This is a genomic window from Roseobacter sp. MH60115 (assembly GCF_015644665.1).
Taxonomy (GTDB): domain Bacteria; phylum Pseudomonadota; class Alphaproteobacteria; order Rhodobacterales; family Rhodobacteraceae; genus Roseobacter.
In genome coordinates this window covers 230,687-287,523 of record NZ_JADOBQ010000002.1, presented here as the reverse complement: position 1 = coordinate 287,523, position 56,837 = coordinate 230,687, and the positions used below count along the sequence as shown (strand labels likewise).

55 protein-coding genes (2 of these 55 running past the window's edge) are annotated in these 56,837 nt (G+C 61.3%); 31 read left to right on the top strand and 24 right to left on the bottom strand.

Features of this window, described 5'->3' with window-relative positions:
- From ISX84_RS06940 to ISX84_RS06925, 4 genes are all read left to right on the top strand, one after another.
- Positions 1-545 carry the 3' portion of a TetR/AcrR family transcriptional regulator gene (locus tag ISX84_RS06940; protein WP_195819622.1) on the top strand. It extends 40 nt beyond the left edge of the window, so 545 of the gene's 585 nt are visible here — the last part of the coding sequence; the start codon falls outside the window, past its left edge; the stop codon is at positions 543-545.
- Between the two features lie 113 nt (positions 546-658).
- Complete coding sequence (locus ISX84_RS06935) at positions 659-1,207, top strand: thioredoxin family protein (RefSeq protein WP_195819621.1); 549 nt, start codon at positions 659-661, stop codon at positions 1,205-1,207.
- A gap of 322 nt (positions 1,208-1,529) precedes the next feature.
- On the top strand, positions 1,530-2,156 hold the full coding sequence (locus ISX84_RS06930; RefSeq protein WP_195819620.1) for a hypothetical protein: 627 nt from the start codon (positions 1,530-1,532) through the stop codon (positions 2,154-2,156).
- Positions 2,157-2,179: 23 nt separating this feature from the next.
- Positions 2,180-2,770, top strand: coding sequence for a PEP-CTERM sorting domain-containing protein (locus ISX84_RS06925; protein ID WP_195819619.1), 591 nt, complete (start codon positions 2,180-2,182; stop codon positions 2,768-2,770).
- Between the two features lie 261 nt (positions 2,771-3,031).
- Here ISX84_RS06925 and ISX84_RS06920 read toward each other — a convergent pair whose 3' ends face one another.
- A complete protein-coding gene (locus ISX84_RS06920) occupies positions 3,032-4,561 on the bottom strand; it encodes a cryptochrome/photolyase family protein (protein WP_326838714.1) in 1,530 nt (509 codons plus the stop codon).
- Positions 4,555-5,220 (bottom strand): SDR family NAD(P)-dependent oxidoreductase, encoded by a 666-nt coding sequence (locus ISX84_RS06915; RefSeq protein ID WP_195819617.1) that lies wholly within the window; start codon positions 5,218-5,220, stop codon positions 4,555-4,557. Before ISX84_RS06915 ends, ISX84_RS06920 begins: the two co-directional genes overlap by 7 nt.
- A gap of 286 nt (positions 5,221-5,506) precedes the next feature.
- Between ISX84_RS06915 and ISX84_RS06910 the strand changes: the two genes are divergently transcribed.
- The 7 genes from ISX84_RS06910 (at position 5,507) to ISX84_RS06880 (ending at position 14,257) form a co-directional block, all read left to right on the top strand.
- Positions 5,507-7,075 carry a 2-isopropylmalate synthase gene (locus ISX84_RS06910; protein WP_195819616.1) on the top strand — a complete coding sequence of 523 codons (1,569 nt, stop codon included), beginning with the start codon at positions 5,507-5,509 and terminating at the stop codon, positions 7,073-7,075.
- Positions 7,076-7,653: 578 nt separating this feature from the next.
- A complete protein-coding gene (locus tag ISX84_RS06905; protein WP_195819615.1) occupies positions 7,654-8,694 on the top strand; it encodes a rod shape-determining protein in 1,041 nt (346 codons plus the stop codon).
- Between the two features lie 73 nt (positions 8,695-8,767).
- Positions 8,768-9,667: a rod shape-determining protein MreC gene (gene mreC / locus ISX84_RS06900; protein ID WP_195819614.1), complete on the top strand. Its 900-nt coding sequence runs from the start codon at positions 8,768-8,770 to the stop codon at positions 9,665-9,667.
- Complete coding sequence (locus ISX84_RS06895) at positions 9,664-10,203, top strand: rod shape-determining protein MreD (RefSeq protein ID WP_299859329.1); 540 nt, start codon at positions 9,664-9,666, stop codon at positions 10,201-10,203. Before mreC ends, ISX84_RS06895 begins: the two co-directional genes overlap by 4 nt.
- 31 nt (positions 10,204-10,234) lie before the next feature.
- Positions 10,235-12,178, top strand: coding sequence for a penicillin-binding protein 2 (mrdA, locus tag ISX84_RS06890; RefSeq protein ID WP_195819613.1), 1,944 nt, complete (start codon positions 10,235-10,237; stop codon positions 12,176-12,178).
- Positions 12,175-13,314, top strand: a complete 1,140-nt coding sequence (rodA, locus tag ISX84_RS06885) for a rod shape-determining protein RodA (protein ID WP_195819612.1) — start codon at positions 12,175-12,177, stop codon at positions 13,312-13,314. Before mrdA ends, rodA begins: the two co-directional genes overlap by 4 nt.
- A 10-nt stretch (positions 13,315-13,324) precedes the next feature.
- Complete coding sequence (locus ISX84_RS06880) at positions 13,325-14,257, top strand: 2-hydroxyacid dehydrogenase (protein ID WP_195819611.1); 933 nt, start codon at positions 13,325-13,327, stop codon at positions 14,255-14,257.
- A gap of 1 nt (position 14,258) precedes the next feature.
- On the opposite strand, the gene ISX84_RS06875 is transcribed toward ISX84_RS06880, so the two are convergent.
- The 6 genes from ISX84_RS06875 to ISX84_RS06850 all read right to left on the bottom strand — a co-directional run bounded on the left by ISX84_RS06875 (position 14,259) and on the right by ISX84_RS06850 (position 20,844).
- A complete protein-coding gene (locus ISX84_RS06875; RefSeq protein WP_195819610.1) occupies positions 14,259-16,274 on the bottom strand; it encodes a M3 family metallopeptidase in 2,016 nt (671 codons plus the stop codon).
- Between the two features lie 84 nt (positions 16,275-16,358).
- On the bottom strand, positions 16,359-17,414 hold the full coding sequence (locus tag ISX84_RS06870; protein ID WP_195819609.1) for a HesA/MoeB/ThiF family protein: 1,056 nt from the start codon (positions 17,412-17,414) through the stop codon (positions 16,359-16,361).
- Complete coding sequence (gene dut / locus ISX84_RS06865) at positions 17,414-17,866, bottom strand: dUTP diphosphatase (protein WP_195820260.1); 453 nt, start codon at positions 17,864-17,866, stop codon at positions 17,414-17,416. Before dut ends, ISX84_RS06870 begins: the two co-directional genes overlap by 1 nt.
- A 22-nt stretch (positions 17,867-17,888) precedes the next feature.
- A complete protein-coding gene (coaBC, locus tag ISX84_RS06860) occupies positions 17,889-19,082 on the bottom strand; it encodes a bifunctional phosphopantothenoylcysteine decarboxylase/phosphopantothenate--cysteine ligase CoaBC (RefSeq protein ID WP_229884167.1) in 1,194 nt (397 codons plus the stop codon).
- Positions 19,083-19,153: 71 nt separating this feature from the next.
- Positions 19,154-19,921: a ChaN family lipoprotein gene (locus ISX84_RS06855; protein WP_229884166.1), complete on the bottom strand. Its 768-nt coding sequence runs from the start codon at positions 19,919-19,921 to the stop codon at positions 19,154-19,156.
- A 44-nt stretch (positions 19,922-19,965) separates the two neighbouring features.
- Complete coding sequence (locus tag ISX84_RS06850; RefSeq protein WP_195819608.1) at positions 19,966-20,844, bottom strand: RNA polymerase factor sigma-32; 879 nt, start codon at positions 20,842-20,844, stop codon at positions 19,966-19,968.
- A gap of 97 nt (positions 20,845-20,941) precedes the next feature.
- Here ISX84_RS06850 and cobU point away from each other — a divergent pair, with 97 nt between their 5' ends.
- The 4 genes from cobU to ISX84_RS06830 all read left to right on the top strand — a co-directional run bounded on the left by cobU (position 20,942) and on the right by ISX84_RS06830 (position 24,374).
- Positions 20,942-21,463, top strand: coding sequence for a bifunctional adenosylcobinamide kinase/adenosylcobinamide-phosphate guanylyltransferase (gene cobU / locus ISX84_RS06845; protein ID WP_195820257.1), 522 nt, complete (start codon positions 20,942-20,944; stop codon positions 21,461-21,463).
- Positions 21,460-22,041: a histidine phosphatase family protein gene (locus ISX84_RS06840; RefSeq protein WP_195819607.1), complete on the top strand. Its 582-nt coding sequence runs from the start codon at positions 21,460-21,462 to the stop codon at positions 22,039-22,041. The genes cobU and ISX84_RS06840 overlap by 4 nt, the downstream gene beginning before the upstream one ends.
- 60 nt (positions 22,042-22,101) lie before the next feature.
- Positions 22,102-22,782 carry a glutathione S-transferase gene (locus ISX84_RS06835; protein ID WP_195819606.1) on the top strand — a complete coding sequence of 227 codons (681 nt, stop codon included), beginning with the start codon at positions 22,102-22,104 and terminating at the stop codon, positions 22,780-22,782.
- Positions 22,783-22,859: 77 nt separating this feature from the next.
- Positions 22,860-24,374 (top strand): YifB family Mg chelatase-like AAA ATPase, encoded by a 1,515-nt coding sequence (locus tag ISX84_RS06830; RefSeq protein WP_195819605.1) that lies wholly within the window; start codon positions 22,860-22,862, stop codon positions 24,372-24,374.
- On the opposite strand, the gene gshB is transcribed toward ISX84_RS06830, so the two are convergent.
- The 3 genes from gshB to rsmI form a co-directional block, all read right to left on the bottom strand.
- Positions 24,371-25,306 (bottom strand): glutathione synthase, encoded by a 936-nt coding sequence (gene gshB / locus ISX84_RS06825; protein WP_195819604.1) that lies wholly within the window; start codon positions 25,304-25,306, stop codon positions 24,371-24,373. The two genes, ISX84_RS06830 and gshB, sit on opposite strands and share 4 nt — an antisense overlap.
- A 72-nt stretch (positions 25,307-25,378) precedes the next feature.
- On the bottom strand, positions 25,379-25,759 hold the full coding sequence (locus ISX84_RS06820) for a YraN family protein (RefSeq protein ID WP_195819603.1): 381 nt from the start codon (positions 25,757-25,759) through the stop codon (positions 25,379-25,381).
- A gap of 3 nt (positions 25,760-25,762) precedes the next feature.
- The gene (gene rsmI / locus ISX84_RS06815; RefSeq protein WP_195819602.1) at positions 25,763-26,620 is read right to left on the bottom strand and encodes a 16S rRNA (cytidine(1402)-2'-O)-methyltransferase; all 858 of its coding nucleotides are present in this window, start codon (positions 26,618-26,620) and stop codon (positions 25,763-25,765) included.
- A gap of 84 nt (positions 26,621-26,704) precedes the next feature.
- Between rsmI and ISX84_RS06810 the strand changes: the two genes are divergently transcribed.
- The 3 genes from ISX84_RS06810 to murJ are packed head-to-tail and all read left to right on the top strand — an operon-like array spanning position 26,705 to position 32,223.
- The gene (locus tag ISX84_RS06810; RefSeq protein WP_195819601.1) at positions 26,705-27,886 is read left to right on the top strand and encodes a penicillin-binding protein activator; all 1,182 of its coding nucleotides are present in this window, start codon (positions 26,705-26,707) and stop codon (positions 27,884-27,886) included.
- Between the two features lie 9 nt (positions 27,887-27,895).
- Positions 27,896-30,673, top strand: a complete 2,778-nt coding sequence (locus ISX84_RS06805) for a [protein-PII] uridylyltransferase (protein ID WP_195819600.1) — start codon at positions 27,896-27,898, stop codon at positions 30,671-30,673.
- On the top strand, positions 30,670-32,223 hold the full coding sequence (gene murJ / locus ISX84_RS06800) for a murein biosynthesis integral membrane protein MurJ (protein ID WP_195819599.1): 1,554 nt from the start codon (positions 30,670-30,672) through the stop codon (positions 32,221-32,223). The genes ISX84_RS06805 and murJ overlap by 4 nt, the downstream gene beginning before the upstream one ends.
- On the opposite strand, the gene ISX84_RS06795 is transcribed toward murJ, so the two are convergent.
- Complete coding sequence (locus ISX84_RS06795; RefSeq protein ID WP_195819598.1) at positions 32,224-32,910, bottom strand: rhomboid family intramembrane serine protease; 687 nt, start codon at positions 32,908-32,910, stop codon at positions 32,224-32,226.
- Between the two features lie 77 nt (positions 32,911-32,987).
- On the opposite strand from ISX84_RS06795, the gene trpS reads away from it, so the two are divergent.
- Positions 32,988-34,004 (top strand): tryptophan--tRNA ligase, encoded by a 1,017-nt coding sequence (gene trpS / locus ISX84_RS06790; RefSeq protein ID WP_195819597.1) that lies wholly within the window; start codon positions 32,988-32,990, stop codon positions 34,002-34,004.
- Positions 34,005-34,028: 24 nt separating this feature from the next.
- On the opposite strand, the gene ISX84_RS06785 is transcribed toward trpS, so the two are convergent.
- Entirely contained in the window at positions 34,029-34,541 is a 513-nt protein-coding gene (locus ISX84_RS06785) for a hypothetical protein (RefSeq protein ID WP_195819596.1), read from the bottom strand.
- Positions 34,542-34,734: 193 nt separating this feature from the next.
- Here ISX84_RS06785 and ISX84_RS06780 point away from each other — a divergent pair, with 193 nt between their 5' ends.
- The 4 genes from ISX84_RS06780 (at position 34,735) to ISX84_RS06765 (ending at position 37,725) form a co-directional block, all read left to right on the top strand.
- Positions 34,735-35,214, top strand: coding sequence for a VOC family protein (locus ISX84_RS06780; protein WP_195819595.1), 480 nt, complete (start codon positions 34,735-34,737; stop codon positions 35,212-35,214).
- Between the two features lie 96 nt (positions 35,215-35,310).
- A complete protein-coding gene (locus tag ISX84_RS06775; protein ID WP_195819594.1) occupies positions 35,311-36,411 on the top strand; it encodes a class II histone deacetylase in 1,101 nt (366 codons plus the stop codon).
- A 19-nt stretch (positions 36,412-36,430) separates the two neighbouring features.
- Entirely contained in the window at positions 36,431-37,009 is a 579-nt protein-coding gene (locus ISX84_RS06770; protein WP_195819593.1) for a nitroreductase family protein, read from the top strand.
- Positions 37,006-37,725, top strand: a complete 720-nt coding sequence (locus ISX84_RS06765; RefSeq protein ID WP_195819592.1) for an EI24 domain-containing protein — start codon at positions 37,006-37,008, stop codon at positions 37,723-37,725. The genes ISX84_RS06770 and ISX84_RS06765 overlap by 4 nt, the downstream gene beginning before the upstream one ends.
- Here ISX84_RS06765 and ISX84_RS06760 read toward each other — a convergent pair.
- Positions 37,679-37,975 carry a DUF1467 family protein gene (locus tag ISX84_RS06760; protein ID WP_195819591.1) on the bottom strand — a complete coding sequence of 99 codons (297 nt, stop codon included), beginning with the start codon at positions 37,973-37,975 and terminating at the stop codon, positions 37,679-37,681. The two genes, ISX84_RS06765 and ISX84_RS06760, sit on opposite strands and share 47 nt — an antisense overlap.
- A gap of 6 nt (positions 37,976-37,981) precedes the next feature.
- Positions 37,982-38,386, bottom strand: coding sequence for a methylmalonyl-CoA epimerase (gene mce / locus ISX84_RS06755; RefSeq protein WP_195819590.1), 405 nt, complete (start codon positions 38,384-38,386; stop codon positions 37,982-37,984).
- Positions 38,387-38,540: 154 nt separating this feature from the next.
- Here mce and ISX84_RS06750 point away from each other — a divergent pair, with 154 nt between their 5' ends.
- On the top strand, positions 38,541-39,260 hold the full coding sequence (locus ISX84_RS06750; protein WP_195819589.1) for a response regulator: 720 nt from the start codon (positions 38,541-38,543) through the stop codon (positions 39,258-39,260).
- A gap of 7 nt (positions 39,261-39,267) precedes the next feature.
- Here the strand turns inward: ISX84_RS06750 and ISX84_RS06745 are convergent, their stop codons facing one another.
- From ISX84_RS06745 to ISX84_RS06715, 7 genes are all read right to left on the bottom strand, one after another.
- The gene (locus ISX84_RS06745; RefSeq protein ID WP_195819588.1) at positions 39,268-39,993 is read right to left on the bottom strand and encodes a GNAT family N-acetyltransferase; all 726 of its coding nucleotides are present in this window, start codon (positions 39,991-39,993) and stop codon (positions 39,268-39,270) included.
- Between the two features lie 51 nt (positions 39,994-40,044).
- A complete protein-coding gene (gene aspS / locus ISX84_RS06740; RefSeq protein WP_195819587.1) occupies positions 40,045-41,820 on the bottom strand; it encodes an aspartate--tRNA ligase in 1,776 nt (591 codons plus the stop codon).
- A gap of 126 nt (positions 41,821-41,946) precedes the next feature.
- Complete coding sequence (locus ISX84_RS06735) at positions 41,947-42,816, bottom strand: glycosyltransferase family 2 protein (protein ID WP_195819586.1); 870 nt, start codon at positions 42,814-42,816, stop codon at positions 41,947-41,949.
- Between the two features lie 78 nt (positions 42,817-42,894).
- Positions 42,895-43,620 carry a GntR family transcriptional regulator gene (locus ISX84_RS06730; RefSeq protein WP_195819585.1) on the bottom strand — a complete coding sequence of 242 codons (726 nt, stop codon included), beginning with the start codon at positions 43,618-43,620 and terminating at the stop codon, positions 42,895-42,897.
- 66 nt (positions 43,621-43,686) lie between these two features.
- Positions 43,687-45,102: a tetratricopeptide repeat protein gene (locus tag ISX84_RS06725; RefSeq protein ID WP_229884165.1), complete on the bottom strand. Its 1,416-nt coding sequence runs from the start codon at positions 45,100-45,102 to the stop codon at positions 43,687-43,689.
- Between the two features lie 128 nt (positions 45,103-45,230).
- Positions 45,231-46,451: a 3-sulfinopropanoyl-CoA desulfinase gene (gene acdA, locus ISX84_RS06720; RefSeq protein WP_195819584.1), complete on the bottom strand. Its 1,221-nt coding sequence runs from the start codon at positions 46,449-46,451 to the stop codon at positions 45,231-45,233.
- Between the two features lie 110 nt (positions 46,452-46,561).
- Complete coding sequence (locus tag ISX84_RS06715) at positions 46,562-47,410, bottom strand: LysR family transcriptional regulator (RefSeq protein WP_195819583.1); 849 nt, start codon at positions 47,408-47,410, stop codon at positions 46,562-46,564.
- A gap of 272 nt (positions 47,411-47,682) precedes the next feature.
- Here ISX84_RS06715 and ISX84_RS06710 point away from each other — a divergent pair, with 272 nt between their 5' ends.
- The 6 genes from ISX84_RS06710 to ISX84_RS06685 are packed head-to-tail and all read left to right on the top strand — an operon-like array spanning position 47,683 to position 53,645.
- On the top strand, positions 47,683-50,553 hold the full coding sequence (locus ISX84_RS06710) for a monovalent cation/H+ antiporter subunit A (protein ID WP_195819582.1): 2,871 nt from the start codon (positions 47,683-47,685) through the stop codon (positions 50,551-50,553).
- Between the two features lies 1 nt (position 50,554).
- On the top strand, positions 50,555-50,911 hold the full coding sequence (locus tag ISX84_RS06705) for a Na+/H+ antiporter subunit C (RefSeq protein WP_195819581.1): 357 nt from the start codon (positions 50,555-50,557) through the stop codon (positions 50,909-50,911).
- Complete coding sequence (locus ISX84_RS06700; RefSeq protein ID WP_195819580.1) at positions 50,908-52,461, top strand: monovalent cation/H+ antiporter subunit D; 1,554 nt, start codon at positions 50,908-50,910, stop codon at positions 52,459-52,461. The genes ISX84_RS06705 and ISX84_RS06700 overlap by 4 nt, the downstream gene beginning before the upstream one ends.
- Position 52,462: 1 nt before the next feature.
- Positions 52,463-52,963: a Na+/H+ antiporter subunit E gene (locus ISX84_RS06695; RefSeq protein WP_195819579.1), complete on the top strand. Its 501-nt coding sequence runs from the start codon at positions 52,463-52,465 to the stop codon at positions 52,961-52,963.
- A complete protein-coding gene (locus tag ISX84_RS06690) occupies positions 52,960-53,247 on the top strand; it encodes a K+/H+ antiporter subunit F (protein WP_195819578.1) in 288 nt (95 codons plus the stop codon). The genes ISX84_RS06695 and ISX84_RS06690 overlap by 4 nt, the downstream gene beginning before the upstream one ends.
- Positions 53,244-53,645, top strand: a complete 402-nt coding sequence (locus ISX84_RS06685) for a Na+/H+ antiporter subunit G (RefSeq protein WP_195819577.1) — start codon at positions 53,244-53,246, stop codon at positions 53,643-53,645. The genes ISX84_RS06690 and ISX84_RS06685 overlap by 4 nt, the downstream gene beginning before the upstream one ends.
- Before the next feature lie 9 nt (positions 53,646-53,654).
- Here ISX84_RS06685 and ISX84_RS06680 read toward each other — a convergent pair whose 3' ends face one another.
- Positions 53,655-54,578, bottom strand: a complete 924-nt coding sequence (locus tag ISX84_RS06680; protein ID WP_195819576.1) for a LysR family transcriptional regulator — start codon at positions 54,576-54,578, stop codon at positions 53,655-53,657.
- A gap of 136 nt (positions 54,579-54,714) precedes the next feature.
- Here ISX84_RS06680 and ISX84_RS06675 point away from each other — a divergent pair, with 136 nt between their 5' ends.
- Entirely contained in the window at positions 54,715-56,403 is a 1,689-nt protein-coding gene (locus ISX84_RS06675) for a BCCT family transporter (protein WP_195819575.1), read from the top strand.
- A gap of 68 nt (positions 56,404-56,471) precedes the next feature.
- On the opposite strand, the gene ISX84_RS06670 is transcribed toward ISX84_RS06675, so the two are convergent.
- Positions 56,472-56,837: the end of a metal ABC transporter permease gene (locus ISX84_RS06670; RefSeq protein ID WP_326838726.1), read on the bottom strand. Its footprint extends 477 nt past the window's final position; 366 of the gene's 843 nt are visible here — the last part of the coding sequence; its start codon lies beyond the right edge, outside the window — the gene reads right to left on this strand; the stop codon is at positions 56,472-56,474.

Below are 56,837 nucleotides of genomic sequence, written 5' to 3'. Positions count from 1 at the left end.
GCGACGCCATGCGTGTCTTCTGGGCAAAGGGCTATGAGGCGACGTCGATCACCGATCTGACAAAGGCCATGCGCATCAACAAGGGGAGTTTGTACAACGCCTATGGCGGGAAAAAAGACCTCTTTATCAAGGCAATACTGAAATACGCCCGCGACAATCAACAGGCCACGCTTGCAAAGCTCGCGCATATGCAAGACCCGTTGGACTCCATCAAGATGCTGTTTGAGGCGATTGTCACAGAAAGCCTTGCCGACGATGAAAAGCGAGGGTGTTTTCTGGTAAATACTGCCTTGGACATGCCCAACCACACCGAGGACATTCAAGAGATTGTCTCCGGATCGCTGCACGACATGGAAAACTTCCTTGAGCGCTGTATTGCAGACGGGCAGACTAGGGGAAGTATTTCTGCCCGTCTGAACCCGGAGGAAACGGCTAAATCGCTTCTGGCGCAGATTGTGGGACTGCGTGTTCTTGCACGGGGCGTTTTTACCCATGACGGTCTGAATACGATCAAGAAGCAGGCGGTGCTCGGCATTGCAGCCTAGGACAGGTTCGTTGACTTGACCGACTGGTATAAATAAGCCTATCGTTCTGCCCGACACCTCCGTTTTGCAATAGCCGTTCCCGCAACTGGCCGACATCTATGGAAGGACACTGCATGCTTCTCAACACGCCCGTCTGTGATTTTGGCTGGAAAGCCCCGGATTTCACGCTGGCAGACCCTGACGGCACGTCGTTCACGATGTCCGATCATCTGGGCGACAAGGGCCTGATGATCGCCTTCATCTGCAATCACTGCCCGTATGTGCAGGCCATAGGCGACCGGCTCGCCCAAGACGCGCGAACCCTGATGGAAGACGGCATCCATTTCGTTGCGGTCATGTCGAATGACTATCGCCAAGTTCCGCAGGACAATCCCGAGAACATGAAACTCTTCGCCAAGCAGTTCGGTTTCCCATTTCTGTATCTGGTGGATCACGATCAATCGGTTGGAACGGCCTATAGTGCTGTTTGCACACCGGATTTCTTTGGTTTGAACAGCGATGGCGCACTCCAGTATCGCGGCCGTCTGGACAGTGCCGCCATGGGCGATCCCCAAGACAGGGTTCCGGAATTGCTGAACGCAGCCCGTCAGATTGCTGAGAAGGGCAAGGGTCCAACCACGCAAACCCCGAGCATGGGATGTTCGATAAAGTGGCGCCGGTAACGGCGGTGGCGTCTCGCCGCAAACCGGAGCCATGCGATGATCGGTTCCAGCCGTCACGCAAACCGATGTCCGAGGCCCAGCTGGGTGCGTAGGCCTGCGATGTAAGGCCCTTATCGCTGGGCGGTGTATCGCGCGCGGCGTCCGGCAGCCGACGTTGGATTGGTATGAAAGGAAGGGACGCGGGCGACCAGGCCATCCGTAATCTGTTTCATCTCGGACAAACTTGCGCGCGTTTCGGACAAAGCGCCTGCCTGCTCTTTCTCCCCCACGACCCCGTATGTTGAAAAAGCCCATACTTCTTCAGAAGAGAGTGGGGGATACTTTGAAACACTTGAAAATCGCGCTGGTCTGCGCGTTCACGGCACTGGCGCTGCCCGCGCAGGCCGCAACCGTCAAGCTCAACCTCAACAGAAACAGCGTTCCGGATTTCGCGGACACCGGGGTACATAATGGCGACACCGCCCGCGCTGGGGACTTCGCCCTGACCTTCCAGAACATCCGCGTACGGGACGGCAGCGCGCGAGGCTCCGTGTTCAGTTCCGGGATCAGCCTCTCCGGCGGCTTCGACAACACGATTGTCACCGCCGATCTGATTTTCGGCACCGACACCATCATTACCCGCTACGACCTGGGCTTCACCAACTCCGGACCAGCCACGTTTCAACTCAGCGGGGTCAACGGCACGTCCGGTCTCAACTCCCTTGCATCCGCAGGTACATCTGTCTTCGATATGGGCACGATCCCGGTGTTTCTGGCCGGTGTAAGCTACACCCTGACGCACACCGTCACCACCGCGCGCACAGCACAGCTCCGGGCGCTGTATCTCGCAAGCCCGCCACCTGCCGTCATCCCGTTGCCCACCTCGCTGCCACTCCTGCTCGCCGGGGTCGGCGCCGTGGCCATCCTGCGCCGCCGGACGCCTGCCGCAAGGCGCGGCGTCCACTCCTGACACATTCAGAAAGGACCATCGGAATGAAATATCTCATCACCGCGCTCTTCTGCGCCTTCACAACCCTGCCCGCGCAGGCCGCCACAGTCACGCTGGACCTCACATCCAACGCGCCCGCCTTTGCAGATCGAAGTGTCGACAGCGGCGATACTGTCAGCGCCGTGCCATTTTCTCTGACCGTTCAGAGCGTTCAGACCTTAGACAACTCGCCCGCCTTTTCGTTATCCTCAGGATTAATGCTGGGCAGGAGTATTGGCTTCATCGTCAGCTTAGATCTGGTCTTCAATATCGACACTGTGATCGACACCTATGGCGTCAGCTCGGCCTCTCAAGGTGGCGGTAGCTTTCAGATCAGCGGATCCAACGGCACATCGGGTCTCAATGCCTTCCAAACGCCGGGAACAAACGTCTTCGACATGGGCACGATCCCGGTCTTCCTCGCTGGACAGACCTATACTCTGACACATGATGCCTCCGTCGCGTTCCTTAACGCGTTTGGCCTCTCCAGCCCACCACCAGTCGCCCCCGTCCCCGTGCCCGCCTCCCTGCCGCTCCTGCTGGCGGGCTTTGGCGCTGTGGCGCTCCTGCACCGCCGGGCTCGACGACGCATCTGATAGAACCCGCGCCCGTGCAGGACCGCGGGTTGGCCCCGGCACCCCACCCCCTACCCCGGATGCGGGGTGCCGGCGGCGCTCTGGCGCGCCGGGCTGCGGGACGGTGGGCGGGGCGAGGGCGCAGCCCAGCGCCGCTCCACCGTCCAAAGGGAAAGACCGCCCTCTTGACCCCAGGCAATACCGACGTTGCATATTCCGTGAAACGCAGGCGTTAACCCTCACTTAAGGGGCCCGCGGCCAAAATCCCGCCGCGCGCTGCCTTCAGACCTTTTCGCCCGCCTCCAGCCGCCGCAAAAAATCGTCCGCCTCCGCGATCACCGTCTCGCGCCGATCCGCGTCCATCCGGTCCCAGGTCCGGTACATGTTCCCCATGCGCGCATTGTCCTTGAACCGATCCCGATGCCGCTCGAGGAAATGCCAATAGAGCAGGTTGAACGGGCAGGCCCCCTCACCGGTCTTGGTGTTGACCGAATAGGCGCAACCCTTGCAGTAATCCGACATGCGGTTGATGTAGGCGCCGCTCGACACATAGGGTTTCGAGGCGATCATCCCGCCATCGGCAAACTGGCTCATCCCGACGGTATTCGGCGCCTCCACCCACTCGAAGGCATCCATGTAAACCGCCAGATACCACTCATGCACCTGATGCGGATCAATCCCCGCCAGAAGCGCAAAATTCCCCGTGATCATAAGGCGTTGAATGTGGTGCGCATAGGCCTCCGCCGCCGTCTGCTCCACGGCTTTTTCGAGGCAGCGCATCTTGGTCTCACCGCCCCAGTAGAGCTCCGGCAGGTCACGCGAATGCTCCAGCGCATTGCCCTGCACATAGTCCGGGCCCTTCAGGAAATAGATGCCCCGCATGTACTCGCGCCAGCCGATGATTTGGCGGATGAAGCCTTCGGCGGCGTTGATCGGCACATCCCCCGACGCATAGGCCTCGGTTACCTTTTCGCAAACTTCCAGCGGATCCAGCAGCCCGATGTTGATATAGGCCGAGATCACCGCGTGATAGAGGAACCGGTTCTCAGCGAGCATCGCATCCTGATAGTCGCCGAACTTCGGCAAAGCCTTTGAGACAAAATGCGAAAGCGCCCGCCGTGCCTCCCCTTCCGTGGTCGCAAACCAGAAGGGGTGCAGATCGCCGAAATGATTGCCAAACCGCGCCTCGACCAGCGCCAGCACCTCCTCAACCGTTTCATCGGGCGTAAACTGCATGGGCCCGCCAAAACCTACGTCATCGGGGGCGGGCTTGCGATTTTCGTGGTCAAAATTCCACTTGCCTCCGACCGGTTTTTCGCCGTCCATCAACAACCCGGTCTTGCGCCGCATTTCGCGGTAGAAATACTCCATACGCAGCTGCTTGCGTCCCTCGGCCCATGCCTCAAATTCCTGATGCGAGGCGATGAACCGATCATCCTGCAGGATATGCGTCTTGATCGGGGCATGCTTGAGCTTGTCGATCAACCGCCATTCGCCGGGCTCGGTGATCAGCACCTCCGACGCGCCCGTCTCCTCGGCCCGTCGCAGCAACTCTCCCACGATAGAGCCCGCGTTCTCAGTGTCATCCAACTGGCTGTACCGCACGTCCCAGCCGTCTTCTTTCAGCCGCGCGGCAAACTTGCGCATCGCCGCGAAGATCAGCGCGATCTTCTTGGGGTGGTGCCAGACGTAGTCGGTCTCCTCCGCCACCTCGGCCATGACCACCACATCGTCCGCGCGATCCGCCTTTTGCAACGCGCTCAGACCAAGGCTCAGCTGATCGCCCAATACCAGAACAAGGCGGCTCACCACGGCACCGCCTTTCCCGCCCAGTCAAAGAACTGGCCCGTCTGAGCAGGCGTCAGCCCATCAATCACATTGAGCAAATTCTCAGCAGCTTCCTCGGGTGGCACAGACGGATGCCGCCCCAGGTATTTCTCTGTGAACGATGTCGCGACCGTCCCGGGATGTAGCGCCACACAAACCGACTGCTTGTGCGTCCGGCTCAGCTCAATCGACGTCGTATGCACGATCTGGTTCACTGCCGCCTTGGCGCTGCGATAGCTTACCCATCCGCCGATGCGGTTGTCGCCAATCGACCCCACGCGCGCCGACAGGACAGCAAAAACCGATGGCCTGTCTCGCGGCAGCAGATCCGCCGCGTGGCGCAACACCAAGGCGGGCCCCAGTGCGTTTAGGGCAAATTGATCCATCATGGCCTTCTCCGTCACCGCCTTGATGGTCTTTTCCGGCGCTGCACCCTCAATTTCCAACGCGCCGGTGGCGACAATGACCTTATCAAACGGGCATGTAAACTTTTCCAGATGGCGGCTGACGATGTGCTCGGCCGTGATGTCAAAGCCATCCTCAGAGCGGGACAGACCCACCACGTCATCGCCCCGCGCCTTGCAGGCTGTGACAAGTGCCTGCCCGATCCCGCCCGACGCGCCGATGATCAATATTTTCTTCATCGTCGGCGACCTAGCCGGACAATTGGGCAGTTCAACCCCAGGCCGCTGCTGCATGACCTGCAAGACACGAGGCGGGTTCCCAAAAAACCACCTTCCCATTTTTTTCTGTCTGCGTATAACTACGGGCGATGGCACCTGCGTCTCATATCACTCGCCCGCGCATCTCTTTGCGCCCTGCCGCCGCTCTGCTGCTGCTAAGCCGCCTCTGAGCGTGCCCTTCGGCGCGCCCGCTCAGAGGGATGTGCCGCGCGCCAGGGAACATAGCAGAAAATCGAAAGAACCAGACATGACAGATAAAGCCAAACAGGACCACGTCCTGATCTTTGACACCACCTTGCGGGATGGCGAACAAAGCCCGGGTGCAACCATGACCCACGCCGAAAAGCTCGAGATTGCCGGGCTGCTGGATGAAATGGGCGTCGACATCATCGAAGCCGGTTTCCCCATTGCCTCCGAAGGCGATTTTGCCGCCGTATCCGAGATCGCCAAACTGGCGCAGACCTCCGTGATCTGCGGGCTGGCGCGCGCGCAATTCGGCGATATTGACCGTTGCTGGGAGGCGGTGAAACACGCCAAAGCCCCGCGCATTCATACGTTTATCGGCACCTCGCCGCTGCACCGCGCCATCCCCAACCTCGACATGGACCAGATGGCGGAACGGATCGAGCAGACGGTCAGCCATGCCCGCAACCTCTGTGATAACGTGCAATGGTCGCCGATGGATGCGACCCGGACGGAGGAGGATTACCTCTGCCGCGTGGTCGAGATTGCTATCAAGGCCGGGGCGACCACAATCAACATTCCCGATACCGTTGGATACACCGCGCCGCGCGAATCCGCCGAATTGATCACCATGCTGCTCAACCGGGTGTCGGGCGCCGATGAGATCACCTTTGCCACCCACTGCCACAACGATCTGGGGATGGCGACGGCGAACTCGCTTGCCGCGGTCGAAGCCGGTGCCCGTCAGATCGAATGCACGATCAACGGATTAGGGGAGCGCGCGGGCAACACGGCGCTGGAAGAGGTCGTGATGGCGCTGAAAGTGCGCAACGATATCATGCCGTTCCAGACTGGCATCGACAGCACCAAGATCATGAACATCTCGCGCCGTGTCGCAGCGGTCTCCGGGTTCCCAGTGCAGTTCAACAAGGCCATCGTGGGCAAGAACGCCTTTGCCCATGAGAGCGGCATCCATCAGGATGGCATGCTGAAAAACGCGGAAACTTTCGAGATCATGCGCCCCGAAGATGTGGGTCTTTCCGAGACCAATCTGGTCATGGGCAAACATTCGGGCCGCGCCGCGCTGCGGTCGAAGCTCGAAGATCTGGGCTTCGAGCTGGGAGACAACCAGCTCAAGGATGTCTTTGTACGGTTCAAGGAACTGGCCGACCGCAAGAAGGAAATCTATGACGACGATCTGATTGCCCTGATGCGCACGTCGTCCGATCCGGAGAACGATCGGATCAAGCTGGTGTCGCTCAAGGTGGTCTGCGGCACCGATGGCCCGCAGCAGGCCGATCTGGTCATGCAGGTCGATGGCACGGAACACACCACAACCCAGACCGGCGACGGGCCCGTTGACGCCTCCTTCAACGCGATCAAGGCGCTGGTGCCGCATACCGCGCGGCTGCAACTCTATCAGGTGCACGCGGTGACCGAGGGCACGGACGCGCAGGCGACGGTATCCGTGCGGATGGAGGAAGACGGGCGCATCGTAACGGGCCAATCCGCGAACACCGACACGGTTGTGGCCTCGGCGCTGGCCTATATCCACGCGTTGAACCGGCTGCTCGTCCGCCGCGAGAAAGGTGGCAAGGACAAGCGCGAGATCAGCTACAAGGACGTGAGCTAGGTCAAGACAATCTGAAGAGGAGCAGCGTGGCGCTTGGTGACCGCGCTGCTCTTTCGTCGCGACCGCAAGAAAATCCGAGCAGGTGCCTGACCTGAGATTTTCCCTTTGGCGGATGCCGCACTCACGGACGTGCCCTTTTTCAGCCTTAACCGGAGGGCCCTGTTTGTAAGAGCATCAAGCGACCAACAATGGATCGGGCAAGACTGCGCGCGCGAGACAGGTGGCTGCCCTCTAGACCCGCCAAGGCCAGCGCCTTTTTGGGAGCCTCACGCGTGCAACGAAAGAGCGCTAAGAAACCGTGAAGAAAATGCATCGGTTGTGCACCGAATCCCACTGAGACGAGCGCAGCGTGCTTGTCATCGCTCTGGGATCGCGAGGCAGTCGGAGTGAAGGTTAGAAATCTGACGGTGTAATTTAGGGACGTTATTGCGCCGATCACAGTTTATACGCAAAAGCAACATGCCGCCTGCATCATCGTTAACGCCCCTTTCACCCTTTAGCGCCTATGCCTATAAGAGGTTAAAAGCCCGCCTCTCTGGAGTCGCGGGCCAAGAGAAATTCGGGCAAGGTATCAACGCATGTTTGACAAAATCCGCGGGCTGTTTTCATCGGACATGGCCATCGATCTGGGAACGGCCAACACACTGGTCTACGTAAAGGGGCGCGGTGTGATCCTGTCGGAGCCCTCTGTCGTCGCCTACCACGTCAAGGACGGTGTGAAAAAGGTGCTGGCCGTGGGCGAAGACGCCAAGCTGATGCTCGGCCGGACGCCCGGCAGCATCGAGGCGATCCGCCCGATGCGCGAAGGGGTGATCGCGGATTTCGATACCGCCGAGGAGATGATCAAGCACTTCATTCGCAAGGTGCATAAACGCTCGACCTTTTCCAAGCCCAAGATCATCGTCTGCGTGCCACATGGCGCGACACCGGTCGAAAAACGTGCGATCCGCCAGTCGGTGCTGAGCGCGGGGGCCCGGCGCGCCGGCCTGATTGCCGAGCCGATTGCGGCGGCCATCGGGGCGGGCATGCCGATCACCGATCCGACCGGCAATATGGTCGTGGATATCGGCGGCGGCACCACCGAAGTGGCCGTGCTCAGCCTGGGTGATATCGTCTATGCGCGTTCCGTGCGCGTCGGTGGCGACCGCATGGACGAGGCGATCATCAGCTATCTGCGCCGCCAGCAGAACCTGCTGGTCGGGGAAACGACAGCAGAACGGGTCAAGACCTCTATCGGCACGGCGCGCATGCCTGATGATGGCCGCGGCACCTCGATGCAGATCCGCGGGCGCGACCTTCTCAATGGGGTGCCCAAGGAAATTGAAGTCACGCAGGCGCAGATCGCCGAGGCGCTGGCGGAACCCGTGCAGCAGATTTGTGAGGCGGTGATGACCGCGCTGGAAACCACGCCGCCCGATCTCGCGGCGGACATCGTGGATCGGGGCGTTATGTTGACCGGTGGTGGCGCGCTTCTGGGGGACCTCGATCTGGCGCTGCGGGAACAGACCGGGCTGGCGGTATCCATTGCCGACGAGTCCCTCAACTGTGTGGCTCTCGGCACCGGCAAAGCCTTGGAATATGAGAAACAATTGCGTCATGCCATCGACTACGACAGCTAAACGCATCGCAACATAAACCCCGATCAGCGGCAGGTTTGCCCTGCCAGCTTGAGGGGCAGGAGACGGCCAGAAAATGGCGAAAGAGCGATCCAGCAGCGAATATACCGGCCCGGTCCGCCGGCTGCTGCTCAGTGTGATTGTCCTGTGCCTGCTTGCGATCTTTCTGGTCTGGCGCATCGACAGCCCGCGGGTGGAGCGGTTTCGCGCACAGGTGACGGATAAGTTTGTACCCAGCCTGGATTGGGCCATGGCCCCGGTCACCGGCGCGATCAACCTGCTGAAAGACTTCCAGAGCTATCAGCGCCTGGCCGAACAAAACCGCGAATTACGCTCGGAGTTGCGCCGCATGCAGGCGTGGAAAGAGGCCGCCCTGCAGCTGGAGCAGGAAAACGCCCGGTTGCTGGACCTCAACAACGTACGCCTCGACCCGCGTCTGACCTATATCACCGGCGTTGTTCTCGCCGACAGCGGCTCCCCGTTCCGGCAATCCGTGCTGCTGAATGTTGGCGCGCGGGACGGCGTTGTGGATGGCTGGGCCACGATGGACGGGATCGGCGTCGTTGGGCGCATTTCCGGGGTCGGTGAAAATACCGCCCGCGTGATCCTGCTGACCGATGCGTCCAGCCGTATCCCCGCAGTGATCCAGCCTTCGGGTCAAAGGGTCATCGTCTCTGGTGACAACTCCGCAGCCCCGCCGATCGAGTTTCTTGAGGATAGCGATCTGGTCCGCCCCGGCCACCGGGTGATCAGTTCCGGCGATGGCGGCGTCTTTCCGGCCGGCCTGCTGATCGGTCAGGTGGCGCTGGACCCGACCGGCAAGCTGCGGGTCCGTCTGGCCGCCGACTATCAGCGCCTCGAGTTTCTGCGCGTCCTGCGCCATCACGGTACGGATCCGGTTTCCGACGCCGCCCAGATCATCGGACCTCAGTTGCCCGCCCAGCCCGTCGTTGCGCAAGAGGAGGTCAGCCAGTGAGCGAGCTTCCACAGGCCCGGCTCTGGAGCATGCGGATCGCTTTTGCGTTTCTGGTCTGTGTGATCCTGTTTTTCCACCTGCTGCCTCTGGAAACCACGCCCCGCCGGTGGGTTGGACCGGATCTGTTGCTTGGGTTTGCCTGCGCATGGTCTCTCCGACGACCGGAATTCGTGCCCACCCTTGCGCTGGCCGGACTGTTCCTGCTGGCGGATTTGTTGCTGCAGCGCCCCCCCGGGCTCTGGGCGCTTCTGGCGCTGTTGGGATGCGAAAGCCTGAAACAGCGTGCGCGCAGTCTGCGGGACACCGGATTTCCCGGCGAGTGGCTCGCTGTGTGTGCTGTCGTCATCATGATCACTGTCGCCTATCGCGCAGGATTGATGATCACCCTAGTCGATTTGCCTCCCTTTGGCTTGACGGTCTTCGAGGCCATCATGACAATACTGTTCTATCCGCTTGTTGTTGCCATCACCCACGGTTTCATGGGGGTGCGCAAGGCAACGCCGGGCGATGTAGATGGATCCGGAGGCCGTATATGACCTGCCCTGACGTCCCAGCGGGAGAGCGAGCATGAAAAAGACCCGTGCCGAAACAGATTTCAGCCACCGCCGGATCTCGCGGCGCGCCGCTCTCTTGGGCGGTGCGCAGCTGTTGTTCATCGGCGGCCTGGCCGCGCGCATGCGGTTCTTGCAGGTGGATCAGGCGGATCAGTTCCGGCTGCTGGCGGAAGAGAACCGCATCAACGTACGCCTCATCCCCCCGTCGCGTGGCGAGGTCTTTGACCGCAACGGCACGCGGCTCGCCCAGAACGCGCCGTCGTACCGGATCGTGATCGTGCGCGAAGATGCGGGCGATACGGACGAGGTTCTGCACCGTCTGTCCCAGATCATTCCACTGGCGCCCGAGGATATCGAGCGCACGAAGGACGAATTGAAACGCTCGCCGTCCTTTCTCCCCGTCACCATCGCCGAGGATGTGCGGTGGGAAGACATCAGCCGCGTCTCGGTCAACGCACCGGCGCTGCCCGGTGTCACCCCGGAGGTGGGCCTGAGCCGCGTCTATCCACAAGGATCTGATTTCGCGCATGTCTTGGGGTACGTCGGCCCGGTCTCGGACTACGACCTGGAAAAAATCGCCGACCCCGAGCCGGTGCTGCGCATCCCGCGGTTTCAGATCGGCAAGGTCGGCGTCGAGACCAAGCTGGAACCTGTGCTGCGCGGCAAGGCCGGTGCCAAACGTGTCGAGGTCAACGCCGCCGGACGGGTCATGCGCGAGTTGGACCGGCGCGAAGGAACGCCCGGATCCGATATCCAACTGACAATCGACGCCAAATTGCAAGGCTACGTGCAGGCGCGGCTCGATCAGGAAAGCGCCAGCGCCGTGGTCATCGACTGTGAACACGGGGATGTTCTGGCCTGTGCGTCCGCCCCCACATTCGATCCCAACCTCTTTGTGCGCGGTATTTCGGTCAAGGATTACAGCTCACTGACGGGAAACAAGTATCGCCCGCTCGCCAGCAAGACGGTGCAAGGCCTCTACCCGCCCGGATCGACGTTTAAAATGGTTACCGCCATGGCCGCGCTGGAAGCAGGGCTGATCGGCCCGGATGAGACGGTCTATTGCCCCGGCCATCTGACCGTCTCCGGGCGTCGTTTTCACTGCTGGAAGCGCGCAGGCCACGGGTGGGTCGATCTGCAGACCTCGCTCAAACGGTCCTGCGACGTCTACTACTATGATCTGGCGATCAAGGTCGGCATCGAGAAGATTTCCGATATGGCGCGGCGCTTTGGCCTCGGCATCAAGCATGACGTCCCGATGTCCGCCGTGGCCCAGGGGCTTGCGCCCAACATGGAATGGAAACAGCAAACCTACGGGCAGAGCTGGCGCGTGGGCGATACGGTCAACGTTTCCATCGGTCAGGGCTTCATGCTCGCCTCGCCGATGCAGCTGGCCGTCATGTCCGCCCGCATCGCAACCGGGCGCGCGGTCGAGCCGCGTCTGATCAAATCCGTTGACGGGGTCGAACAACCCTCGCGCGGCGGCGAAAGCCTTGGGATGAATGAAAATAACCTGCGCAAAATGCGGCGGGCGATGAATGCGGTGGTCAATGATCGGCGCGGGACGGCCTATGGATCGCGCATCATCGAGGATGCGATGCGCATGGCGGGCAAGACCGGCACAAGCCAGGTCCGTAACATCACCGCAGCGGAAAGACGCGCCGGCGTCATCCGCAACGAGGACCTGCCTTGGGAGCGACGGGATCACGCGCTTTTTGTGAATTTTGCGCCGATTGAAGCGCCGAAATATGCCGTGGCTGTCGTGGTCGAACATGGCGGTGGTGGATCCAAGGCCGCAGCCCCCATTGCGCGCGATATCACCCTGCAGGCGCTCTATGGCGGGCAGCCCCCGCTTGAGGCCTATCCCGCCAAAGACCGCGAGCGCATCGAAGAGCAGCAGGAAAAGCTGCGCGGCATGGAACCACAGGCCTCGTTTGTTGGGCGGGATCAGGCATGAGCTACCTCGAATATGCCGTCAAAAGCGCGCCCGTCGGGTTCCGCAAGATTTTCTACCTGAACTGGCCGGTGGCGCTCTTGCTGGCATCCGTCTCCGGCGCGGGCTTCCTAATGCTCTATTCAGTCGCGGGCGGGTCGTTCAGCCCTTGGGCCGAACCGCAGATGAAGCGCTTTGCCATGGGGTTTGCACTGATGATCGGGGTGGCCATGGTGCCCATCTGGTTCTGGCGATCGCTGGCAGGTGTGGGTTATCTGCTCACGGTCGCCCTGCTGGTCGCGGTGGAGCTCTTCGGTACCGTCGGCATGGGCGCGCAGCGCTGGATTGATCTCGGCTTCATGCGGCTGCAACCCTCGGAACTGATGAAAATCACGTTGGTGATGTTTCTTGCAGCCTACTACGACTGGTTGCCCGCAAAACGCACGTCCCACCCGTTCTGGGTGCTGATCCCGGTGATTGCGATCATCATCCCCACATTGCTGGTTCTGCGGCAACCTGATCTCGGCACGTCAATCCTCCTGCTGGCGGCGGGCGGCGGGTTGATGTTCCTGGCGGGCGTGCACTGGGCGTATTTTGCCGCGGTTCTGGCCAGCGTCATCGGTCTGGTGACAACCGTTTTCCAATCCCGCGGCACCGAATGGCAGCTGATCAAGGATTATCAGTTCCGGCGCATCGACACCTTCCTCGATCCCAGTACGGACCCGCTGGGCGCGGGCTATCACATCACCCAGTCAAAGATTGCGCTTGGCTCTGGCGGCTGGACCGGGCGGGGTTTCATGCAGGGCACACAAAGCCGCTTGAATTTTCTGCCGGAAAAACACACCGATTTCATCTTCACGACCCTGGCGGAGGAGTTCGGGTTTCTGGGCGGCATATCGCTTTTGGGGCTCTATGCGCTGATCATCGTTTTCTGCATCTGGTCCGCCCTGACCAACAAGGATCGCTTTTCCTCGCTGCTCATCCTCGGGATCGCGCTTAACTTCTTCCTGTTTTTCGCGGTGAACATGTCGATGGTCATGGGGCTGGCACCGGTCGTCGGCGTGCCCCTGCCGATGGTCAGCTACGGCGGGTCGGCCATGCTGGTGCTGATGCTCGCCTTTGGCCTGATGCAAAGCGCCCATGTGCACCGGTTGAGATAGCCGACCCGATATGACCGTGACTGTCCTTTTTGCCGCCCATGCAGATCGCTGGGCCACCTACGAGACGCCTCTCAACACCGCTTTTGAAGCGAAGGGGATAGCCGCTCACCTCTCCCGCGATTTTGCCCCGGCGGACGTCGATTACATTGTCTACGCGCCGAATTCACCGTTGCAGGATTTTACACCCTACACCCGTGCCAAGGCCGTTCTGAACCTCTGGGCCGGTGTCGAGGGTATGGTCAAGAACCCGACCCTGAAGATCCCGCTCGCGCGTATGGTCGATCCGGGCATGACCAAATCCATGACCGAATGGGTGGCCGGGCATGTGATGCGCTACCATCTCGGAATGGACCGGCACATCGTGAACCCGCAGCAGGCGTGGACGCCGCACACCCCGCCGCTGGCCTCTGAAAGACGGGTCTGCATTCTGGGCATGGGCGCGTTGGGCAGTGCGGTCGCGGCCACGCTGAGCAGCCTGGGCTTTCACGTCAATGGCTGGAGCCGCAGCGCGAGGGATGTGCCCGGTGTCTCCATGCACCACGGCACAGATGGGCTGAGCACTGCGCTGAACACGGCCGAGATTCTCATCCTGCTGCTACCCGACACACCGGCAACGCAAAACACGCTGGATGCGCAGGCCCTTGCGCAATTGCCCAAGGGTGCCTTTGTCATAAACCCCGGGCGGGGCCCATTGATTGACGATGACGCGCTATTGGAGGCTCTGGATCAAGGGCGCGTAGCAGGCGCAACACTAGACGTGTTCCGTGTCGAACCACTGCCACAAGAGCATCCGTTCTGGGCCCATCCAAAGATCACCGTGACCCCACATGTGGCCGCAGAGACGCGGCCCGTGACCGCCGCTGAGGTGATCGCCGAGAACATTCGCCGGGGTGAAGCGGGCGAACCCTTTCTGCATCTGGTTGATCGCAGCAGCGGCTACTGAATTACACCGGCGCCAGACCACGTCCTTTCAACAAGGCCTCCACGCCGGGCAGCCGCCCGCGGAATGCCGTGTAGAGTTCAGCCGCATCCTGGCTACCGCCTTTTGAAAGAATATGCTCTTCCAGCGCCGCAGCCCGGTCGGGATCAAATGCGCCCCCCGCTTCCTCAAAAGCCTGAAAGGCGTCGGCATCCATCACTTCCGACCACATGTAGCTGTAGTATCCGCTCGAATAGCCATCTCCGGCAAAGACATGGGCGAAATGCGGCGTGGCATGACGCATGGTGATTGCCGCCGGCATGCCCAACGCCTCAAGCACGTCGCGTTGGCGCGCCATCGGGTCAGACGGCGCGGCCCCCTCGTGGAAATCAAGATCGACAAGGGCGGAGGCGACGTATTCGACGGTCTGGAAGCCCATGTCATAGGTGGCGGCCGCCAGCACCTTGTCCAGCAGCTCTTGCGGCATGGGCGCGCCGGTATCAGCATGTGTAGCGAATTCACCCAGAACCTGCGGCACATCCAGCCAGTGTTCATAGAGCTGGCTGGGCAGTTCGACAAAGTCCCGCGCCACCGACGTTCCCGAGATGCTCTCATAGGTCACATCGGACAGCATCTGGTGCAAAGCATGGCCAAACTCGTGAAACAGAGTGCGCGCATCGTCGTAAGACAAGAGTGCCGGATCGCCTTTGGCAAAGTTGCAGACGTTGATCACGACCGGCGCCTGCACCTTGGGAAACTTTGCCTGCCCGCGCATTGCGGAACACCACGCGCCGGACCGCTTTGAGCCGCGCGCGAAATAGTCACCGATGAACACCGCCACATGCTGGCCGTTGCGGGTCACTTCCCAGGCACGGCAATCGGGATGATAGAGCGGGATATCGAGCGGTTTGAAGGCGAGCCCAAAGAGCCGTGTGGCACAGGCAAAAGAGGCCTCGATCATGCGCTCCAGTTGGAAGTAAGGCTTGAGCGCCGCCTCATCCAGATCGTGCTCGGCCACCCGCCGTTTTTCGGAATAATAGCGCCAGTCCCAGGGCGCCAGCGGACCATTCACACCGTCTTCCTGCATCATGCGGGTCAGCACTTCAGCATCTGCTTCCGCCTGCGCACGGGCCGGTGTCCATACTGCCATCAACAGATCGCGCACCGCCTCCGGCGTCTTGGCCATTTCCGTTTCCAGCTTGTAGGTCGCAAAGCTTTCGTACCCGAGCAGACGGGCACGTTCCTCGCGTAGGCCAAGGATTTCGGCGGCAATGGCCCGGTTGTCCGTCTCGCCACCATTGGCACCGCGTGCCGTCCAGGCGTTGAAGGCGATCTCACGCAGATCGCGCCGTGGTGAGAATTGCAGAAACGGCACAATGAGCGAGCGCGACAGAGTGACAACCGGCCCGCCCGCCTCCTTTTCCTCACCTGCTGCCCGCGCGGCGCGGATGACAAAATCCGGCAGGCCTTCGAGATCAGCATCGGCCAGTGGCATGAACCAGTCCCGCTCATCCGCAAGCAGGTTTTGTGTAAATTCCGTGCCCAGCACGGCAAGGCGGCTTTTGATCTCTTTCATGCGGTTTTCTTCATCGCCTTCCAGCGCCGCACCTGCCCGTACGAAGTTGCGGTGCGTCAGCATCAGGACCCGTTCCTGCTCTGCTGTCAGGTCCGCCTCTGCCCGCGCCTCCCAGACCGCTGCCACACGCGCGAAAAGCGCCTTGTTGCCCGAAATCTCCGCGAAATGCGCGGCGAGCTTGGGCGAGAAGTCGCGCTGCAACGCCTCGCGTTCCGGATTGCTGTCCGCGCCCGCCACCGCAAAAAATGCGCCCAAGACCTGATGCAGCGCATGCCCTGCCGCCTCCAGTGCCTCGATCGTATTGGCGAAATCCGGCGCGTCGTCGGAGCCGGCAATCGCGTCGATTTCGGCACGATGTTCCGCCAGGGCCGTTGTCAGAGCCGGCGCAAAATCATCATCTGAAATCCGGTCGAACGGCGCAATCTGAAACGGTGTGGTCCAATCCTGCAGCAGGGGGTTTGTCATTGCGGCTCTCCTTTGTCCGTCAAGCTAGGTTTGCGGGCAGGGATGCACAAGCCGCGCCTTCGCAATCGGCGCGGATTCTCCGGATCATCTGTCCGCAGCGTTCCCGCAGATCGGACAGTCAGCGCGGCGCGCAATCGAAATCGTGCGGCTTTCCCCGTAGAGCGCATCATAGATCACCATCTGCCCCCGCAGAACGGTGCCCGCCCCGGTGATCAGTTTGATGGCCTCAGAAGCCATCATCGCGCCAATCACGCCGGGCAAGGGGCTCAGCACGCCCGCCTCCGCGCAAGAGGGCGCAAGTTCAGGTGCAGGGGCTTGCGGAAAGATGCATTGGTAGCAGGGCGCGTCCTGCGCTGGGTCAAAGACGCTCAACTGCCCTTCCCATTGGCTCAGCGCTCCGGAAATCAGTGGCATTTTCTGCGCCACTGCCACCCGGTTGGCCAGGTACCTGGTGTCGAAGTTGTCGGTGCCGTCCAGCACCAGATCATAGTCGGCAAAGAGATCGGCCGCGATCTCTTCGGTCAGACGGCGGTGGTAGGGGCGCACGATCACATACGGGTTCTGTGCCGTCATCTCCGCCTGCGCGGAAAACACCTTGGGCGTCCCAATGGCCGCATCCTTGTGAATGACCTGCCGCTGAAGATTTGCGTTCTCCACCGCGTCATCGTCGATCACGCCGATGGTGCCGACGCCCGCCGCCGCCAGATACTGCAGAGCCGGGGCACCAAGTCCGCCCGCGCCGATCACCAGCACCTTCGCCTCCTTCAGCCGCTTCTGACCAGGCCCGCCAATTTCACGGAGCACGATATGGCGGGCGTAGCGGTTCAGTTCCGCCTCGCTAAATCCCGGTTTCGGGGCTGCCTCCATATCGGGTGCCTGCGTGACCTCTGCCCGGCGGCGCAGCGCCAGCAGGATACGGCGATACGCGAAAACCAGAACAGCAAACCCACCCAGGATGAGCCAGAGCGCAGCGCTTTCTCCCGTCGCCATGCGCAACGGACTGCCGTCCGGCAAGGTCAGATGAATGATCAGGACACCAACGTAAAGCGCCCCGATCATCGTCAGCCGGGTCGTACGTGGGGCGCCCATCGCACCGCCGATCCCCCAGAGCGCTGCCGCCATTGCAAGAACCAGCAGCATCAGTGCCCCCCTGTCGACCCAAAGCCGCCCGCGCCCCGCGCGGTTTCGCTGAGCGTTTCACTGCGGGCAAAACGCGCCTGCACAACCGGGGCCACCACAAGTTGGGCGATGCGCATGCCGTGCGTGACCACAAAAGGCTGTTCTCCCGCGTTCAGAGCGATGATGCCCACCGGGCCGCGGTAGTCGCTATCGATGGTGCCGGGGCTGTTGACCAGCATCAGCCCGTGTTTCAGCGCAAGCCCGGATCGCGGGCGCACCTGCACCTCGAAACCGGGCGGGATTTCCATGTAGAGCCCCGTTGGGATCAGAACGCGGCCACCGGGCGTGATTTCGATGTCCCCCTCTGGCAGGTTCGCCCGAATGTCCGCGCCCGCAGCACCTGTCGTTTCATAGGACGGCAGGGGCACGGTGGTGTCCGCGCCGTCGCCATAGGTCACTTTCACCTCAACCATATCGACAGCTTCCGTCATGAACTCAGCCCAGAGCCGCCGCAATGCGCTCTGCCAGGCGGCGCGCCACGTCGGATTTACTCAAGGTGGGCCAGCTCTCCGTGCCACTGTCATCGATGATCACAACAGTATTCTCCGCCCCCCCCATCACGCCGCTCGCCTCGGAGACGTCATTGGCCACGATCCAGTCACAGCCCTTGCGCGCTCGTTTGGCTGTCGCATTCTCCACCACGTCATCTGTTTCGGCGGCAAAGCCGATGACCAATCCGGGACGCCCTTTCTTCATCTGGGCCACCTGCCGCAGAATGTCCGGGTTCTCTGCAAACTCAAGGCGCGGCAAGCCGTCCTTGCTTTTCTTCAGCTTGCGGCTGCTCGCCCCTTCCACCCGCCAATCCGCAACGGCGGCCGCAAAAACGGCCGCATCCGCAGGCAGGGCGGCTTCCACGGCTGCCTGCATTTCCCGTGCCGTCTGCACGCGGATGACCTCGACGCCGCCCGGTGGCGGCACATCCGCCGGTCCGGTCACAAAAACCACCTCAGCGCCCTGCGCCGCAAGCGCGCGGGCAATTGCCGTCCCCTGTGCACCGGAGGAGCGGTTGGCGATGTAGCGCACCGGGTCAATCGGCTCATGCGTCGGGCCGGATGTCACGATCAGCCTTTTGCCCGACAGCGGGCCATCCGCGACACGCGCCTCTATGGCTGCCACGATCTCCAGCGGCTCCGCCATACGGCCGGGGCCAAACTCACCGCAGGCCATGTCGCCGTCATTGGGCCCGACAACGGACACATCATCCTGCGACAGGGTCGTCAGGTTACGCTGGGTTGCGGGATGCTGCCACATGCGCACGTTCATCGCAGGCGCCACAAGCACCGGCGTATCGGTGGCCAAAAGCACCGTGCTGGCCAGATCATTTGCCAGACCACCAGCCATCTTCGCTATGAGGTCAGCGGTTGCCGGGGCAACAACCACCAGATCAGCAACCCGGCTGAGCTGGATATGCCCCATCTCTGCCTCATCCGTCAGATCGAAGAGATCGCGGTAAACCTTCTGCCCCGCCAGTGCGGAAACAGAGAGCGGCGTGACAAATTCTTCCCCCGCCCTGGTCAGCACGGGGGTGACCGAGGCCCCCCGCTCACGCAGCCTGCGGATCAGGTCCAGCGATTTGAAGGCCGCTATGCCGCCGCCAATGATCAGCAGAATGTGTTTTCCGGTCAGCATGATGCGCCCTTTCCGGGTGGAATTCGTTCCGACCATATGCCGCGTATGACGCGACCGCCAGCCCCCGCGGATCAGTTAAAGGCATCGCAGGGGTTGCCCCGATCCACGCCTGGGCCATCCGCCGTTGCGTCGAATTGACCTGGCGGGACCGAACCCTCCTCACCCTGGGCCAGAGAAAATACCGCAAGATCGGGCGCGGCATGACGCAGGTAGACCGGCGCCCCCCAATCCGCGCGTGCATGCCCGTTGCCGGTGATGACAACGACAGGTCCGCCCGCATGCTCAAAGGCCTCGAGTGCGGCCCGCGCCAGCGCCGCATCGCGCAGCCGCTGCACAGACACCATCATTGGCAACAGGTTCTCGGGCAACGCATCGCAATGCGCCTCTGCCTGCAGGGTTTCCCGACGCGCCTGCTGATCCGCCTCAAGGGGTCGATCAAGTCCAAACCGTGCCGCGTCCGCTGCACCGAACACCTGCGTCACCTCCTGCTGCATCAGGCCACGCACCTGATCGCGTGGGACCGCCGCACCGTAGATCACCGCCTCAGGCGCGGCATCAAAGATCGGAAAATACATCGTGAAGTCGGGCCAGCCGCTCTCCTCCCATTGCAGCGCACGGTTCAGGGTTTCTTCAGCGATACGATTGTCATCGGTCACCAACGCCGCCTGCGCGGGTGTGAGCATTTCAAAAACCACCGCTTTGGGGGCAAGCGCTTCGACCCACCCGGCCTGCAGCGCATGATGGGCCGGGTTGTCATGCTGTTCCCCGATGAACACGACATCGGCGACCTCTGCTGCCGGTGGCAGCGCCACCTCTGCATACGCGAAAGGAGCGGCCAAACCGACCGCCCCCGAGAGTATGATTTTCGAGAATTTTTGCCAGATCACATCAAGAAGTGATGCACTTCGCGTGACTGGTTTTCAAGTGACTTGCGCATTTTCCCGAAGGCCGCGGCCTCCAACTGGCGGACGCGCTCTTTGCTGAGGCTCAACTCCTGTCCGAGACTTTCGAGCGTACGGGGCTGGTCACGCAGCTTGCGTTCCCGCACGATGAACCGCTCCCGGTCATTGAGATCTCCCATGGCTTGCAAAAGCCATTCGCGCAGCTGTTCGGTGTCATGCTGATGCTCCACCGTCTCGGCAGCCTGCGTGCTGTCATCTTCCAGCGCGTCAATCCATTCACGCCCCTCGTCCTCGGTCGACTGGGTGGCGTTCAGCGAATAATCCGAGCCCGAAAGACGCCCCTCCATCATCTCGACGTCGTGCAATGGCACGCCAATCTCAGTCGAGATCATCTGGCGCAGCTGGTGCCGATCCAGAACCTCGCCCGCCGCAGCGCTCTCACGCTCCAGCCTCGCTTGAACGCGACGCATGTTGAAGAACAACGACTTTTGCGAAGAGGTTGATCCCGTCCGCACCATCGACCAGTTGCGCATCACATAGTCCTGGATAGACGCCTTGATCCACCACACCGCATAGGTCGAAAAGCGCACGCCTCTGTCAGGGTCAAACTTATCAGCCGCTTTCATCAGCCCCAGACCTGCTTCCTGAATCAGGTCGTTCATGGGCGCGCCATAGCGTTTGAACTTGGACGCCATGGAAATGGCGAGCCGCATGTAGGCTGTGATCAACCGGTGTAGGGATTTCTCACATCGCTCATCGCGCCATGCATAGGCGAGACGCAACTCCGTCTCCGCGTCCAAAAGTTCCGCCTTCATCGCTGTTCGAGACAGTGACATATCTCTTGCAGTATCCAAAGCCATAGCGACATCTCCCAGTCAGATGAAGCACACCTTGCCGTGCACAATTGATATAGATACGCACCATACACCCGATTGGTTCACCGCAAAGGTTGATAAAATGTTGCCAAAATTGACCTTCGTACTAGGTGGCGCCGCGTCCGGGAAGTCGCTTTGGGCCGAAAACCTTTTGGTAAGCAGTCGTTTAGAGCCAGTTTATCTGGCAACCTCGCGTGTCTTTGATGACGAAATAAAAATGCGCGTGGAGGTGCATAAATCGCGCAGAAGTGACCGGTGGGTGAATTTTGAGGCACAATTAGAGCTCGGACCCGTTCTGAAGAAGCTGGAATCGGGTCAGGGCGTGCTTATCGACTGTGTCACGATGTGGTTGAGCAACCATATGCTGGATGAAAATGACATCGATGCTGCACAGAGGCGGTTGCTGTCGGATCTCAAATCCTGCAACGCGCCCTGCGTGGTTGTCTCCAACGAGGTGGGCCACGGAATTGTCCCAGACAACGCGCTCGCCCGGCGGTTTCGCGAGGCTCAGGGCAGGTTGAATATCGCGCTCGCTGCGCAAGCCGATCTGGCGGTCTTTGTCACCGCCGGTCTCCCCACGGTGTTGAAGGGGCAGCTGCCATGACGGTCTGGCACTGGGTGCGGCACGGCCCGACACATGAAAAGGCCTTTGTGGGGTGGCGGGATGTGCCCGCCGACCTGTCGGACAGGGCGCGCATCATTCGGTTGCAAAACCACCTGCCACAGGAGGCGCTGTTGGTTTCGTCTGATCTGATCCGCGCTTCTGCAACGGCGGACGCGGTTCAGGGGCCGTCACACCATCGGCTGCCCAGCGATCGCGAGTTGCGGGAGTTCAACTTCGGCCTGTGGGACGGGATGCATTTCAGCCAGGTGGCCAAAGAGCACCCGGCGCTCAGCCGCGCCTATTGGGAAACGCCCGGTGACGTGAAGCCGCCGCAAGGTGAAAGCTGGAACATGGCAGCGGCGCGTGTCAACGCCCGTGTGGATGCGCTCAACGCCGCCCACCCCGATGCGGAGATCATCGCAGTGGCTCATATCGGCGTGATCCTCACGCAGGTGCAACGCGGTCTGGGGGTCACGCCCTACAAGGCGCTGTCCCACGAGATCGACAACCTTTCCTGCACGCGCATCGTCTGGTCAGGTGGGACCCCGTCGGTGAGCCAGATCAATCACTGTCCGTGATCCGGCACGTCACAAGAGTTCGTTTGATCCCGGCCCTGCCGAAAAGATAACGTCATCCCCATGACCTATGACTTGTATATCGGCGATCGCACCTTCTCCAGCTGGTCCCTCAGGGGTTGGCTGATGATGGAAAAATTTGGCCTGTCTTACCGGACCCATCTGGTAGGGCTTTACAGCGGCACGATGGCGGCAGACCTCGCGCCGCTGGCACCGGCGCGGCTGGTGCCGGTGCTCAAGACGCCGGATGGCGATATCATCGGTGAGACACTCGCGATGGCCGAAACGCTGGCGGAGCGGCACCCGGAGGCCGGTTTCTGGCCAGCTGAAGCGCATCTGCGGGCCCGCGCGCGCTGGATCAGCGCAGAGATGGCATCGGGCTTTGCGGCCCTGCGTGACGCCTGTCCAATGCAGCTGCAGCATGTCAACAAAGGCTTTGAAGCCTCGGACGCCGTGATGGCCAATCTGGACCGCCTTGAAGATATCTGGTCCTCTGCCCGTGCGCTGTCAGGGGCAAAAGACGGATGGCTGATGGGCGACTATTGCCTCGCGGATGTATTCTACGCCCCCGTTGCCGCGCGGATCATCGGCTATGACCTGCCGGTCTCGCAGGCCAGCCGCGCCTATTGCATGAAAGTGATCGACGATCCTGCCTTCAAGACCTGGCGCGCCGACGGTTTGAAGACCAGATACGATCCGTTTCCTTACCCGATGGTTGTCCCTTTGGCGGACTGGCCTGTGTGACCGGGACCACCGCACCTATTAACCTTTCGTAAACACCCCTCACGTACCGATTAACCACGTCGGAATGGAGGGGTGTTTTGGTCTCGGTGGCACATTCGGTTGCGTTTCGCGGGGTGGAAGCCTGCCTTGTCGAAGTGCAATGTTCGCTCGCACCCGGTTTGCCGGGGTTCAGCATCGTCGGCCTGCCCGACAAGGCCGTTTCCGAAGCCAAGGAGCGCGTGCGCGCGGCTCTCTCCTGCATGGCCATCGCCTTTCCGTCGAAGAAAGTCACCATCAACCTCAGCCCGGCAGATTTGCCGAAGGAAGGCAGCCATTTCGATCTTCCGATTGCTGTCTCGCTGCTCGCAGCACTTGAGATTATCCCGCGCGACATCACGCAATCCGTCGTGGCTTTGGGGGAGCTATCGCTGGACGGCAAGATCGTGCCCGTCACAGGGGCATTGCCCGCCGCCATGACGGCCGCCGCCGAAGGGTTCGGCCTGCTTTGTCCCGAAGAGTGCGGAAAAGAGGCCGCATGGGTCAGCGACGCAAGGGTGATTGCTGCCAGGTCACTCGGCGATGTGGTGCGCCATTTCACCGGGCAGGTGCCGATTGCGCAAGCTCAACCGGGGGAAGTCGCGGCTTCTGCACTGACCGAAGACCTGTCAGAAGTCAAAGGGCAGGAGCGCGCCAAACGCGCGTTGGAAATTGCCGCCGCCGGGCGCCACCACCTGATCTTCATCGGCACACCGGGGTCTGGCAAATCCATGTTGGCGCAGCGCCTGCCCGGCATCCTGCCCCCGATGACAGCGCTGGAGGCGCTGGAAACCTCGATGATCCACTCGGTCGCCGGTCTGTTGGACGAAGGCGGCATCACCCGCGACCGGCCCTTTCGCGATCCGCATCACACCTCCTCCATGGCGGCGATCATCGGCGGCGGGCGCCTGGCGAAGCCGGGTGAAGTGTCGCTGGCCCACAACGGCGTGCTCTTCATGGATGAGTTTCCCGAATACCAGCGAAACGTCCTGGAAACACTGCGCCAGCCAATTGAGACCGGTGAGGTCATGATTTCGCGCGCCAATGCACATGTCCGGTATCCCTGTCGCTTCATGCTGGTGGCGGCAGCGAACCCCTGCAAGTGTGGCTATCTAGCCGACCCGGAACGCGCCTGCGCCCGTGTCCCGCAGTGCGGAGAAGATTATCTGGGCCGGATCTCCGGGCCGTTGATGGACCGGTTCGACTTGCGCGTCGATGTGCCCCCCGTCGCCTATACGGACCTGGACCTGCCCGCCAATGGCGAGAAATCCAGCACCGTCGCCGCACGGGTCGCAGCGGCTCAGGCGGTGCAACAGGCCCGGTTTGGCGACAGGTCCGACATGCGCTCAAATGCCGATGCCGCAGGCGAGGCCTTGGAGGAAATCGCGACACCCGACGCGGAGGGCCGCGATCTGCTGCTACGGGCAGCGGAGCGGTTCAGATTGTCGGCCCGCGGATACCACCGCGTCATGCGCGTCGCGCGCACCATTGCCGATTTGGAAGGTGCCGACACCGTGCAGCGCCCCCACGTCGCGGAGGCCATCAGCTTCCGATTGGCAAGCCCCGCCGATGCCTAGGCGCGACGCGCCTCGATGGCTTCCCAGATTTTGCCAGCAATGTTTACACCATCAAACCGTTCCAGTTCCTGAATGCCGGTTGGCGAAGTGACGTTGATCTCCGTCAGGTAGTCCCCAATGACATCGATCCCGACAAAGATCTGACCCTTTTCTTTCAGCAACGGTCCGATTGCCGCACAGATCTCCTGATCGCGCGCCGTCAGTCCGATCTTTTCAGGCCGCCCGCCCACATGCATGTTGGAGCGTGTCTCCCCCGCTGCAGGCACCCGGTTGATGGCACCGACCGGCTCACCATCCACGAGGATCACCCGCTTGTCCCCCTTCGAAACCGCCGGCAGGAATTTCTGCACGATCAGCGGCTCGCGCGAGAACCCGGTGAACAGCTCATAGAGCGATGACAGGTTAAGGTCGTTCGCATCCAGGCGGAAAACACCCGCCCCGCCATTCCCGTAAAGCGGCTTGAGGATGATATCGCCGTGCTTTTCCTTGAAGGCTTTGATCGTCGTCAGATCGCGCGCGATGCTTGTTGGCGGCGTCAGATCGGGGAAGTCGAGCACCAGCAGTTTTTCCGGATAGTTCCGCACCCAGAACGGGTCATTCACCACCAGAACTTCCGGCGTCAAACGATCCAGCAGATGGGTGGAAGTGATGTAGTGCATGTCGAAAGGCGGGTCCTGGCGCAGCCAGATCACATCGAACCCTGCCAGATCCACTTCACGGGCATGTCCAAGTTGCGCGTGCTCTCCCTGCACCCGCTGCACCCGCAGATCATGGCCGCGCGCCGTGATGCGCCCCTCCTGATAGGCAAGATGGTCGGGCGAGTAGAAAAACAACTCATGGCCGCGCGCCTGCGCTTCTTCGGCAAGCCGAAAGGAGCTGTCAGCGTTGATATCCACGTCCCCGATCGGGTCCATCTGAAAGGCGATCTTCATGGCGGCTCCTGCGTTGCTCGCCTTTAAATGACCCAGCAGCAGGAAAGGTTCAATGCCCATGCGGGCAGAAGATCAACTCTCGCCAAAGGCGTTTTCAAGGATTTGCACCTCGCCGATGCCGTTCACAAGTGCAACGTCGAAACGCGCTTCCGTGAGGGAGCCGTTGGGCAGCTTCCCCAGATATTCGGCAGCAGATGCGAAAATACGCGCCCTTTGGCGCTTGCCTAGCCGGAGAGCCGCCGCGGCAAAACTGCGGCTCTGCTTTACTTCGACAAAGACCACCCTGTCGGGGTCCTGCACGATCAGGTCGATTTCACCCCCTTCACCGCGCCACCTCTGGTCGACCACCTGAAACCCCAGCATTTCATAGTGACGCGCCACCGCTGTTTCCGCAGCGCTGCCCGCGTGATGCGCCATCTGCCCCCGGGATACCGGCTGCGCGAGAGAGGTCATGCGTCACCCTTTCGAAAGTGTCAGCGCCATCTGGTAGACCTGACGGCGCGGAACATCATGCGCCTTGGCCACCATATCGACCGCGTCCCGCATGGACATGGACTGCAAGGCCCGGCTCAGGTCTTCTTCTAGGCCATCTTGGCTAACAGTTTCTGAACGGTTCCGGTCGATCAGCACGACAATCTCGCCCTTGACGCTTGTCCCCGCGTAGGCATCGGCCAGCTCGGCGAGGGTTCCGCGCCGCACCTCTTCAAACTTCTTGGTCAACTCGCGGCACACTGCGGCCTGCCGCTCAGCGCCCAGGGCATCACGCGCGTCGGAGAGCATGGCCGCCAGCCGCTTGGCGGATTCGTAAAAGACCAAGGTGCCTGGCACCTCTCTCAGCGCGTCCAATGCCCCCCGCCGCGCCGCCTTGGCATTGGGCAGGAAACCGGAGAAGTGAAAGGCATCTGTCGGCAAGCCGGCCAGAACCAGCGCCGTGAGGATAGCCGATGGACCGGGCGCGCAGGTCTGCATCACCCCCGCCTCTCCTGCGGCCCGGCTCAATTCGAAGCCCGGGTCCGCGATGAGCGGCATCCCCGCCTCGGATGCATAGGCAACAGATTGGCCTTCCGCCACGGCGCTCAGCAAGCGCTGCGTCACGCCATCCTTGCTGTGATCGTGCAGCGCCACCAGCGGCCTGCTCGTCAGCGGGATGCCATGAATATCCATCAGGCGGCGCAGACTGCGGGTATCTTCCGCCGCCAAAACATCCGCCGATGCCAGAACATCCAGCGCCCGCAGGGTGATATCACGCGCCGTTCCGATCGGCACACCCACGAAATACAGGCCCGCGCGCAAAGGCACCTTTTGGTAATTCAACGCTGGACCCGCCTTTCCTGACGTCTATGATTGCCGCAACCGCGCTTCCGAGCGCCTGAATTCTGATTGCTGGAGTATCCGCATATGTTTGCCGTTTTCCCATCCGCCCGCAAGGTCGTGCAGTTCATCGCCCTGCCCTTTGTCGCTTTGGCGCTCGCGGCCTGTGACACCATTCCCACCGCCGGCTTTGGCGGTGGGCCCAGCATCAACACGGGCGATGCGGTGCCGGTTGCGCTGCTGGTGCCCGGTGGCTCCGGGATTACAACCGACGAGTTGCTATCGCAAAGCCTTGAAAACGCAGCCCGTCTTGCAATGCGCGACTTGAATGGCGCGACAATCGACCTGCGGGTGTATTCAACCGCAGGTGACGCGGGCACAGCCGCCGCGCAGGCGCGGCAGGCGGTTGATGACGGGGCAAAAATCATCCTCGGACCGGTCTATGCGGCCTCGGCCAATGCCGTGGGGAACGCGGTCGCCGGTGACAACGTGGCCGTGCTGTCCTTCTCGAACAATGCGGCCATCGCCGGCGGCAACGTCTTTGTGCTGGGGCCAACCTTTCAGAACACCGCCAACCGCATGGTTGGCTATGCCCGGTCTCAGGGCAAGCAGCGGTTCGTCGTCGTGCATGGGCAGGATTCTGCTGGCACCCAGGGCCGGGATGCCATTTCCCGCGCGGTGGCAGCACAGGGTGCTTCTGTCGTTGGAACCATCGGGTACGCTCTCTCACAACAAGATGTGATCGCAGCCATTCCGCAGATTAAATCCGCGGTCGAAGGAAACGCTGCGGACGCCATTTTCATGACCACCGACACGGCGAGCGCGCTGCCGCTGCTCTCCCAGCTCCTGCCCGAGGCCGGGGTAACGTCGGAAACATCGCAATTCATCGGATTGACCCGCTGGGACATTCCACCCCAGACGCTCAGCCTGCCCGGGGTACAGGGTGGCTGGTTTGCAGTCCCTGATCCTGCAGCCTCCGCAACTTTCAGTGCTCAGTACCAGGGCGCCTATGGTGGCGTTCCCCATCCCATTGGCGGATTGGCCTTTGACGGGATCGCCGCAATTGGCGCACTGGTGAGCCAGGGCAAATCCGACGCGCTAACCGGGGCGGCCCTGACGCAGGGTGCGGGTTTCCGGGGCGCCAGCGGTATCTTCCGGCTGCGCGCGGATGGCACTAACGAACGCGGCCTCGCGGTGGCCACGATTACGGATGCCCAGGTCACCATTCTCAGCCCCGCCCCTCAATCCTTCGGCGGCGCAGGTTTCTAAGGCAGGCTCATGTCCCTTCCAGTTCAGCAGATCGATGCACCTCCGGTGGAGGGGTTAATCTGTGCTCCCGACCTGATCTTTCACAGGGCATCCTTCCATGACGAGCTGACGTCTGCTCTTGCCGGGCAAACCACCCCCGGTGATATCCGTACGGCCGCCGTGGACCTGTTGCGCGCCCGCCAGAAAGAGGGGCGCGCTTGCATCGCGGCGGCCTTCGCCGAACGCCCCTTTGACGCCCGTCCGATGACACGCGCCTATACCTACCTCACCGACCAACTGGTGACATCCGCCCTCCACGTGGCCCGCGAGGTGCTGCACCCCAAACCCAACCCGACGGCCAGCGAACACCTCGCGGTGATTGCGGTCGGGGGGTACGGGCGCGGGGAAATGGCGCCCTTTTCGGACGTCGATCTGCTGTTTCTGACGCCCTACAAGATCACCGCCTGGGCGGAGAGCGTGATTGAATCCATGCTCTACATCCTGTGGGATCTGAAACTGAAGGTCGGCCATGCCAGCCGGACGGTCAAAGAATGTCTGCGTCTCGGCGCCGACGATTTCACCATCCGCACCGCGATGCTAGAACAACGCTATCTGGCGGGCGATCAGGCGCTGGCGGACACGCTGGCGCAACGGCTGCGCAAGGATCTTTTTGCCGGGTCCGAACGTGAATTCATCGAGGCCAAGCTGGCCGAACGCGAAAACCGTCATATCAAGCAGGGCCAGCGTTACGTCGTGGAGCCCAATGTGAAGGAGGGCAAGGGCGGGTTGCGCGACCTGCAATCGCTCTATTGGATCGCGAAATACGTTCATAACGTGCGGGACGTCGCCGATCTGGTGAACCTCGGTGTCTTCACCGAAGACGAATTGCGCGGTTTTGCGGCTGCGGAGGATTTCCTCTGGGCGGTGCGTGGGCATCTGCACCTGTTGTCGAAACGTGCCTCTGAACAGCTGACCTTTGACATGCAGGTGCAGGTGGCCGATGCGATGGGATACGAGGACACCAGGGGCCGCCGCGCGGTTGAGGTGTTCATGCAGCACTATTTTCTGCATGCCACGGAAGTGGGCGATCTGACCCGCATCTTCCTGACCAAACTGGAAGCCGACCACGTCAAGGCGGAGCCCATTCTGGAGCGGATTTTCAGGCGGCGCCCCCGGGTCAAAGCCAACTACATGGTGGTCAACAACCGCATCGCGATCAAAGATGACACTGTCTTTCTCTCCGACAAACTGAACCTGCTGCGCCTCTTCGAGGAAGCACTGCGCACAGGCATGCTGATCCACCCAGATGCCATGCGTCTTATCAAATCCAACCTGCATCTCATCGACGATGAGGTGCGGACCGCTCCCGAGGCACAGCGGATTTTCTTTGATCTGTTGTTGAAACACGGCAACCCGGAACGTGCGCTCAGACGGATGAACGAGTTGGGGGTGCTCGGGGCCTTTGTCCCCGAGTTCGAACCGATCGTCGCGTTGATGCAATTCAACATGTATCACAGCTACACCGTGGATGAGCACATCATCCAATGCATCAAGAACCTGGCGCAGATCGAGCGGGGTGAGCTGGAGGAAGACCTGCCGGTCGCCTCCTCGATCCTAAAACGCGGCGTGGACCGCAAGGTGCTCTATACCGCGCTGCTGATCCACGACATCGGCAAGGGGCGGTCCGAGGACCATTCCATTCTCGGCGCGCAGATGGCGCGCAAGATCGCCCCGCGCCTTGGCCTGAACAAGGCCGACACCGATACGGTAGAGTGGCTGGTGCGCTATCATCTGCTGATGTCGGACATGGCACAGAAACGCGATATCGCCGATCCACGCACCGTGCGCGACTTTGCCAAGGCGGTGCAGACCGTCAAACGGCTTGATCTGCTTTGTGTGCTGACGGTCTGCGACATCCGTGGCGTGGGGCCGAATACCTGGAACAACTGGAAGGCCGTGCTGATCCGCGCCCTTTACCGCCAGACGCAACGGGCGCTGGAGACGGGGCTGGAAGACCTCAACCGCGAAAATCGGGGCACGGAGGCGAAACGCGCCCTGCGCGAGGCGCTCAGCGACTGGCCCCGCAAGGAACTGCAGGCAGAGACCGCGCGCCACTACGATCCCTACTGGCAGGCGCTGCATGTCACCGCCCACGTGGTCTTTGCCAAGATGCTGCGCGACATAAAAGACGGCGAGATTCTGATCGACCTGCACCCGGACGAAGACCGCGACGCCACCCGCGCCTGTTTCGTGATGGCCGATCATCCGGGCATCTTCGCCCGCCTCGCCGGGGCATTGGCGCTGGTGGGGGCGAATGTGGTCGATGCGCGCAGCTACACCACCAAGGACGGCATGGTCACCGACGCCTATTGGATCCAGGACGCGGAGGGGAACCCTTATGACGCCGCGCGCCTGCCCCGCCTGCGCCAGATGATCGAAAAGACCCTGCTGGGCAAGGTCGTGGCCCGCGATGCGCTGAAATCCCGCGACAAGGTCAAGAAACGCGAGCGCGCCTTCAAGGTGCCCACGCATATCACCTTCGACAACGAGGGGTCAGAGATCTACACGATCATTGAGGTGGACACGCGCGACCGCCCCGGGTTGCTTTATGATCTGGCGCGCACGCTGGCCACCGCCAATGTCTACATCGCCAATGCCGTCATCGCGACCTACGGCGAACAGGTGGTCGATACCTTCTACGTCAAGGATATGTTCGGGCTGAAATACTACGCGACCAGCAAACAGCGCACGCTTGAGAAGAAGCTGCGCCAGGCCATTGATGATGGCGTTGAAAGGGCGCGCGAGTGAAGCCCATCCGCCTGATGTCGGGCCTCTTCACCGTCGGTGGCTGGACATTGATGAGCCGCATCCTCGGCTTTGTCCGGGATGCAATGATCCTTGCCTTGCTGGGCACGGGGCCGCTCTACCAGGCCTATGTCGTTGCCTTCCGCCTGCCCAATATGTTTCGCCGTTTTTTTGCCGAAGGCGCGTTCAACATGGCGTTCGTGCCGATGTTCTCCAAACGGCTGGAAGGCGGGGAGGATCCGGACGGGTTTGCCTCCGACGCCTTTGCGGGTCTGGCCACGGTCCTGATCGGTCTGACGCTGGTGGCGATGGCGGCGATGCCCTGGCTGATCTATGCGCTGGCCTCCGGGTTTGCGGGTCAGGAACAGTTCGGCCTGTCTGTCGAATTTGGGCGCATCGCCTTTCCCTATGTGCTTTTCATCTCTCTCGCGGCCCTTCTGTCAGGCATGCTGAATGCCTCCGGACGCTTTGCAGCGGCAGCGGCGGCGCCCGTCCTGCTCAATGTTTTCCTGATCGGCGCCATGGCCGCTGCGGTCTGGTTGGGTGGCGACGTGGCGCGGGCCCTGATCTGGGCCATTCCGGTCGCGGGTGTCGCGCAATTCGTGCTGCTGTGGATCGCCGTGCGCAAAGCGGGCTTTGCCCTGAAACCACAACGGCCGCGCCTGACCCCGGCGATGCGCCGGTTGATCCGGGTTGCCATCCCGGCGGCTCTGGCGGGCGGCGTAGTGCAGGTCAACCTGTTGGTCGGTCAGCAGGTCGCCAGCTATTTCGATAAGGCCGTTGGGTGGCTTTTTGCGGCAGACAGGCTCTACCAGCTCCCGTTGGGTGTGGTGGGTATTGCCGTGGGGGTCGTGCTGCTGCCGGATCTGTCGCGCCGCCTGCAGGCCCGCGATGATACCGGCGCAAAATCCGCGCTCAGCCGGGCGGCGGAAATCTCGCTGGCCCTCACGATCCCCGCAGCAGTGGCCCTGATGATCATTCCCTTCCCGCTGGTCTCTGTCCTCTTTGAGCGCGGGGCTGCCACCGTGGACGATACCGCCGCCATCGCCGTGGCCGTGGCAATCTACGGGCTCGGGCTGCCCGCCTTTGTCCTGCAGAAAATCCTGCAGCCGCTGTTTTTTGCGCGCGAGGACACCCGGCGGCCCTTTCACTATGCGGTTGTGTCGATGGTGGTGAATGCGGCGCTGGCCATCGGGTTGGCCCCCGTGGTGGGCTGGATCGCACCCGCCATCGCCACGACAATTGCCGCCTGGGTGATGGTGGCCCTTTTAGGCACCGGGGCCAGAAGCTACGGCGATGTGGCGAAATTCGACACCCGTTTTCGCAGCCGCATCTGGCGCATGATCATCGCCTCGGCGGTCATGGGGGCCGCGCTGTGGTTCGCCAATGTGACCCTGAGCCCGTTCCTGGGTATCCCCTGGTGGCGGGCACTGGCGCTAATGGTGCTGATCGGGATCGGGATGATCACCTATTTTGGCACCGCCCACCTGATCGGCGCGATCCGGATCGGTGAAATTCGCCAGGCCCTGGGCCGATCACGCAGCGGCACTTGATCAGTCGCGGCGCAACGCCGCCAGCACCCGTGTGATCCCGCCGGGCACCAATGCTGCCGACGCCCCAAAGCCAAAGAAGAAGGCGGCAAGATCGGCAACCCAGCCATTGCCGACATCAAAGAAGATGCCCCAGACCAGTTGCAGCCCCATCAGCATCGCGATCAGGCTGAAGGCGCGCAGTTGTTCCTCTCCCTTTGCCGCAAGGCTCTGCCACATCACGAAGGAATAGCCGCCGATGAGGCCATAGACCGCTGGAAAGCCGCCAATCAGCCAATTGGGATCGTTGAGCAGCAGAGCGTAGACCAGCGCGCCGAAGATCGCACCGCCGAAAAACAGAACCAGCACCGCCAGTTGCCCCATCGTCTCGCCCACAAGCTTGCCAAGCGCCAGCAGCAGCACTGCCGCAAACAGCGCCGAGGTGAAGCCGGAATGCACGAAGGAATAGGTCAAGAACCGTTGCAGGTGCTCCGGCAACCAGCGGCCATTGGTGACCATCCAGTCGAAGATATCACCCGAAAACGCGTAAGTTTCCACCGATGCCAACCGCCATCCCACGGCCTCGGGCCCCCCGATCAGACCGCGCGCGCCGAGGCTGAACGCAACCTCCGGCAGGGCAATCGCCAGAAACAAGATCACCACCACGGGCGGCAAGGGATTGACCGGCGGGGCTTCTTTATGCTCGTGCATGGGCTCATTCCTTGACGCTGCTCTGACCCATGGGTAAGTCACCGCTGACTGCTTTTCCAGTGAGAACGGAGCCCGAAATGACCACCCCGACTTTTACGCCGCGTGTTTTTTCCGGCATTCAGCCATCGGGCGGGCTGACGCTGGGCAATTATCTTGGTGCGATCAAACGGTTTGTCAGCATGCAGGACGAGGCGTTCGAGACGATCTATTGCATGGTTGATCTGCACGCCATCACCGTCTGGCAGGACCCGGCGGACCTGCGCCGCAACACGCGCGAGCTTGCGGCAGGGTTCATCGCAAGTGGTATCAGCCCGGAGAAATCCATCCTGATCAACCAGAGCCAGGTGCCGGAGCACGCCCAACTGGCGTGGATTTTCAACTGCGTGGCGCGCATGGGCTGGATGAAACGGATGACCCAGTTCAAGGACAAGGCTGGCAAGAATGCCGAAGCCGCATCGCTGGGCCTTTTCGGCTACCCGACCCTGATGGCCGCCGACATCCTGATCTATCATGCAACCCATGTGCCCGTGGGCGAGGATCAGAAACAGCATCTGGAACTGACCCGCGACATTGCCGCCAAGTTCAATCACGACTACGGCGTTGATTTCTTTCCACTGACCGAACCGGTGATCGAAGGGGCCGCGACCCGGGTGATGTCGTTACGCGACGGGTCCAAGAAGATGTCCAAATCGGACCCTTCGGATGCATCGCGGATCAATATGACCGATGACGCCGACACCCTTGCCAAGAAGATCCGCAAGGCCAAAACCGATCCGGATGCGCTGCCCTCCGAAGCGGCCGGGCTTGCCGACCGGCCCGAGGCGCGCAATCTGGTCAACATTTACGCCGCGTTGAATGACCAATCGGTGGAAGAGGTGCTTCGGGAGGTCGGCGGCCAGCAATTCGGCACGTTCAAACCGCTTCTGGCGGAACTGGCCGTTACCAAACTCTCGCCGATTTCAGAAGAAATGGCCCGGTTGATGGCCGACCCGTCGGAGATCGACCGTATCCTGTCCCGCGGCGCAGGCCAGGCGCGGGAGATTACCGCGCCCATTCTGGAAAAAACCTATGAGATTGTCGGGATGGTGCGCTAGCTCCGCAGGGAGCTAGCGCAGATCTCAAAAGACCGACGCCTTGCGCAGTGCTTCTGACCGCATGAACCATGCATGCGTCTGTTCCGCGTCTGCGCGTTTCAGGATGCGTTTGGCGCGAGAGATGGCCCGACGTCCAAAAACATAGCACGAGACGCTGAACGCAAAGAATGCGTAGGCCCCGGCGGTAAAAACCACGCCCAATGCGGCAACATCGGACGTTGTGAACAGGCTTTCCCAGAAAAGAATCGCCGCGATGAGCGCGGACATGATGCTCCCCAGCGTCACAGCCCAGATTCTGCGCAGCCCAAAGACAGATCTGAGGGCATGGACAGGGTTTTCTTCGCCCCGAAAATTGTGGATCAGGTATCCTGCGACCATCCCCGCCAGCCCGCAGAAAACCACAAAGAGTTCTTTTGTGAACAGGATGGAGATGAGTACCGTCAGAATGGCGGCAAGTATGGCAACAACAGTACGTGGCGAAGCAATTATTCGTTGAACGATGTCTTGCGACATCAAGGAATTTGCGATGCGTGACATAGAGTTATCCTCCATAGATCGGCTTTAATTCTACCATAGGTGGCGGAATGAGTCTCATTTTTCAACCACTAAGAGGCGGAAATCTGCCGATACCAAATGCCATGGCCTGCACAGGTGCTGCGCAAATGCGCAGCTAGCGCAGGAAACTGGCACCTCATACATTTATCACTACAAACGAACCTGGAGCCGTATTATGAAAAATCAAGTCGCAGCCTGCATCGGACATGTGCATCTGAAGGTCGCCGATCTGGACCGTGCGATCGCTTTTTATCGCGATATTCTCGGGTTTGACCTGATGCAAAGATATGGCGATGCCGCGGCTTTTCTGGGCGCGGGCGGCTATCACCACCACATCGGGCTGAACACCTGGCACAGCAAGGATGGCACGCCTCCGCCGGATGGGCACACGGGCCTTTACCACGCGGCTTTTCTTTACCCGGACCGGAAAGCTCTGGCGCAGGTGCTGAAGCGGGTGACGGATGCGGGCATCTCTCTGCAGGGGGCCGCGGATCACGGTGTGAGCGAAGCCGTCTATCTCAACGATCCTGATGGCAACGGTGTGGAACTCTACCGCGATCGCCCGCCCGAGGATTGGCCCCGCGATGCGCAGGGGAATCTCGCCATGGTCAACGCACCGCTCGACGTGCCGGCCCTGCTTGCCGAAGCCGTCTGAGACAGATGTCGAAACCGCAAAACAAATGCCGGGCCGCATGGACAATCCGACGCCGCTCGGCCACTTTTGCGGCGACATAGGCAATCGGATTTGGATATGGCGACCGGTTTTTTCTGGGACGAGAAGTGTTTCTGGCACGCAGGCGGCAGCTATGCGTTCACGTTGCCCATCGGGGGCCACGTGCAGCCCCTTGCCGCCGGGGGATTGCCCGAAAGCCCGGAGACCAAGCGTCGTTTGAAAAACCTGATGGATGTTACCGGTCTGTCGCAAGAGCTGGACATGCGCACCGCCCCCGAAGCCACGCGCGAGATGCTGTTGCGGGTGCACCCGCAAAGCTATCTCGATGCTTTCAAGGAGATGTCGGACGCCGGTGGGGGCGAGTTGGGCCGTCGCACGCCCTTTGCGTCGGGCGGCTATGAGATCGCGGCCCTGTCCGCCGGGCTCGCCGTGGCCGCAGTGGATGCCGTTCTGACAGGCGCTGTCGAAAACGCCTATGCGCTGTCGCGCCCGCCCGGTCACCACTGCTTGCCCGATTTTCCCAATGGTTTCTGCCTTTTGGCCAATATCGCCATCGCCATTGAAGAGGCGCAATCCAAAGGCATGGCGAAACGCGTTGTTGTGCTGGACTGGGACGTGCACCACGGCAATGGCACCGAAGCGATCTATTATGACCGCGACGATGTGCTGACCATTTCGCTGCACCAGGAAGGCAACTACCCGCTCGATACAGGTGCTTTCGCAGATCGTGGACGTGGCGCAGGTGAGGGCTACAACCTCAACCTGCCGCTTCCCGCTGGCACCGGGCACACGGCCTATCTGCATGCGATGGACACAATCATCTTGCCGCAGATCGAGGCCTTCAACCCCGATCTGATCATCGTCGCCTGTGGCTTCGATGCCGCCGCGATTGATCCTTTGGCACGCATGCTGGCCACGGCGCAGACCTTCCGTGAGATGACGTTGAAGATAAAAGATGCGGCCCATCGGCTCTGTGACGGGCGCTTGGTACTGGTGCACGAGGGCGGGTATTCCGAGGTGTACGTGCCCTTCTGCGGCCATGCCACGCTGGAGGCCTTGTCTGGCAGCCGTATTACTGCCCCTGATCCGCTCGCCGAGGCGTTGGACGTGCGTCAGCCCGGCCCGCGTTTCGACGCCTTCCTCAAAGGCGAGATTGACCATTTCGCGCAACAGCTCTGAGCACGGGACACTCTTCACCATGCCTGTACCAAACCCGGATGCCTTCGACTTTCTGACCACCCGCCGGTCCCGCCCAGCCAAGACGCTGGCCATGCCCGTACCGTCAGCGGAGGAGCTGATGCCGCTGCTGATGGCCGCCGCACGGACGCCCGACCACGGCAAGCTGGAACCCTGGCGCTTTATCGTGATCGAAAAACCCGCCATGGCGCGTTTGGCCGATGTGGCGCAGCGGCGGGGTGAGGCTCTGGGCTTGCCCAGCGACCAGATCGACAAGGGACGCGGCCAGTTCGATCAAGGCCATCTGGCGGTGGCGGTGATCGAAGTGCAAAGACCCTCCGAGAAAATCCCGGCTCTGGAGCAGACCTATTCCGCAGGATGTGTCTGTCTGGCGCTGCTGAATGCCGCGCTCGCCTCCGGCTGGGGGGCCAACTGGCTGAGCGGCTGGCCCAGTCATGACCGCGGTTTCATGCAGGACGCGTTGGGATTAGCGGATCACGAGCGCATCGCGGGGTTCGTACACATCGGCACCGAAACCTCGGCACCGCCGGATCGGCCCCGTCCGGATCTTCACGCCATCACGACGTGGGTGCGCATATGATCCTCACCGCCTTTTTCGCCGCACTTGGGCAGATGACCGACCCGCGCTTTCGCCGCGTCCTGCTGTTGGGCGTGGCCCTGACCCTTGCCCTGCTCATCGCCGCCTCCACCGGGTTTGTCTGGTTGCTGGGCAATCTGGTCGGGGATCAGACGACCCTGCCGTTCATCGGCGAAGTGACCTGGCTGAACGATCTGGTCAGCTGGGGGTCGGCCCTGCTGCTGGCGGTGTTGTCGGTCTTCCTGATGATCCCGGTGGCCTCGGCCATCACCTCGATGTTTCTCGATACTGTTGCGCAGGCGGTCGAAGATGAACATTACCCGCATCTTCCGGCGCCGATGCCTGTGCCCTTCGTCGATGCGCTGCGCGATACGGTGAATTTTCTCGGCGTGCTGATTGCCGCGAATATCCTGGCGCTGCTGCTTTATATCGTACTGATCGCCACCGTGGCACTGGCGCCCGCAGCACCCTTTGTTTTCTGGGGGTTGAACGGGTTCCTGCTGGGCCGGGAATACTTCACTCTGGCCGCAATACGCCGGGTGGGCCGGGCGGAGGCAAAACTGCTCAGATCACGCCACACGGGCACGATCTGGATTGCGGGCGTTCTGATGGCGATCCCGTTGACCATCCCGATCTTGAACCTGATCATTCCAATTCTGGGCGCCGCAACCTTTACCCATCTGTTCCACTTGCTGGCACCGCAGGCGCCCCGCGATTGAACCAGTCGAGATCGCGTACGGTGATGACCTCGAAAAGGATGATGAATGTGATCACCGCCCAGAGCACGAGGCTGATCGCCGTGGTGATCCATGCTTTCTTTTTCAGGTTGTGAACCTCGGGCGCGCCGGCATGGGTACCCGGCACGATCTTTCCCAGATCGCCTTGGGTCTTCACCCGGATCGGCAAGACGATGAGGAAGGTCATCGACCAGATCACCGCAAAGAGAACAAGTGCTGATGTAATGCCCATGGGGTGTCAGACCTGCTCCAGTTCGACAAGGCAACCGTTGAAATCCTTGGGATGCAGGAACAGCACTGGTTTGCCGTGGGCACCGATCTTTGGCTCGCCCGTGCCCAGCACCCGTGCACCCGTCTTCAGAAGGTGGTCGCGCGCGCTCAGAATATCGTCCACCTCGTAGCAGACGTGATGGATACCGCCCGCCGGGTTCTTGTCCAGAAAGCCCTGGATGGGGCTGTTCTCCCCGAGCGGATAGAGCAATTCGATCTTGGTGTTCGGCAGTTCGATGAAGATGACGGTCACGCCGTGGTCGGGCTCATCCTGCGGCGCGCCGACATTGGCCCCCAGGGCCGTGCGATACTGATCTGCCGCCGCGTCAAGGTCTGGAACGGCAATGGCAACGTGGTTGAGACGACCAATCATGTGAACTCTCCGCTGTAAAGGCACTGGCCCGCTTATGCGGGGAGGTCGTCGCGGATGCAAGGGACGCACCGCCGCAGGCCCAGGGGGCATTAACGTGCTGTTAGCCATATGTGCGTCATGTTGAGTCGAAACCCGAGTCACCCCGGAGGCGATCATGGATAAAACCGACCCCTTTGCAGCGACGATCCCCGCACCCACGGCGTCCCGGCCTTTGCTGGGTTTGACCGTTCTGGTGATCGAGGACAGTCGATTTGCCTGTGAAGCGATGCGGCTTTTATGCCTGCGCAGCGGGGCGCGGATCCGGCGGGCGGACTGTCTGCGCTCGGCGCGGCGACATCTGCAGGTCTACCGCCCCTCCGTCGTGATTGTCGATCTTGGCCTGCCCGATGGCAACGGTGTCGATCTGATCACTGAGTTGACCCAGACGGAGCCACGCGTTGACGTTGTCTTGGGAACATCCGGTGACCCGGATGGAGAAGAGCAGGCGCTTGCCGCAGGTGCGGACGGATTTCTGGAGAAACCGATCAACTCGCTTGCCGCCTTTCAGCAGGCAGTCCTGTCCAATCTGCCTGCCGATCGCCAGCCAACTGGCTTGCGGGAACTGCCGGACGAGATCATTCACCCTGATCGCATGGCGTTTCAGGACGACATGGCTCATATCGCCGATGTGCTCGAAGATCCGCCGGACGATGGGTCGCTTGACTATGTCGCGCAGTTTCTCGGTGGCGTCGCGCGGTCGGCTAGAGACCGGGGCCTCGAAAAAGCCGCAGCCGCACTGGCCAGCAAGCGGGCCGCCGGTGAATCGACAAGCATGGAAACAGCCGAGATCGCAGGCCTGATCCAGCAGCGTCTCACCCAGAAATTGGCGATCTAGGCAAGGATCAGAATGCGGGGTCGCTGGCGACGCGCACCAATTGGGTGAGATCCCCCAACCGCTCCACTTGCCGACCCTCCGCGTCGAAATTCCTCGGATCGAGCCAGGCCTCAAAGGCCGTTTTCAACGCAGGCCATTCGCTGTCGATCATCGCAAACCACGCGGTGTCACGATTGCGACCCTTGGAAATCATCGCCTGCCGGAAGACCCCCTCGAAACTGAACCCATACCGCTGTGCGGCCCTGCGCGAGCCCAGGTTCAGCGCATTGCACTTCCACTCAAACCGCCGATATCCGTTTGAAAAAACCCAACCCATCATCAAGAAGATGGCCTCGGTCGCCGCGCGGGTACGTTGCAGCGCCGGGCTGAGATTTATATGTCCCACCTCGATTGAACCGTTTGCCGGATCAATCCGCAGGAAGCTTGCGACACCTTCCCAATCGCCTGTCTCCAGGTTTCGGATTGCGTAGAACAGGTGGCTTTGGTCCTGCACCGTCTCACGCACCCAGCGATGATAGAGGGCTGAGGACGAAAACGGCCCATACCCCAGATAGTCCCACACATGGTCCTGACCTTCATAGGCCTGGTACAAAAGGGCCGCGTGTCGATCCGCATCCAGCGCTTCAAGCGCCGCATAGCGGCCCTGCAATGGCACGCCATCAGGCACAGGCGGCGGCGTCCAATCGAGAACGGGCGTGCCCAGTTCGGGAGATGGTGTTTCTGTCAAACTCATGCGCAGAGGTTAGAGCGCGGCATTCGGGGAGCCAAGCCCCGTTTGCGCTGCCTACTCCTGCGGAATGACACGCAGCCCCAGTTCCATCAGCTGATCGCTGGTCGGGTCGGATGGAGCTGCCATCATCAGGTCTTCGGCCCGCTGGTTCATCGGGAACAGGATCACTTCGCGAATGTTGTTTTCTTCCGCCAGCAGCATCACGATCCGGTCAATGCCCGCCGCGCAGCCACCGTGCGGGGGCGCGCCATATTGGAACGCATTGACCATTCCGCCAAAACGCTTGCGCACCTCGTCCTCGCCGTATCCCGCGATCTCGAACGCCTTGAACATGATCTCGGGCTTGTGGTTCCGGATCGCACCCGACACCAGCTCGTAGCCGTTGCAGGCCAGATCATATTGGTACCCCAGCACGTCGAGCGGATCGCCTTCAAGCGCCGCCATCCCACCTTGCGGCATGGAAAAGGGGTTGTGCTCGAAATCGACCTTGCCGGTCTCTTCGTCCTTCTCGTAAATCGGGAAATCCACGATCCAGGCAAAGGCAAAGCGGTTTTCATCCGTCAGCCCAAGCTCCGACCCGATCACGTTGCGCGCCTTGCCGGCAATGGTCTCAAAAGCCTTGGGCTTGCCGCCGAGGAAGAAGGCTGCATCGCCGACCTCCAGACTCAACTGCTGGCGGATCGCCTCGGTGCGTTCCGGGCCGATGTTCTTGGCCAGCGGCCCTGCGGCCTCCATGCCGTTGCCCTGATCCCGCCAGAAGATATACCCCATCCCCGGCAAGCCTTCTTTTTGTGCGAAGGCATTCATGCGGTCACAGAATTTGCGGCTGCCGCCACTCGGTGCCGGAATTGCGCGAATTTCCGTGCCCTCCTGCTCCAGCAGCTTGGCAAAGATGGCAAATCCCGATCCGGCGAAGTGTTCGGACACCACCTGCATCTTGATCGGGTTGCGCAGGTCCGGCTTGTCGCTGCCGTACCAGAGCGCTGCGTCCTTGTAGGAAATCTGTGGCCAGTCCTGATCGACCGACTTACCGCCGCCGAACTCCTCGAAGATACCGGTGAGCACCGGCTGGATCGTGTCGAACACATCCTGCTGTTCGACGAAACTCATTTCGAGGTCGAGCTGGTAGAAATCGGTGGGCGACCGGTCGGCCCGCGGGTCTTCGTCGCGGAAACAGGGCGCGATCTGGAAATACTTGTCGAAGCCCGAGACCATCAGCAGCTGCTTGAACTGCTGGGGTGCCTGCGGCAGCGCGTAGAACTTGCCCGGATGCAGGCGCGACGGTACGAGAAAGTCGCGCGCGCCTTCGGGGCTGGAGGCGGTGATGATCGGGGTTTGATACTCGCGGAACCCGCTGTCCCACATGCGGCGGCGGATCGAGGAGACGACGTCCGAGCGCAGTGCCATATTCGCCTGCATCTTTTCGCGCCGCAGATCGAGGTAGCGGTACCGCAGGCGTGTCTCCTCGGGGTACTCCTGATCGCCGAAGACCTGCAACGGCAGTTCAGCGGCAGCCCCCAGCACTTCGATATCGCGCACGTAGACCTCAATCGCCCCGGTGGGGATCTTGGCATTCACCAGCGATGCATCGCGGGCCTTGACCTCGCCATCGACGCGAATGCACCATTCCGCGCGCACTTTCTCGACCTCGGCAAAAACAGCGCTGTCGGGGTCACAAAGCACCTGCGTCATGCCGTAGTGGTCGCGCAGGTCGATGAACAACACCCCGCCGTGATCTCGCACGCGATGCACCCAGCCCGACAGGCGAACTTTTTCGCCCACGTTGTCAGCGGTCAGGGCGGCGCAGGAATGGCTGCGATAGGCATGCATAAGGGGATTCCTTCGGGGTCAATTTTCGCGCCAGATACACCGTTTGCGCACCGGGAAGTCAAGGCGTCAGGCCAAGAACCTCCGAGAGGCAGAGTACGGTGGCAATAGCGGTGGGCTCTGTGGCGGTCACGGCATGTAGTCGCCATCGATGTAGCGCTGCATGTCAAAGCGCCGCGTGCCTTTCAGATAGGCCAGCGCCTGAGCGCGTTTGCGCGCCGAAAGCAAGGTCAGTGGTGACAGTAGTTTGGCAATCGCCCGCAGCGCTGCTCGGGCGCGCGGCATCGAGACACCGTGGCGGCGTTCGACATAGATGCGGGACTGCGCGATGAAATAAGCCTTGAGCGCCGCGCCGGAAATGGCGTTGCCGGAGGATTTGCCGCCCAGGTGGGTGACGGTGGCGCCATGTTCGATCCGCAATGTCCAGCCCGCCTGCCGCATCCGGTACACCAGATCGTCATCCTCGTGATAAAGGAATATCCGCTCGTCAAAGCCGCCTACTTCGTCAAAGGCTGCTTGACGGCAGAAAAGCGCAGCCCCTGTCAGGATATTCACCTCGACACTGTCCTTGTTGCCGGGTTCGGCATAGCGACGGTCGGTAAACTCCGCCCGCGAAATCAGCGCCGAGCGGCGGTTCAGCCGGATCGCCCCTTTTCCGTTCAGGATCGCCGGGTTCATCGCCCCCGCCTTTGGATGCCGATCCGCCGCTTCGATCAGCAGGTCACAGCAGTCCGACGTGAGCGTGGAATCCGGGTTGCAGAAAAAAACAAAGTCTTTTTCATTGCCTTCAGCACCGCGATTGCAGGCCGCCCCAAACCCAAGGTTCCGGTCCAGCGCGATAACCCGCGCGCCATGATCCGCCGCAATCTCGCGCGAAGCGTCCCGGCTGCTGTTGTCCACCACAACAACTTCGATGCCCGGCGGCACACTGGCAAGAAAATCGCCGATCACCTCCGCACTATTGTAGGAGACGGTCACAATTCGAAGACGGTTGTGCATGGGGACCTGAAAGAAATGAGGAATTGGGAACGCTCACACTACCGGGAAACCAAAGCCAATGCCAGCCCCGCCGCGGCGTCAGAGCGCCCGCAGGCGATGACGTTCCAGAAGATCGACCAGCATTTCACGGGCCTGCTGGCGATGCGCCCGGTGTGCTGCCCGCGCCATATCCGCATCCCCCTGTTCGATGGCCTGATAGACCCGGCGATGGGCTTCGTTTGACTTGAGCGGCATGGGCCGCATGAACAGCGTCGTGGTGCGTGCCCGCCGGACTTGATCCCGCATCATGCTGACAATCATCTCGATACGGCGATTGCGCCCCAGGCGCACCAGCTCGGCGTGAAACCGGTCGTCCGCCGCCGCCCAACGTTCCAGATCTTCGGCCATGACGGCCACTTCCATGTCCTCGATGGCGCGCGCCAGATCTTCAAGGTCATGCGGAGCATAGCCCTTTTGCGCGGCCTGTTCAGCAGCGAGGCTTTCCAGCTCTGTCAGCACGTCGTAAATCTCGCGCATATCCTCCGGCGACACCGGCAGGATGCGGACACCCTTGCGCGGTTTCAACTCCAGCAGCCCCTGCCCTTCGAGCATCAGAACGGCTTCGCGCACCGGTGTGCGCGACATGTCCAGCATCGCGGCAAGTTCGGATTCGAGGTGATTGGAACCTGCCGCCAGTTGTCCGGTGAAAATCATGTCGCGCAGTTCATGCAGCGCGCGTTGGACGTTGGATTGCGGTTTGGAAGATGTCTCGTTCAAGGGCGTTCCGATGCGAAGGCTGGGCAGCCGCAGCCGCCCGTCACTCATCAAGAGGCCCCAAAGTCCGCAGCATTGCAAGGTATGGGCGCAAAAACGCTGCGTATTCGTGGCGGATCAAGCCGCGATCAGAGACTGCGCCTTGGCCGTGGCGCGATCCGCCTGCCCCTGATCCCCCAGGCCTTTGAAAGCACGGGCCACCGCGCGCCAGTTCTGCGCCGAGGTCGGTTTGATTCCCGTCCGCTCATTTGCCAGTGCCAGTGCCAGATCGAACTGACGTGCGCGCAATGCGGCCTCCAGGAGCGTCCAGCCGATGATGTCGCGCTGCGCGTAACTTCCCCCCAACCGGTGGGTCATGTAGCGGATGGGCAACAGCCGGTCGACGCAGCCTGCGTAGTTCTCTTTCTTGAAATCCTGCATGGCCAGACAGAAAGGCAGGCCAATCTCGCGCGTCATGGCGACATTGGCGTCCGAGGCGTTTTCCAGATACCGCTCGTTCGCGGACAAAAGCGCTTTTTGCGCGTCTTCGCGACCGTCTGAGACGAAGGTCAGCATCGCATGCACATCGTTGAAAGCATAAAGCGTGTCTTGCGCCGCAGGCTCCCATTTATTCGCCAGATGGGTCCAGCGGTCCCCGCCATCCTGCCCCACGAGGTTCATGCGCCACAGCAAAGCTGCCGCATCCAGCTCCTCATACTTGTGGCCATCCTTGTTCCGGGAATCGAGGTGTGTATCGAAGATATCGTAGACCTGATCGTATTGTTCGAGGTCGAGGTGATAGAGACCGGTGTGCCACCAGAGGTGATTGGCAAAATTCGACGTCCCCCACATGCCCGCGTGGTCGCGCATGAAGCGGATACCACCGGCCTGCCGCCCGCGCATTTCCATCACATGGCTGACGGTATGCACGGCGTATGGATTATCCGGACGGATCGCCAAGGCCTGACGCGCCAGTTCTTCGGCGCGGGCGAAATCGCGGTTCTCCTCCAGACCAAAGGAATAGAACCCCAGCACGAATTCATAGCCGGGAATGCTCTCGTCCCACAGGTTGAACACCCGTGCGACCACATCGCGCTGCCCCGGTACGTCACCCAGCAACACCATCGTGTAGTGGATCAACTCCAGCGCCAGCAGGTCCATCGGGTAGCGCGTCAGCACCGCTTCCCATTTCTGCACAGCGCCAAAGAAATCGCCGTGTACCCAGGCCTTGATCGCCTCGTGGTGGCCTAATTCCCGCTCGTTGCAGCCCGGCAACAAGCGTTCGGACTGGGCAAGGCACTGCAGCATCGTGTCGTAGACCCGGGTTTCCATCGCCTGCGTCAGCCACCCCGCCTTGAAAAGCCAGCCCATGATGAAGTCAGGATGCTCCGCCAGAACGGCGTCAATCTCCGCATCGGCATCCCCGCGGAAGGAGAGTGACATCAGGATCGCGCGCTCCAGCCCGTCAATGGCGCCCCGGTCGCGATAGGACACGGGAACGCCTCTGATATCCGTAAAGGGCATCGCAGATTTCAAAGCGGTATCGGCACACATCCTGGGTCATCCTTTGCGGCAGCGGCACGGGGTTACAGACCCCTTCTATCGCAAATTTTCCAAGGATCGATAGTCTCACGAAAATTCTATCTGGCGTTAACAGCGGTTTGTCGCGCCCCGCCGAAATCCTAACCGCCTGGACGCGCCTCAACCGTGTATCCGTCCCGCGTCTGCGGGGTTTTCATATCGAGCACCCGGCCCGCGATCAGATTGCGCAGCATCTGGGCGGTTCCCCCGCCAATCGTGAACATCCGCGCATCCCGGACCAAACGTTCAACCGGGTTGTTACGGGAATACCCACCGGCACCGTGCAACTGCAACGCGTCGTTGGTGACCTTCACAGCCATTTCCGAAGCAAAGACCTTCGCCTGTGCGGCAAGCAATGGATCAGGAAAACCAGAGGCCTGAACCTCAGCACTTTTTGCCGCGCGCCAGATCATCATGCGCGCGGCGTCGATCTGTGTGGCCATGTCGGCCAGCATCCATTGCAGGCCCTGGAATTCTGCAATCGGGCGGCCAAATTGTTCGCGGGTCTTGACGTGGCTGCAAGCGGCATCAAACGCGGCCTGCGCGAGGCCAAGCGCCACCGTGGCCGCGCCGACACGCTGGGCGTTATAGGCGTCCATCAAACCGGCAAAGCCCCGTTCGATCCCCTCTGGCGGCGTGATCAGACGGTCGGCTGGCAGGTGCAGATTGTTGAACCGAATAGCCGTCTCCGGGATGCCACGCAGGCCCATCGTGGGTTCACGTGCCCCAATCTCCAGACCAGGCTCATCCAGATAAGCGATGAATCCGCCGATTCCTTTGAACGCGCCGTCTTCGATCACGCGCGCGAAAATCAGGTGCAGCCGGGAAACGCCCCCGCCGGTGATCCAGTGCTTGGTGCCGTTCATCACCCAGCCATCGCCCGTCCGCTCTGCCGTTGTGCGCATCTCAGTTGCGGCACTGCCTGCCTGTGGCTCGGTGATGCAGATGGCGGGTTTGTCGCCCGCCAGCACGTGTTGCGCCGCGATCTCGCGCTGCGCTTGTGTACCGTAGGCGAGGATCGCTCCAACGGCGCCCATGTTGCCTTCAACCGCGATCCGCCCGGAGACGCCACAGCACCGCGCGAACTCCTCGACCACCAGCACGATGTCGAAACAGCTCAACCCGAGGCCCCCGAGGTCTTCTGGCACGCACATGCCCATGAACCCGGCATCTGTCATCCGCCGGACAACCTCTTGTGGGTATTGCTCTGTCGCGTCGGTCTGCGCAGCCAGCGGAAGGGCAACGTCGCGCGCCAGATCCCTTGCGCGCGACTGCAACGCAATCTGGGCCTCATTGAGAAAGAAGGAGGGAGGGTCCTGCATCTGCCGATCAAACATGAGAGCGCCTTTGACTGTGGATAGACGCAGTCTAGTTCATGATGATCTCAAAACATATCGAGATATTCTTGCTTTTTTCATGAGTTTTTCTGGCGCTAAAGTGCAGCTAAAAACGTCGCGATCAGTGGATCATGCGGAGGATCGCCCAAGAGCAATGCCCCGACGTCACGTGCAAACGGCGGATCACCAAAGGAGACCGAGCGCAACCCGGGCCAGATCCCATTGCTGCCCCGGCAGACCGGCACAATCGACACCCCCAACCCTTCACGCACCATGGATTCGATGGCGTCCAGTGAATCGATTTCCATGATTGCGGTGACGGCGATATTCCGTTTGTTCAAATGCGCCTCTATCGCGCTGCCCGCCCATGTTTTGCGGTTGAACCAGATAAAGGGCAGAGACGAGAGCAGCGTTTTTTCGCCACCCACCGCTTCTGCAGGCGCGATAACGACCAGCGGCTCATGCGCGATGTGATGCCAATCCAACCCCTCGATAGGCGTTGGGGGCTTCGTGCAGATTGCGATGTCGAGAGCACCTTGCTGCAATCGCCCGGCCAATTGATCGGAACTGCCACTGTGCACATCAATGGAAAGATCGGGGTGCTGCAGGCGCAGTTCCGCAAGCGCGGGCGGCAGGAAGCTGCTCAACACAGTCGGGACCGCCCCGACACGCAACCGGCCCCGGATCATCTGCCCCATGACCACATCTTCGGTCGCGTCGAAAAGCTTGATCACCTTGCGGGCATGATCTGCCAGCGCGCGTGCTTTGCCCGTCGGTGCGGGCGGGCGCACGACACGGTCAAACAGAAGAACGCCCAACTCCTCTTCCAACGCCTTGACCTGCAAGCTGATCGCGGAGTGAGAGCGGCCAATAGCGTCGCCAGCAGCCGCAAACGATCCTTCGTCTATCACCGCGATCAGGATACGCATTTGCTGGATGTTCATGGAAAGGGCCGGGGTTCAGAGGGAGGCGCCACGCGCTGAGTATCGCGCAAAGCCTAGTCGATCCTCACAGGCAGGTCCATCTTGCGACCGCCCATCCGAGACGAGGGGCGCATCAGCCGCCACACCGCCTGCCTGAACAATTGGCGCTGCAAATGCGACCAATTAACGTCAAAGCTGCCTTTTGTAACAATTTTTGACGGTTTCGCTTGAGAACAGGCGCATTCTGGCACAGATAATGGAGAACTTTTCAGACCAAAAGACTAGGAGTTCGCGTGTCCCTCTTCCTGATCGTCGCATTACCATTCTTCGGCGCGCTGCTTCCTGGACTGATGAATTCCGCAGGCAGGCAGGCCTGCGCCGGGATCACCTTTACCGTCTCGCTGGCGGCGTTCATCGGGTTGCTGACCAACCTGCCCGCCGTGCTTGCGGGCGATCTGGTGACCGCCCGGGTTGATTGGATTCCCTCGCTGGGCATGAACTTCACGCTGATGCTGGATGGGCTCGGGTTTTTCTTTGCCCTGCTGATCCTCGGCATCGGCCTTTTGATCATTGCCTACGCCCGCTCGTACCTGTCACGCGATGACAACATGGGCGAATTCTTCACCTATCTGCTGCTGTTTCAGGGCGCGATGGTGGGGATCGTGCTCAGCGATAACATCCTGCTTTTGCTGGTCTTCTGGGAACTTACCTCGCTCTCCTCCTTCCTGCTGATCGGCTATTGGAAACATCTGCCCGAAGGCAGGCAAGGCGCCCGCATGGCCCTGACGGTCACCGGCATGGGTGGCCTGGCCATGATCGGTGGCATGCTGATCCTCGGCCAAATCGCGGGCAGCTATGATCTTAGCGTCATCCTGCAGAACCGCGAATTGATCCAGGCCGATCCGCTCTACGTCCCAGCGCTGCTGCTGATCCTTCTGGGGTGTTTCACCAAATCGGCGCAGTTTCCGTTCCATTTCTGGTTGCCGCACGCCATGGCGGCGCCGACACCCGTTTCTGCCTATCTGCACTCCGCCACGATGGTGAAGGCGGGCATCTTCCTGATGGCCCGCATGTGGCCGGTCCTGTCGGGCACACCGGAGTGGTTTGTTATCGTTACCACCGCCGGTCTGGTCACTATGGTACTTGGCGCGATCATCGCGCTGTTCAAACACGATCTCAAAGCACTGCTGGCTTTCTCAACGGTCAGCCACCTCGGGCTGATCACCATGCTGCTGGGCACCGGAACCGCGTTCGGGGCGATGGCGGCGATGTTCCACATTCTCAACCACGCCACCTTCAAGGCGGCGCTCTTCATGTCCGCAGGGATCGTCGATCACGAGGCCCATACACGCGATATCCGTCGCCTTGGCGGGCTGCGCCACCTTATGCCGATCACCTTTATCATCGCGACACTCGCGGCGCTGTCGATGGCGGGTATTCCTCTGCTGAATGGCTTTCTGTCGAAAGAGATGATGCTGGAGGAAGCCACCCACACCGTGCTCTTCGGTGCGCCCTGGTTGGTGCCCGCACTCGCGACCTTTGGGTCCCTGTTCTCTGCCGCCTATTGCTTCCGCCTGATCGGCCACACCTTCCTTGGCCCGGTGCGCGACGACTACCCGGCCAAGCCGCATGATCCCGGCGCGGGCATGTGGCTGCCGCCCGCCATCCTGGTCGTGCTGGTGGTGATGATCGGTGTTGCCCCCTTCCTGGCAGAGCCCTTTGTGAAAATCGTGACGGCCTCCGTCCTGGGGGACACTGCGGAGGTGCCCAAGGCCTATTTCAAGATCTGGCATGGCCTTGTGCCCGCCCTTTTCATGTCGGTCATTGCCGTCGTAGGTGGCTTGCTGATGCTGGCCATCTTCAATCCCGCCCTGCGCCTGTGGGAGACGACCCCACGCCCCGAGGCCAAGATGATTTTCGAAGCGCTGATCGCCGCGATTGTCGCGCTGTCCCAGCGCTTTATCCACGGTCTGCACAATGGCGCTTTCACCCGCTATGGCGCGATCATGGCCGTCACGGTCATCATTGCAGGGTTTTACGCCTGGAGCACAGGCACCGTGGGCGCCGCCAGCCGAGAGATGCAGCCCGTCACCCCCGTCGCCTTTGCCGGCTGGGTCATGCTGGTGGCGGCAACCATCGGGATGGTGTTCCTGCACCGGAACCGTCTGATGTCTCTGATCCTCATCGGTATTGCCGGGCTGATGGTATCGGTCGGCTTCGTCTATTTCAGCGCGCCCGACCTTGCCATGACGCAGATCACCGTCGAGGTGGTCACCATCATCCTGCTGCTGCTGGCGCTGAACTTCCTGCCCAATCAGACCCCGATTGAAAGCACCGCGATGCGGCGGACACGCGATACCGCCATCGCCCTTGCGGGCGGTCTGGCGACCATGGGCATGGCCTGGCACTTCCTGGTGCGTGACGCCATCGCGACACCGATCTCGGAATTCCACCTCGCCAACTCCTACAAGGGCGGCGGCGGCACCAATGTCGTCAACGTGATCCTCGTGGATTTTCGGGGCTTTGACACCTATGGCGAGATCATCGTGCTGGGCATCGCCGCCCTGCTGATCTACGCGCTGACCGAAACGCTTCTGTCCGGCCCCGTTCGTGCCCGCCTGCTGAACCGCAAGCCGGATCAGCCGCGTGCGGGTGACATGCACCCCACGATGATGGTGGTGCTGACCCGCGTGATCATGCCCGTGGTGCTGATGGTCGGTTTCTACATCTTCCTGCGCGGTCACAACGAGCCGGGCGGCGGTTTTATCGCCGGGCTGGTCGTCTCTATCGCGGTGGTGATGCAATATATGGCCAGCGGGTTCAGCTGGGCCTCCGCGCGGCTGCGCTATCCCTATCACGGGGTGATCGGCGCGGGCGTGCTGATCGCGGGCCTCACGGGCATCGGGTCGTGGTTTGTCAGCAAACCGTTCCTGACGTCGGATTTCACCTATGTGCGCATCCCGCCGTTTGAGAAGTTCGAGCTGGCAACAGCGGCACTCTTTGACCTCGGCGTGTTCCTCGCGGTGGTCGGCGCAGTGATGCTGTCGCTGGAGAGCTTCTCGCGGCTGGCGCGCCGGGCCCATGTCCCGGATACCGAACACCCGATGGACATCGATCCGTCACGTGACGATCCCCCGATGACACCAGCGCAGGAGGGCGTGTGATATGGAATTGCTTGTCGCATCCGCCATCGGCATTCTCACGGCAGGGGGCATCTATCTGATGCTGCGCCTGCGTACCTTCCCGGTGATCCTGGGCATTTCGCTGCTGACCTATGCGGTCAACGTCTTTCTCTTTGCCTCCGGGCGGCTGAGCGTCGGCGCCCCGCCCATTCTGCGCGATGGTGTCGAGGTCTACACCGACCCGCTGCCACAGGCGCTGGTGCTCACGGCCATCGTGATTTCCTTTGGGATGACCGCGGTCGTGGTGATGATCGCCCTTGGCGCCTATCTGGGGTCGGACGACGATCACGTGGATGACGCCCCGGATGAAGCTTCTAAGGGTACGGGAGACGCCGCATGACCCATTGGATCATTGCCCCCGTCGTGCTGCCTGCCCTGCTGGCCCCCTTTATCGTGCTGGCCGCGCGCTACCATATCGGCATTCAGCGCGTCTTCTCCGTCGCCGGGGTTCTGGCGCTGATTTCCGTGGCCGCAGGCCTTGCCTGGCAGGCCTCGGACGGGACCATCACGCTCTACCAGCTTGGCGATTGGGCCGCGCCCTTCGGGATCGTTCTGGTGGCGGACAGGCTGTCCACGCTCATGGTGCTGCTGACAGCCGTGCTGGCGCTCTTTGTGCTGCTCTATGCCATCGGATCGGAATGGGACAATCGCGGGCGGCATTTCCACGCGCTGTTCCAGTTCCAGCTGATGGGGATCATGGGCGCCTTCCTGACCGGTGACCTCTTCAACCTCTTTGTGTTCTTCGAAGTGTTGCTGATTGCTTCCTACGGTCTGATGATCCACTCAGGCGGCAATGCGCGCCTGCGTGCGGGCGTGCAATATGTGCTTTTCAACCTGCTGGGATCGACCCTTTTCCTCTTTGCCCTCGGCGCGATCTACGCCGAAGCCGGGACGCTGAACATGGCCGATCTGGCCCAGCGAGTGCGCCTGATCGACGGCGCGGAAACCGTTGGCATTCGCCTTGCTGCCGTCCTGCTCCTGCTGGTCTTCGCGATCAAGGCGGCGGTGCTGCCGCTGCACTTCTGGCTGCCCTCGAGCTATGCCGAAGCGCCCGCGCCGGTGGCCGCGCTCTTTGCGATCATGACCAAGGTCGGCGCCTATGCGATCATCCGCGTCTACACGATGATCTTCAGCCCCGATCTGGACGTGACCGCCGGGCTACACACCACATGGCTGATGCCTGCCGCGCTCGCCTCGCTGGCCATTGGCATGATCGGCGTGCTTGCAGCCCGTCACCTCGACCGTCTTGTGGCCTTTGCGGTCATCGGGTCGATGGGGATGGTGATGGTGGCGATCTCGCTCTTTACGCCCACCAGCATCACGGCAGCGCTCTATTACACCGTGCATTCGACACTGGCCGCAGCCGCCCTGTTCCTGATCGTCGATCTGGTCCGAACCGGACGCGCGGATCTCAACCTGATCGCCCAGCCTGTCGTGCCAGGGGCCGCGTTGACTTCTGCGCTGTTCTTTCTGGCGGCCATTGCCATGGCCGGTCTGCCGCCGCTGTCGGGCTTTGTCGGCAAGCTGCTGGTCCTCGATGCGGCCTTTTCCACCTCGGCAGCCGCATGGATCTGGGCCGTGGTCCTGTCGTCCAGCCTGATCTGCGTCGTCGGCTTTTCCCGCGCGGGCAGCACCCTCTTCTGGAAGGCAAAATCAATGCCGGTGGCGGACGAGGCGGCAGAGCCCCCCGCCACCACTCCCGCGCCTGCGACGCTGTCTTATGTTGCGGTGGGCGGGTTGCTGGCGCTGCTGGTGGCGCACACGGTCTTTGCCGGACCGGCGACCGCCTACATGGCGGATATTTCCGACCAGCTCTTCAATCCGGAACCTTACATAGAGACCGTGCTGGACACACCCGGTAAACTCAGCACACCAAAGGAGGGATATTGACATGATCAAGGCATACCGCTGGCTCCTGCCACACCCCCTTGTCACTTTGCTGCTCGCGGTGGTCTGGACCCTGCTGCAAAATGAAATCTCGGCAGGCATGGTGGTCTTTGGCGTGATCCTCGGGATCATCATCCCCTGGGGCACATCGGTCTGGTGGCCGGATACGCCCCGCGCCTTTCACGTCAGTCGCATGGTGACCTACAGCATCATGGTGATCTGGGACATCATGGTCGCCAACGTGCAGGTGGCCTGGATCGTTCTGACCAAACCCAATTCTAAACTGCGGCCCGCGTGGATCGTGGTCCCGCTGGAATTGCGCCAGCCCGAGGCCATTACCATCCTCGCCGGCACCATCACGCTCACCCCCGGCACCGTCTCGGCCGATCTGTCGGACGAAGGGCACAGCCTGCTTGTGCATGTGCTGCACACGGAGGATCCCGACGCCGTGCGTGACGAGATCAAAACCCGCTACGAGCGCCGCCTGAAGGAGATTTTCGCATGAGTTTCGCGACACAGCTGATGGACATTGCGCTCATCGTGACCTTCGTCGTCATCGCTCTGGCGCAGGCCATGTCAATGATCCGGCTGGTGATGGGGCCATCGACGGGTGACCGCATTCTGGCGCTCGACACGATGGTTGTGAACGCCATCGGCCTCATTGTCTTGCTCGGCATTGCACAGGGCGTGCGCATCTACTTCGAGGTGTCGCTGATCATTGCCATGCTGGGGTTTGTCTCAACCGTCGCCTATGCGCGATTTGTTCTGCGGGGGGATATCATCGAATGACCGCTGAGATTATCGGAACCTACGCCGTTGCCATCTGCCTGCTTGTCGGGGCGGGCTTTGCCATGGTGGGCGCGATTGGCCTGCTGAAGTTCAACGACTCCATGACCCGACTGCATGCACCGACAAAGGTTGGCACGGTAGGGATCGGCGCCTTGCTGCTCGCCTCCATGATCCATTCCTTCACGGTGGGAGACGGGTCGCTGCACGAGCTTCTGATCATGTCGTTCCTCTTCGTGACAGCCCCGATTTCGGCGAATTTCATGGCCAAGGTGAACATCCACCGCCGCGCCTGCGACACCCCGCCGGAACCGCCGCGGGATGACACCTGGTCAACCCTGAACGTGCCCGAAGCGGATCGCGAAATGGCGTCTCCGACAGTGCAACCCCCGAAAGCCTGACCCACAGTCCTAGGCCTGGTGTGCCGCAACAAGGCAATTGAGGAACTCTTCGGTCTTCCGGGTCGGCTCCGGTTTTCGGCGGACGATGGCGGCAAAGGTGCTGCTGTAGCCTGTGTCCTGCGCGGCAACGGGGCGCACGGCGCCTTTGCGCAGAAATGTTTCCGCCACATGATCCGCCAGATATCCCAGATAGCGACCCGATTGGATCAAGAGGGAGAGCGCCTCTTCCTCCTGCACGCGCGCTGCGCGACGAATGCCCAAGGACTGCCCCGCCTTCATATTAGGGGAGTTGAACGCGTATCCCGCATATTTGTACTGCGCGAGGTTCAGAGCATCGGCGCGCGCTGTTTCCGGCACATCAAAGAGCGGATGTCCTTCGCCGCAATAGAGCGTCATATGCTCCTGATAAAGCGGTGTATACTGCAGGATGGAGGATTGCCGATGGATTGGCACGATGGCGATGTCGAGGGTGCCATCCGTGACCCGCGCCTCCAAAACCCCCGGCGGATCCAGCGCAATCTCAAAGGCCACATCCGGGGCGGAGGCATCGAAGGCCTGGATGGCCTTGTGGACCCGCGCCTCAGGGTTCGTCGTCGACTGATCAAAGAGCCCGAGCCGCAAGGTGCCCGTCAGATGGATGTGGATATTGTCGATATGGGCCTGGAACCCGTCCAGCGACGCCAGCAGGTCATGGGCCGCCTCCAGCACCTGTTCGCCCTCCGGCGTCAGGGAAAATCCGGCAGGGCCCCGGTTGCAGAGCTTCAGCCCGATGCGCAGTTCCAGATCAGAGATATGTTTCGAGATTGTCGAGCGGCCAATGTTCAATTCCAGCTCTGACGCTGCAAAGCCGCCGCACTCTGTCACAGCGATGAAAACCCGGATCAACCGGATGTCCACATCGCTCAAAGACCGCAAGAGTGCGCGTTTCGCCATCTAAGGTTTCCTAATTATCAAACTATAGTCGACAATGTTGCCACTTATCAAACACTATACAACCTTTACTGTTACCCCTACCATGACACGCGCTGGCATCTCCGATGCGCGCCAACAGGGAACAGGGAGACAATAAATGTCCATAAAACCCCCACTATCTGATCTGCCGATCAAGACCGCCGATAGCGGTTTTTATCGGGGGTTCAGCGTAAACGTGACCGTCATCAGTAAGATCATCATCAGTATGCTGGTGGTCTGGTGTATCGTCTGGCCAACTCAGGCGGGCACCGTTCTGGGCAACTGGAACACTGCAATTCTCGCGCAATTCGCGGCCTGGTACATCTGGGTTGTGACCGCCTTCGTGATCGTCTGTATCGGTCTGGCCATCTGGCCGACGGCCGGACGTCTGAACCTGGGCACCGATGGTGAAAAACCCGAATTCACGAATTTCTCGTGGTTTTCGATGATGTTCGGCGCTGGTATCGGCGTCGGCATGCTGACCTGGGCTGTTGCGGAACCGGTCGCGCACTTCAAAAACAACCCATCAGTCATTCAGGGTGTGACAACAGCGCTTGAAGCGGACAATGTCCGGACGGCCTATGTGTGGTCCTACCTGCATTGGGGGTTGGGTGCATGGGCGTGCTACGCCATTGCGGGTCTCGCACTGGCGTTCTTCAGCTACCGCCGGGGGCTGCCGCTGACGATCCGTTCGTCGCTGACCCCTCTGTTCGGCAAATCCTTGTCCGGACCGGTGGGCCATATCATCGATATCGTCGCGGTTGTGGCAACCATTCTTGGTGTGGCGCAGACGCTTGGTTTCGGTGTTGAGCAGTTTGTGGCAGGTCTCACACGGATTGGCATCGGCGGTCTTGCGCTGGAAGATGGCTCCGCAACGACATTGGGCATTGTGATTGCCTTGCTGGTCATTATGGGCGCATCAACGCTTTCGGCCCTCTCCGGGGTTGGTAAGGGCATCAAATGGCTGTCGAACATCAACATGGTGCTGTCGATCTTCCTGCTGAGCTTCTTCATCCTCTTTGGCGCGACCTGGTTCGGGGCGATGGCCTTCTTCGTCGGGATCTGGGACTACCTGATCGCGCTGCCGTGGCTGAGCTTCAACGTCTACAGCTCTGACGGCGTCGAAGGGTCCGAAGCCTTCCTGCTGACACAGTGGCAGGGCTGGTGGCCGGTGTTCTACTGGGCCTGGTGGATTGCCTTTGCACCTTTCGTGGGTCTGTTCTTGGCGCGCATCTCGCGCGGTCGGACCATCCGTGAATTCGTGCTGGGTGCGATGATCGTGCCGTCGCTGATGTGCTTTGTCTGGTTCGCATGGGCCGGTGGTACAGCGATCGATCTTGAACTGAACGGTGGGGCCAACGGCCTGATCCTGGATGCCGCCAACGGCGACAAGATCTTTGCGATGACCGAGTTCATGCTGGCGCCGATCGCGCAGGCACTGGCTTGGGGTATGGCGGTGATCATCGTGGTTCTGCTGATGACCTTCCTGGTCACCTCTGCTGACTCTGCGGTGCTGATCGTGAACACCATCAACGCCGCGGGCGACGAAGGCCCAAAGGCACGTCCGCACATCCTGTTCTGGGGTGCTGCGCTGGCGCTGGTGGTTGGCGGTCTGCTGATCTCTGGCGGTACCGGAGCCATTCAGACCGCGATGGTGATCGGGGCGCTGCCCTTCTCCATCGTGATGGCGCTGATGTGTATCGCGCTGATCAAGGCGATCTTCAACGACGGTCGCCGCGAGGCAGCCGGGGTTCCGACCACCTTTGATCAGATCGACGACGACATGTCGGCCAGCCCTGCTGAATAAGCAGACCTCATAAGATCAGAAAAGCCCTGCATCACGCGGGGCTTTTTTTGTGCGGGTTGGAATGCGTTCTAGCTTTCCGCGACCCTGCGCATGGACATGCGCCGCGCCACAATCTGGCGGCGCACAAAGGCCACGATAAAGACAGCCGTAAGGATCAGGATGATTGTCGGGGCGGGCGCACTGTCGAGGAAAAAGCTGGCGTAAGTACCCAGCAGCATGGACACCATGCACACCAGCACGGACACCCAAAGCATGGTCGAGAACTTGCGCACCAGCAAAAACGCAATCGCGCCCGGTGCGATCAGCAGTCCGATGGCAAGGATCAACCCTGCCGCCGACAGGGTGGCCACGATGGTCAGGGACAGGGCGGCCAGCAGACCATAGTGCAACCAATTGACCCACAGTCCGGAGGCCTGCGCCTGTGCCGGATCGAA

Coding starts and splice junctions, on each gene's coding strand:
- ISX84_RS06935 (WP_195819621.1), top strand. CDS start 659: ATGCTTCTCAACACGCCCGTCTGTGATTTTGGCTGGAAAGCCCCGGAT.
- ISX84_RS06925 (WP_195819619.1), top strand. CDS start 2,180: ATGAAATATCTCATCACCGCGCTCTTCTGCGCCTTCACAACCCTGCCC.
- ISX84_RS06915 (WP_195819617.1), bottom strand. CDS start 5,220: ATGAAGAAAATATTGATCATCGGCGCGTCGGGCGGGATCGGGCAGGCA.
- ISX84_RS06910 (WP_195819616.1), top strand. CDS start 5,507: ATGACAGATAAAGCCAAACAGGACCACGTCCTGATCTTTGACACCACC.
- ISX84_RS06905 (WP_195819615.1), top strand. CDS start 7,654: ATGTTTGACAAAATCCGCGGGCTGTTTTCATCGGACATGGCCATCGAT.
- mreC (WP_195819614.1), top strand. CDS start 8,768: ATGGCGAAAGAGCGATCCAGCAGCGAATATACCGGCCCGGTCCGCCGG.
- mrdA (WP_195819613.1), top strand. CDS start 10,235: ATGAAAAAGACCCGTGCCGAAACAGATTTCAGCCACCGCCGGATCTCG.
- rodA (WP_195819612.1), top strand. CDS start 12,175: ATGAGCTACCTCGAATATGCCGTCAAAAGCGCGCCCGTCGGGTTCCGC.
- ISX84_RS06880 (WP_195819611.1), top strand. CDS start 13,325: ATGACCGTGACTGTCCTTTTTGCCGCCCATGCAGATCGCTGGGCCACC.
- ISX84_RS06875 (WP_195819610.1), bottom strand. CDS start 16,274: ATGACAAACCCCCTGCTGCAGGATTGGACCACACCGTTTCAGATTGCG.
- ISX84_RS06870 (WP_195819609.1), bottom strand. CDS start 17,414: ATGCTGCTGGTTCTTGCAATGGCGGCAGCGCTCTGGGGGATCGGCGGT.
- dut (WP_195820260.1), bottom strand. CDS start 17,866: ATGGTTGAGGTGAAAGTGACCTATGGCGACGGCGCGGACACCACCGTG.
- coaBC (WP_229884167.1), bottom strand. CDS start 19,082: ATGCTGACCGGAAAACACATTCTGCTGATCATTGGCGGCGGCATAGCG.
- ISX84_RS06850 (WP_195819608.1), bottom strand. CDS start 20,844: ATGGCTTTGGATACTGCAAGAGATATGTCACTGTCTCGAACAGCGATG.
- cobU (WP_195820257.1), top strand. CDS start 20,942: ATGTTGCCAAAATTGACCTTCGTACTAGGTGGCGCCGCGTCCGGGAAG.
- ISX84_RS06840 (WP_195819607.1), top strand. CDS start 21,460: ATGACGGTCTGGCACTGGGTGCGGCACGGCCCGACACATGAAAAGGCC.
- ISX84_RS06835 (WP_195819606.1), top strand. CDS start 22,102: ATGACCTATGACTTGTATATCGGCGATCGCACCTTCTCCAGCTGGTCC.
- gshB (WP_195819604.1), bottom strand. CDS start 25,306: ATGAAGATCGCCTTTCAGATGGACCCGATCGGGGACGTGGATATCAAC.
- ISX84_RS06820 (WP_195819603.1), bottom strand. CDS start 25,759: ATGACCTCTCTCGCGCAGCCGGTATCCCGGGGGCAGATGGCGCATCAC.
- ISX84_RS06810 (WP_195819601.1), top strand. CDS start 26,705: ATGTTTGCCGTTTTCCCATCCGCCCGCAAGGTCGTGCAGTTCATCGCC.
- ISX84_RS06805 (WP_195819600.1), top strand. CDS start 27,896: ATGTCCCTTCCAGTTCAGCAGATCGATGCACCTCCGGTGGAGGGGTTA.
- ISX84_RS06795 (WP_195819598.1), bottom strand. CDS start 32,910: ATGCACGAGCATAAAGAAGCCCCGCCGGTCAATCCCTTGCCGCCCGTG.
- trpS (WP_195819597.1), top strand. CDS start 32,988: ATGACCACCCCGACTTTTACGCCGCGTGTTTTTTCCGGCATTCAGCCA.
- ISX84_RS06785 (WP_195819596.1), bottom strand. CDS start 34,541: ATGTCACGCATCGCAAATTCCTTGATGTCGCAAGACATCGTTCAACGA.
- ISX84_RS06780 (WP_195819595.1), top strand. CDS start 34,735: ATGAAAAATCAAGTCGCAGCCTGCATCGGACATGTGCATCTGAAGGTC.
- ISX84_RS06775 (WP_195819594.1), top strand. CDS start 35,311: ATGGCGACCGGTTTTTTCTGGGACGAGAAGTGTTTCTGGCACGCAGGC.
- ISX84_RS06770 (WP_195819593.1), top strand. CDS start 36,431: ATGCCTGTACCAAACCCGGATGCCTTCGACTTTCTGACCACCCGCCGG.
- ISX84_RS06765 (WP_195819592.1), top strand. CDS start 37,006: ATGATCCTCACCGCCTTTTTCGCCGCACTTGGGCAGATGACCGACCCG.
- ISX84_RS06760 (WP_195819591.1), bottom strand. CDS start 37,975: ATGGGCATTACATCAGCACTTGTTCTCTTTGCGGTGATCTGGTCGATG.
- mce (WP_195819590.1), bottom strand. CDS start 38,386: ATGATTGGTCGTCTCAACCACGTTGCCATTGCCGTTCCAGACCTTGAC.
- ISX84_RS06750 (WP_195819589.1), top strand. CDS start 38,541: ATGGATAAAACCGACCCCTTTGCAGCGACGATCCCCGCACCCACGGCG.
- ISX84_RS06745 (WP_195819588.1), bottom strand. CDS start 39,993: ATGAGTTTGACAGAAACACCATCTCCCGAACTGGGCACGCCCGTTCTC.
- aspS (WP_195819587.1), bottom strand. CDS start 41,820: ATGCATGCCTATCGCAGCCATTCCTGCGCCGCCCTGACCGCTGACAAC.
- ISX84_RS06735 (WP_195819586.1), bottom strand. CDS start 42,816: ATGCACAACCGTCTTCGAATTGTGACCGTCTCCTACAATAGTGCGGAG.
- ISX84_RS06730 (WP_195819585.1), bottom strand. CDS start 43,620: ATGAGTGACGGGCGGCTGCGGCTGCCCAGCCTTCGCATCGGAACGCCC.
- ISX84_RS06725 (WP_229884165.1), bottom strand. CDS start 45,102: ATGTGTGCCGATACCGCTTTGAAATCTGCGATGCCCTTTACGGATATC.
- acdA (WP_195819584.1), bottom strand. CDS start 46,451: ATGCAGGACCCTCCCTCCTTCTTTCTCAATGAGGCCCAGATTGCGTTG.
- ISX84_RS06715 (WP_195819583.1), bottom strand. CDS start 47,410: ATGAACATCCAGCAAATGCGTATCCTGATCGCGGTGATAGACGAAGGA.
- ISX84_RS06705 (WP_195819581.1), top strand. CDS start 50,555: ATGGAATTGCTTGTCGCATCCGCCATCGGCATTCTCACGGCAGGGGGC.
- ISX84_RS06700 (WP_195819580.1), top strand. CDS start 50,908: ATGACCCATTGGATCATTGCCCCCGTCGTGCTGCCTGCCCTGCTGGCC.
- ISX84_RS06695 (WP_195819579.1), top strand. CDS start 52,463: ATGATCAAGGCATACCGCTGGCTCCTGCCACACCCCCTTGTCACTTTG.
- ISX84_RS06690 (WP_195819578.1), top strand. CDS start 52,960: ATGAGTTTCGCGACACAGCTGATGGACATTGCGCTCATCGTGACCTTC.
- ISX84_RS06685 (WP_195819577.1), top strand. CDS start 53,244: ATGACCGCTGAGATTATCGGAACCTACGCCGTTGCCATCTGCCTGCTT.
- ISX84_RS06680 (WP_195819576.1), bottom strand. CDS start 54,578: ATGGCGAAACGCGCACTCTTGCGGTCTTTGAGCGATGTGGACATCCGG.
- ISX84_RS06675 (WP_195819575.1), top strand. CDS start 54,715: ATGTCCATAAAACCCCCACTATCTGATCTGCCGATCAAGACCGCCGAT.